This is a genomic window from Streptomyces boetiae, from assembly GCF_031845405.1.
Classification (GTDB): Bacteria; Actinomycetota; Actinomycetes; order Streptomycetales; family Streptomycetaceae; genus Streptomyces; species Streptomyces boetiae.
Genome location: NZ_JAVREN010000005.1, coordinates 169,917 through 220,066, shown reverse-complemented (window position 1 = coordinate 220,066; position 50,150 = coordinate 169,917). Strand labels below are relative to the sequence as shown.

Below are 50,150 nucleotides of genomic sequence, written 5' to 3'. Positions count from 1 at the left end.
CCGCGCACCCCGCGCGGTCGCCGCGGCCGTTCCCGCGCAGCGGGCGAGGGCGGCGCCGCGCACGCCCGCGCGCGGGCACCACAGCGGGTCGGGCCCGCCCGGGCAAGGGCACCTCACTCGCGGCTGATGAGGAGCAGGGCGCGGTCGTCGTTCACGTCGCGGGCGACGGACTCGATCAGGTGCCAGGCGGCGCCGCGGAAGCCGGTGGTGACGTACCGGTCGGCCTCGCCGGTGAGGCGGTCGATGCCCTCGGACAGGTCGCGGTCGGAGCGCTCCACCAGGCCGTCGGTGAAGAGCATCAGGACGTCCCCGCGCCGCAGCGTGCCCTTGGCCGGGTGGAACTCGGCGCCGTCGTAGACGCCCAGCAGCGGGCCCTCGGCGGCTATCTGCTCCCAGCGGCCGGTGCCGGCGTTCAGCTGGACGCCGGGCAGGTGGCCCGCGGAGAGCAGCTCGTAGTCCCCGGTGTCCAGGTCGAGCACCAGGTGGACGGAGGTGGCGAAGCCCTCCTCCCAGTTCTGCCGCAGGAGGTAGCCGTTCGCTGCGGGCAGGAAGGCGTGCGGCGGCAGCGAGCCGAGCAGGCCGCCGAAGGCGCCCGAGAGCAGCAGCGAGCGGGAGGCGGCGTCCATGCCCTTGCCGGAGACGTCGGTGAGGACCACCTCCAGCGTCCGGCCGCCGGGCCCGGTGCGCGCGGCGTTGACGAAGTCGCCGGAGAAGGACTGCCCTCCGGCCGGCCGCAGGGACACCTCCCGGTGCCAGCCGCGGGGCAGGGCGGGCAGCCGCCCCTGGGCGCGGATGCGCTCGCGCAGGTCGAAGAGCATGGTGCCGCCGCGCCGCCAGGGCACGCCGACCCGGCTGCGGAACTGGGCGATCAGCAGGCCGATGAGAGCCACCGCGGCGACGACCAGGATGCTGCCGGGCGTGACCGGGTCGGGCTGCGACCTGCTGGGGTCGATCATCGCCGTCTCCAGCACCAGGGCGGTGGCGGCGACGGCGTACAGGCCCAGCAGGCTGGCCGGGCGCAGCAGCAGGCCGCCGGCCACCAGTGGCAGCACCAGGGCCTCGGGCGGGCACCAGTCGGGCTGGGAGACGGTCGCGCCGCCCAGCAGCGGGACGGTCAGCAGCAGCGCGGCGAACGCCGGCCAGTCGGAGCCGTCGCCGCGGAAGTAGTCGACAGCGGAGCGGCGCAGACCGATCCGCAGGCGGTGGAACACCTTCTGCGCCCGGAGTCTCGGGGACGTCCGGGGTGGGGTCTCACTGCCGCGCGCCATGACCTGGGACCCTACCGATCCGCTCGGCGCGGCGTCGAACCCTTGCCCCGCCCGGATATGCGTGCGGAGCGGCACCCGTCGCGGGGACGGCGCCGCGCCCCGGGCGTTCTCCCCGGCCGTGGCGGCCCGGCCAGCGCGCGGCTTCCGTACGCGGTGCCGCGGCGATGGGGGCGCGCGAGCGCGCTGCGCGGTGCAAGTGTTCCACTCCCCCTCCCGCCCTCGGTGACTGCCGAGCATACGGCCGAGCACCGACAGTGGGTACCTCTGCGGCGGCCCCCGCCTCAGGCGGACCTGAGGGGCCGTGAGCTGCCGCCCGGCAGCCGGGGTCCCGCGGCCCTCTCAGTCCTGGCCGTGGCCCGGGGGCAGGGGCGGGAGGGTGCCCTCGGTCTCGTAGGCGGTGAGCATGGCGATGCGGCGGGTGTGCCGCTCCTCGCCGGAGTAGGGGGTGGCCAGGAAGGCGGCGACGAAGGCGGTGGCCTCCTCGGCGGTGTGCATCCGGGCGCCGATGCTGACGACGTTGGCGTCGTTGTGCTCGCGGCCCAGTCGGGCCGTCTCCTCGCTCCAGGCCAGGGCGCAGCGCACCCCGCGGACCTTGTTGGCCGCGATGGCCTCGCCGTTGCCCGAGCCGCCGATCACGATGCCGAGCGCGCCGGGGTCGGCCGCGGTGCGCTCGGCGGCGCGCAGGCAGAACGGCGGGTAGTCGTCCACGGCGTCGTAGAAGAGGGGGCCGCAGTCGACGGGCTCGTGGCCGTTCTCCTTGAGCCAGCCGGTCAGGTGGCTCTTGAGTTCGTAGCCGGCGTGGTCGGAACCGAGATAGACGCGCATGGGGAGGAGTCTGTCATGCCCGGTTCCGGCCGTTCGCGCCCCGTCCCAGCAGGTGCCAGGCGGCGGGCAGCGCGCCCATGGCCAGGGCCGCCTTGAGGGCGTCGCCCAGCAGGAAGGGCACGAGGCCGGCGTCCGCGGCCTGGGCGAGGGAGAGGTCGGCGGCCACGGCCAGGTAGGGAACGCCCACGGCGTAGATGATCGCGGTGCCCACCGCCATCGTTCCCACGGTGCGCAGGACGGTGCGGTCGCCGCCGCGGCGGGCGAGGGCGCCGACGGCCGGGGCGGCCAGCAGCATGCCGAGGATGTAGCCGAAGGCGGGCATGGACCAGCCGGAGCCGCCGTCGGAGAACCACGGCGCCCCGGCCATCCCCGCGAGCGTGTACAGCAGCAGGGACAGCGCGGCCCGGCCGGGGCCGAGGGAGGCGCCCACGAGCAGCGCGGCGAAGGTCTGGCCGGTGACGGGCACGGGCGAGCCGGGGACGGGGACGGCGAACTGGGCCGCGGCGCCTGTGAGGGCCGCTCCCCCGGCGATCAGCGCCGCGTCCCTGACGCGGGCCCGGGGCAGGGACGGCGCGGGCAGCAGGTCGGCGAGAACGGCGGTGGTCATGGCGTACTCCCTGGGGACGGTCGGACGTGCTTCGACGCTAGCCGAACAACGGCCGTTCCCCCGCGTGACCTTGACGACATCCGGCGACGCGAGTGCTAGCGTATGCCTATTGCAAGTAATGTGCACTTACAGGTGATGGGCAGGGAATGGCCACGTACGCCCTCCCCGAACTCCCGTACGGCTACTCCGCGGTCCACGACCACCAGGGGAACGCCGGGCTGGGGGCACCGCCCGGGTCAACTGGCAGGATGTGGCGGCCCGTTACTCCGCCGCCAAGGGGCGGGCCGGCACGCTGCTGCTCGCCCCCTGAGGACTCCCCCGGCCGCCAGATCGTCTTCTCACCCCGGCGGCCGGGAAGGAGAACGGCCCCCGCGCGGAGGCATCGCGCGGGGGCCGGTCGTGTGCGGGCGTTGCGGGCGTTCGGAAGAGGCGCCGCCCCGGGAGGAGCTCAGGAGAAGTCGGGGGCCGCGTCCCGGGTGCGCTTGATCTCGTAGAAGCCGGGCGTTCCGGCCACCAGGAGCGTGCCGTCCCACAGCCGGGCCGCCGCCTCACCGCGCGGCGCGGGCGTCACCACGGGCCCGAAGAACGCGATCTGCTCGCCGTCCGCGCCCGGCACCGCGATCACAGGCGTGCCCACGTCCTGGCCCACCAGGTCGATCCCGGCCTTGTGGGAGGCCCGGAGCGGCGCGTCGCAGGCGTCGCTCTCGGCCGCGTCGGCCAGGGCCTCGGGCAGCCCGGCCTCGGCCAGCGCCTCGGCGTAGAGCGCCCGGCCGGGCTCGCGGCCCTGGAGGTGGATGCGGTTGCCCAGGGCCGTGTAGAGCGGGCCGAGCACCTCGGAGCCGTGCTCCTGCTCGGCGGCGACGCACACCCGCACCGGGCCCCAGGCCCGGCGCAGCAGGCTCGCGTACTGCTCGGGCATCTCGTCCAGGCGGGCCTCGTTGAGGACGGACAGGCTCATCACGTGCCAGCGCACCCGGACCGGCCGCACCTTCTCGACCTCCAGCATCCAGCGCGAGGTCATCCACGCCCAGGGACAGACGGGGTCGAACCAGAAGTCGGCGGGGGTCGTCTCGGGCATCGTCGCTCTCCTCGGTGTCTCACGGGTGTCTCTCGGCGCCGCGGGCGGTCCGGGGCCCGGGCCGCTCCTCCCGGCGACAACGCGGGGCGGGACCCGCCCATTCCGCCCCCTCCGCCGCGCGGGCCGCGACCGCCGCGCGGGCGGCCACCACCGTGCGGGCCGCGACCGCCCCGTGCCATGCTGGCCCGCGGCCGACGAGATCACCCAGCCAGATCACCCAGGGAGCGGAGCGGACGTGCCCGGAGAGAACCTGACCCGCGAGGAGGCCCGGGAGCGGGCCCGGCTGCTGACCGTGCACGGCTACGAGGTGGACCTCGACCTGCGCTCGGCCACCGGTCCGGCCCCCGGCGAGGGCCCGCGGACGTTCCGCTCGACCACCACGATCCGCTTCTCCTGCGCGCGGGAGGGCGCGGAGAGCTTCGCGGACCTGCTGGCGCCGCACGTCCACTCGGTCACGCTCAACGGCCAACCCCTGCCGGTGGACCGGGTCTTCGACGGCTCCCGGATCGCGCTGCCCGGCCTGGCCGCCGAGAACGAACTGGTGGTCGACGCCGCCTGCGCCTACAGCCGCACCGGCGAGGGCCTGCACCACTTCCAGGACCCCGAGGACGGCGAGACCTACCTCTACACCCAGTACGAACCGGCCGACGCCCGGAGGGTGTTCGCGAACTTCGAGCAGCCGGACCTCAAGGCCCCCTTCACCTTCCGGATCACCGCCCCGGCGCAGTGGACCGTGCTGAGCAACGGCGCCGAGACCGCACGCGAGGAGCTGGCCGACGGCTCGGCCACCCGGCACTTCGCCCCCACCCGGCCGATCGCCACCTACATCACGGCGGTGCTCGCCGGCCCCTACCACCGCGTCACCGGCGTCTACCGGCGCTCCCTTGAGGACGGCACCGAGCTGGAGATCCCGCTGGGCGCGCTGTGCCGCAAGGGCCTGGCCCGGCACTTCGACGCGCAGGAGATCTTCGACCTCACCCGGCGCGGATTCGACTTCTTCCACGAGCACTTCGGCTTCCCCTACCCCTTCGGGAAGTACGACCAGGCGTTCGTCCCCGAGTACAACCTCGGCGCGATGGAGAACCCCGGCCTGGTCACCTTCCGCGAGGAGTACGTCTTCCGCGGCCGCACCACCCGCGCCGCCCACCAGGGCCGGGCCAACACGCTGCTGCACGAGATGGCGCACATGTGGTTCGGGGACCTGGTCACCATGGAGTGGTGGGACGACCTGTGGCTGAAGGAGTCCTTCGCCGACTACATGGGCGCCCTGTCCCTGGTCGAGTCCACGCGCTACACCGAGGGCTGGATCACCTTCGCCACCAGCCGCAAGGCGTGGGCCTACCGCGCCGACCAGCTCCCCTCCACCCACCCCGTCACCGCCGACATCGGCGACCTCCAGGACGCCAAGCTCAACTTCGACGGCATCACCTACACCAAGGGCGCGGCCGTCCTCAAGCAGCTCGTCGCCTACGTGGGGCGCGAGGCGTTCCTGGAGGGCGCGCGCCGCTACTTCCGGCGCCACGCCTACGGCAACACCCGCCTGGACGACCTCCTCGCCGTCCTGGCCGAGACCTCGGGCCGCGACCTGGGCGCCTGGGCCGGGAAGTGGCTGCGCACGGCCGGGGTCAACGCCCTCACGCCCGAGGTGATCAGCGGCGCGGACGGGCTGGTCTCGGAGCTGGCCGTCACCCAGGACGCGCCGCGGGAGCACCCGGTGCTGCGCCCGCACCGGGTGGCGATCGGGCTCTACCGCGCGCCGGAGGCCGGGGGTCCGCTGGTGCGGTACGCCCGGGCCGAGGTGGACGTCGACGGCCCGCGGACGGCCGTTCCGGAGCTGGCCGGGCAGCCGGCGCCCGACCTGGTGCTGGTCAACGACGAGGACCTGACGTACTGCAAGACCCGCTTCGACGCGCGCTCGCTGGACACGCTGCGGGCGCGGCTGGGCGACGTGGAGGACCCCCTGGCGCGGGCGCTGTGCTGGTCGGCGCTGTGGAACCTGACCCGGGACGGGCTGCTGCCCGCGCGCGAATTCCTCGCGCTCGTCGCGGAGTTCGCGGGGGCGGAGACGGAGATCGGGGTGCTGCAGATGCTGCACCGCTGGGCCCGTTCCGCGCTGGAGCACTACACAGCGCCGGGCAACCGCGAGGCGGCGGGAGCGGCGCTGGCCTCGGCGGCGCTGGGCGAGCTGCGGCGGGCCGAGCCCGGCGGGGACCACCAGCTCGCCTGGGCCCGCTTCTTCGCCGCCTCGGCCGTCTCGGACGCGGACTTCCAGCTCCTGTCCGGGCTGCTGGCCGGCACCGCCCTGATCGACGGCCTGGAGATCGACCAGGAGCTGCGCTGGACGCTGCTGGAGCCGCTGGCAGCCGCGGGGCACGCGGGCGAGGCGGAGCTGGACGCGGAGCTGGCCCGCGACGACACGGCCTCCGGCCACCGGCACCGGGTGCGCTGCCTGGCCGCCCGGCCCTCGCCCGCGGTCAAGGAGCGGGCCTGGGAGGAGGTGGTGGACTCCGACCGGCTCTCCAACGCGCTGGTGGAGGCGACGATCGCGGGCTTCGCGCGCTCGGGGCAGCGGGAGCTGCTGGAGCCCTACGCGCAGCGGTACTTCGCGGCGATCGACCGGGTGTGGCGGGAGCGGACGATCGAGATCGCCATGGCGGTGGTCCGCGGCCTCTTCCCCTTCTTCCGCGACAGCCCCGCCACCCTCGCCGCCACGGAGGCGTGGCTCTCCGCCCACCCCGACGCGCCCCCCGCCCTCCGCCGCCTCGTCACCGAATCCCACGCGGACCTGGCCCGCGCCCTTCACGCCCAGTCCCGGGACGCGGCCTAGGTTCTGTCCGCCGCGCAGCGGATGGCCCTGACCTCGAACGTTCGTTCTTTTAGGCGGAGTTGTCCTGGTTGGGCGACGGATGTGTAACGGGGGGAGGCAAGTGGCCGGTGGGCGGGAATCGACGGGGCATGAGTGACGAGATGCCGATCGCCCCGAGGCCGCTGCGCCAACTCGCCGACGGGGCACGGATGGTGATGACCGGCCAGGAGCTGCGGGAGCACGGTGTGCCGCCGGCCGCCGCGCACGAGCGGTGCCGTCCGGGAGGGCCGTGGCAGATGCCGCTGCCGGGCGTGTTCCTGCTGCGGCCGGGCCCGCCCACGGCCGCCGAGACGCTGCAGGCCGTGCTCCGCTACACCGGCGGCCGGGAGGGGGAGGCCGTGGTGAGCGGCCTGGCCGCGCTGGGGCTGCACGGGGTGGCGGGCGTTCCGCCGGTGACCGCGCTGGAGGGAGTGGACGTGCTCGTGCCGCGCATCCGGCGCCTGCGCTCCGTGGGCTGGGCCCGGATCACGCGGACCCCGCGGATGCCCCGGCCGGTGACGGTGGACGGGTTCCCCGTGGCCCCCGTGCCGCGGGCGCTGGCCGACGCGGTGGCGGCGCTGGCGGCCGTTCCCCCGCAGCAGGCGAGGGGCGAACGCCCGACCGTGCGGCGGCTGCTGACCGAGGCCGTGCGGGGCGGGCACTGCGAGCCGCAGGCCGTGCTGCGGGAGCTGGCGCGGGCCGGGACGCTGGGACTGCCGCAGGTCGCGGGCGCGGTGGACACGCTGCTGGTGGAGGGCCGCACGGCGGCCGAGGCGCGGCTGCAGGAGGTGGTGCGGGAGGAGCGCCTGCCCGACCCCTGCTGGAACGTGGGCCTGTGGCTGCCGGACGGCCCGTTCCTGGCCTCCGTGGACGCCTACTGGCCGCACGAGGCCGTGGCGGTGGAGATCGACGCGCGGGTGCCGCGCCGCCGCCCCGGCCGGGCGGAGCCGGCGCGGCCGGGGAGGGCGCGCGAGGCCGAGCCGGAGGAGGAGGCGGACCGGCGGCGGCTGCTGACCCTGGCCGGCCTGGGCATCACCCTGCTGCGGGTGACGCCGCGCCAGCTTCGGCACTGGCCGCACGCCCAGGCCCAGGCGGTGCGGGCCGCCCTGGAGGCCGCCGCGCACCGGCCGCCCGCGACCTATGTCGTGGTTCTGCCGCGCTGAACCGGCCACGCCCGCAAGGGGCGTTCACGCAAACGTAACTGGCAGGAACCCGACAAGTTCGTGGCGCTCATGACTGTCGGATGATCACCTCCGTAGGATGACCGGTCACCCCACTCCGGATTCCGAACAGCGAATCCCGACCCGAGCCCGAGGACGCCCATGCCCGAGCGCACCCCACCGAGCTCCTCTCCGTTCCCCCCGTCACCCTCGCCCGAAGCCGCGCGCCATGCCCGGCCCGGCCTCCCGCCGTTCCCCCGCAGACGGCCGCGCGGCGCCGCCAGGGCCGCGGGCGCCGCGGGCGTCGCCGCGGCCCTCGCGCTGGGCCTGGCCGGCCCCGCCGCCGCCGAGGACCCGCCGCCCGCGCCGGTCGCGGACAAGCCCATCGGCGAGAAGTTCGGCAGCCAGGACGCCGCCCTGCTGGCCGAGGCCCGCGCGGCGGACGCACCGTTCGTCACCCTGCTCATCGCGGCCGAGCCCGGCAGCACCGGCGAGGTCGCCGACCGGCTGAACGCCGTCCCCGGGACCTCGGTCGGCTTCACCCAGGACGCCATCGGCTACGTGCGCGCCACCGTCGCCACCGGCCGCGCCCAGCAGGTCATCGACGAGGCCACCGGCCTCTCCGACGTCCACGCCATCGACCTCAACGACCGCGTGCGGGTACCCGAGCCGGACCCCGGCGCGGGCGCGGAGCCGGGCGCGAGCACCCTCGAACGCCGCTACCCGGGCCCCGACGCGGACACCCCCGCGGCCAACCCCTACCAGCCCGCCCACGAGACCGGCGCCGTCGACTTCGTCGAGGACAACCCGCGCTACGACGGCCGCGGCATCACCATCGGCGTGCTGGACACGGGCGTCGACCTGGCCCACCCCGCGCTGCGCGAGACCACCACGGGTGAGCCCAAGATCACCGACTGGGTGACCGCCACCGACCCGATCGTGGACGGGGACGCCTCCTGGCGCCCGATGCTCACGGCAGTCAGCGGCCCGCGCTTCACCTACTCCGGGCGGGAGTTCACCGCCCCCGAGGGCGAGTGGCGGATCAACGTCTTCCGCGAGGCCGTCGCGGGCGGCGAGCTGGGCGGCGACGTCAACCGGGACGGGGACACCACCGACAGCTGGGCGCTGCTGTACGACCCGGATGCCGGAACGGTCCGCGTGGACCTCGACAACGACGCGGACTTCACCGACCAGGAGGCGATGGAGCCCTACCGGGAGGACGGGGACACCGCCTTCTTCGGCACCGACGACCCGGACACGGAGATCTCCGAGGCCATCCCGTTCACCGTGGAGATCCGCGAGGACGTGCCGATGGACCCCCTCGGCGGCGACTGGGTGGGCCAGGTGCGGGACTTCGTGAACATCGGCATCGTCTCCGGGCGGCACGGCACGCACGTGGCCGGGATCGCCGCCGCCAACGGCCTGTTCGGCGGCGCGATGAACGGCGCGGCGCCCGGCGCACAGATCGTCTCCTCGCGCGCCTGCGTCTTCGCGGGGGGCTGCACCTACACCGCCCTGTTCGAGGGCATGATCGACCTGGTCGTCAACCGGGACGTGGACCTGGTCAACGTCTCGATCGGCGGCCTGCCCGCCCTCAACGACGGCAACAACGCCCGCGCCCACCTCTACACGGCGCTGATCGAGACCTACGGCGTCCAGCTATTCGTCTCGGCGGGCAACGACGGCCCCGGCACCAACACCATCGGGGACCCCTCCGTCGCGGAGGACGTGGTCAGCGTCGGCGCGGCCGTCTCCCGCGAGACCTGGGCGGCCAACTACGGCTCGGCCGTGACCACCCGCTACGCGATGATGCCCTTCTCCTCCGCCGGGCCGCGCGACGACGGCGGCTTCAAGCCGACCCTCAGCGGCCCCGGCGCCTCCGTCAACACCATCCCCACCTGGATGCCCGGCTCGCCCGTCGCGGAGGCCGGCTACGACCTGCCGCCCGGCTACGGCATGCTCCAGGGCACCTCGATGTCCTCCCCGCAGGTGGCCGGTGCCTCGGCCCTGCTGCTCTCCGCCGCCCGCCAGCGCGGCATCGAGCTGTCCCCGGCCAACCTCCGCACGGCGCTGACCAGTTCGGCCGACGCCATCCGCGGCGTGCAGGCCCACGAGGGCGGCGCCGGGCTGATGGACACCGAGGAGGCGTGGCGCCTCATCAGCCGCGGCGCGCGGGCGCACGAGTACCGCGTGCAGGCGCCCGTCGACCACGCCATGTCCGGCTTCCTGGAGACCCCGGGCAGCGGCGCGGGCGTCTACGACCGCGAAACGGCCCCGGCCGTGGGCGAGTCGGAGAACTACCGCGTCACCGTCACCCGCACCACCGGCCCCGACCGGCCCGTGCGGCACAGCCTGGAGCTGGTCAACAACCACGACCGGACCTTCCGTCTCACCGGGCGTTCCGCGCTCTCGCTGCCGCTGAACGAGCCGGTGACGCTCACCCTCCAGGCCCGCCCGCGCTCGCTGGGCGCCCACAGCGCCATCCTCCAGGTGGACGACCCCGCCACCCGCGGCACCGACCACCAGATCCTGGCCACGGTCATCGTGCCGCAGGAGCTGTCGGGGCCGTCCTTCGCGGTCTCGGAGTCGGGCTCGGTCGAACGCAACGCCCCCACGTCGTACTTCGTGCGGGTCCCCGAGGGCGCGGGAACGCTGGAGGTGGCCCTCGGCGGGCTCAGCGGGCAGAGCCAGACCCGCTGGATCGCCCTCACCCCGTGGGGGACGCTCGCCGACGACTCGGCCACCAACCTCTGCTATCCGCACTACAACCCGGCCAACACCTGTCGCCCCGACCTGCGTTCGTACCCCTCCCCGACCCCGGGCGTGTGGGAGATCGAGGTCGAGGCCCGGCGCACCTCGCCCGTGGCGGACAACCCCTACACGGTGACGGCCACCGCGCTGGGCGCCGCCTTCGACCCGGAGACCGCGGTCATCGAGGAGGCGGAGGCGGGCTCCACCGTCCCGGTCTCCTGGGAGGTCACCAACGGCTTCGCCCCGGTGGAGGGCCGGCTGGAGTCCGGGGAGCTGGGCTCGGCGCTGACCGAGCGGCCCGAGATCGGGCAGGGCGAGTACGTCACCCGCGAGGTCGAAGTCCCCGCGGGCGCCACCTCGTTCACCGCCACCCTGGGCGGGGCCGCCGACCCGGGCGCCGACCTGGACCTGTACGTGTACCGCGACGGGGAGCCGGTGGGCTCCTCCACCAGCCCGTCCTCCGACGAGCGGGTGCACGTGGAGGCCCCCGAGCCGGGGACCTACACCGTCGAGGTCCACGGCTACGCGGTGCCGCAGGGCACGACCGCCTTCGACTACCGCGACGCCTTCCTCAGCGCGGGCCTGGGAACGGTCGCGGTGGACACCGGCCGCGTGCTGTCCCTGGGCACCGGGGAGAGCGCCGGGGCCGCGGCCGAGGTCACGGTCGCGGGGCCGGCCGCGGGCGCCGGCGAGGGCCGCGAGGTCTTCGGCGAGGTCCGGCTGCTGAACGCCTCCGGCACCCGCGTGGGCACCGGACACATCACCATCAGGGCCGTCACCCCGTAACGGCCCCACCTCCCCGCCTCCCGGCGCCTCGGGGCGGGCCGCGGGCCGTCGTTGCCCGGGGTCCGCCCCGTCGCCGTGGAAGGATGGCGAGGACGACGCACCACGAAGGAGACGACCACGTGCCAGGCACGAATCTGACCCGGAGCGAGGCGCAGGAGCGGGCTCGTCTGCTCGGCGTGGACAGCTACCAGATCGCCCTCGACCTCTCCGGCGCCCAGGAAGGCGGCACCTTCCGCTCGGAGACCACCGTGCACTTCACCGTGCGGGAGGCGGGGCCGAGCTTCATCGACCTCGTCGCGCCCGAGGTGGAGGAGGTGGTGCTCAACGGCCACAGGCTCGACCCGGCCGAGGTGTTCGCCGACTCCCGGATCGCGCTCCCGGCCCTCGCGGAGGGGCACAACGAGCTGCGGGTGATCGCGGACTGCGCGTACACCAACACCGGCGAGGGGCTGCACCGCTCCGTGGACCCGGTGGACCAGCAGGCGTACCTGTACACGCAGTTCGAGGTCCCGGACGCCCGCCGCGTCTTCGCGTGCTTCGAACAGCCGGACCTGAAGGCGACGTTCCAGTTCACCGTCACCGCCCCCGAGGGCTGGACGGTGATCTCCAACTCCCCCACGCCCGAACCCAAGGACAACGTCTGGGCGTTCGAGCCGACCCCGCGCATCTCCAGCTACATCACGGCCATCGTCGCCGGCCCGTACCACTCGGTGCACAGCAGCTGGACCGATGGCGAGCGGACCGTTCCCCTGGGCCTGTACTGCCGTCCCTCGCTGGCCGAACACCTCGACTCCGAGGCGATCTTCGACGTGACCCGGCAGGGCTTCGACTGGTTCCAGGAGAAGTTCGACCACCCCTATCCCTTCGCCAAGTACGACCAGCTCTTCGTGCCGGAGTTCAACGCCGGGGCGATGGAGAACGCGGGCGCGGTCACCATCCGCGACCAGTACGTCTTCCGCTCCAAGGTGACGGACGCGGCCTACGAGATGCGGGCGGAGACCATCCTCCACGAGCTGGCCCACATGTGGTTCGGCGACCTGGTCACCATGGAGTGGTGGAACGACCTGTGGCTGAACGAGTCGTTCGCCACCTACACCTCCATCGCCTGCCAGGCCCACGCCCCCGGCAGCCGCTGGCCGCACGCCTGGACCAGCTTCGCCAACCAGATGAAGACCTGGGCCTACCGGCAGGACCAACTGCCCTCCACCCACCCGATCATGGCCGAGATCCGGGACCTGGACGACGTCCTGGTCAACTTCGACGGCATCACCTACGCCAAGGGCGCCTCGGTGCTCAAGCAGTTGGTGGCCTACGTCGGCCAGGACGCGTTCTTCAGCGGCGTACAGGCGTACTTCAAGCGCCACGCCTGGTCCAACACGCGGCTGACCGACCTGCTCAGCGCGCTGGAGGAGACCAGCGGCCGGGACCTGAAGGCGTGGTCCCGCGCCTGGCTGGAGACGGCCGGGATCAACGTCCTGCGCCCCGAGCTGACCGTCGACCCGGTCGCGAAGGTGGTGCGGGAGTTCGCCATCCGCCAGGAGGCCCCCGCCCTGCCGGCCGGGGCCAAGGGCGAGCCGGTGCTGCGCCCGCACCGCATCGCCGTGGGCCTGTACGGCCTCACCCCCGAGGGCACGCTGGCCCGCACCGACCGCATCGAGCTGGACGTGACGGGCGAACGCACGGAGGTCCCACAGCTCGTGGGCCGCCCGCGCCCGGACGTCATCCTGCTCAACGACGACGACCTCTCCTACGCCAAGGTGCGCCTGGACCCCGAGTCGCTGGCCGTGGTCACCGCCCACCTGGGCGACTTCGCCGAGTCGCTGCCGCGCGCCCTGTGCTGGGCCTCGGCCTGGGACATGACCCGCGACGGCGAACTGGCCACCCGCGACTACCTGTCGCTGGTGCTCTCGGGCATCGGCAAGGAGTCGGACATCGGCGTGGTGCAGACCCTGCACCGTCAGGTCAAGATGGCCCTGGACCTGTACGCCGCCCCGGCCTGGCGGGAGACGGGCCTCGGCCTGTGGGCCGAGGCCACGCTGGAGCACCTGCGGGCCGCCCCGGCCGGGGGCGACCACCAGCTCGCCTGGGCGCGGGCGTTCGCGGGCGCGGCCCGCACCGACGCGCACCTGGGCCTGCTCGCGGCGCTGCTCGACGGCTCGGAGACCATCGAGGGCCTGACCGTGGACACCGACCTGCGCTGGGCGTTCCTCCACCGGCTGGCGGCCACCGGCCGCGCGGACGAGCCGGAGATCGCCGCCGAGCTGGCCCGCGACGCCACCTCGGCCGGGGAGCGGCACGCCGCCTCGGCCCGCGCCGCCCGCCCCACCCCCGAGGCGAAGGCCGAGGCGTGGGCGGCCGTGGTGGAGGGCGACAAACTGCCCAACGCCGTGCAGGAGGCGGTCATCGGCGGCTTCGTCCAGACCGAGCAGCGCGAACTCCTCGCCCCCTACGCCGAGAAGTACTTCGCGGCGCTCAAGGGCGTGTGGGAGTCCCGCAGTCACGAGATGGCCCAGCAGATCGCGGTCGGCCTCTACCCGTCGCTCCAGACCGAGCAGGCCACCCTGGCCGCCACGGACGCCTGGCTCGCCGGGGCCGCGCCCTCGGACGCGCTGCGCCGCCTGGTCACCGAGGCCAGGGCGGGCGTGGAACGCGCCCTGAACGCGCAGGCCGCGGACGCCGCCGCGGCGGTCTGACCCTCCCGAGCGGGAAGGGCCGGGCGGCGCTCGCCGCCCGGCCCTTCCCTCCGGTGGCCGCCTACGCGGTCAGCGGCCGGTCGCGGCGGGCGCCGGCCAGGACGTCCCCCCACCAGCGCAGCTCCTCCAGCATCGTGGTGGCCGCCGCCTCCGGTTCCGTGGGGTCCTTCAGCGCGCCGTCCTCGCCGAAGAGCAGGTAGTAGCGCGGGAAGCAGACCGAGTTCCGCACCGCGTGCGCGCTCAACTCCGCAAAGACCAGCTTCAGTTGCTCGATCGCCAGGACCGCGCCACTGCCGCCGCTGTAGCCGACGAAGCCCACCGGCTTGGCCTGCCACTCGGTGTAGTGCCAGTCGATCGCGGCCTTGACCGACGCCGGGAAGCTGCGGTTGTACTCCGGCGTCACCACCACGAAGGCGTCAGCCGCCGTCAGCCGCCGGGTCAGATCCGCCATCGAGGCGGGCCGCGGCAGCTCCGGCTCCAGCGCCGGCGGGACCGGCGGCAGCTCCAGCGGCAGGGGAACGTCCGCCAGGTCGATCAGGTCGACTTCGAACGCCCCGTGCGCGCCCGCCTGTCCGGCGAACCACCGGGCCACCATCGGCCCGGCGCGCCCCTCCCGCACGCTGCCGATGATCACCGCGAGCCGCAGCCCCTGTCGTTGCTCCATCGCCGTACCTCCCTCTCTGCCTGTGCGGCGCGGCCGGGAGTGACCCCCGCCGCGCGCCCCGCCCAGGCTTCCGCCGCCGCGCGGGGGCGGGAAGGCCGCGCCCAGACGGGTAGGGACAGGGCCACGATCCGGCGCGGCGGCTGCTGTTAGGTTCGGAGGATGAGCCACGACCCCGGCAGCGAACTCGGCAGGTTCATCCGCGCCCGGCGCGAGGCCGTCACCCCGGCCCTGGCGGGCCTGCCCGCGGGGCCGCGCCGCCGCACGCCCGGCCTGCGCCGCGCCGAGCTGGCGACCCTGGCCGGCGTCAGCGTCGAGTACCTCACCCGGCTCGAACAGGGCCGCGACCGGCGGCCGTCGGCGGCCGTTCTGGGGACGCTGGCCGAGGCGCTGCGCCTGAGCCCGGCGGAGCGCGTGCACCTGTACCGGCTCTCCAAGGCCGCGGACGGCTTCTCCTGCGCGGCGGCCTCGGCCGGGCCGCCGATCGACGCCGTGCGCCCCACCGTCCGCGCCGTGCTGGCGGGCCTGGAGCCGGCCCCGGCCGTGCTGCTGAACCGGGTGAACGACATCCTCGGATGCACCGACGCGTTCCGGGCCCTGGCCGCCCCGCTGGGCCTGCTGGAGGGCCCGGGGCCGAACCTGACACGCTTCGTCTTCGCGGACCCACGCGCGCGGCGGGCGTTCCCCGACTGGGAGGCGCTCGCCGACGAGCAGGTGGCCGCGCTGAAAGAGGGCTCGCTGGCGCCGGACGGCCAACTCGCCCAGTTCATGGACGAGTTGTCGGTCACCGTGGGGGCGCCCTTCGCGCGCAGGGTGGTGGCCGTTCCCGGACCGGCCCGCCCCACCGGCGAGCTGCGCCTGGCCCACCCCGAGGCCGGGGAGCTGCGCCTGGCCTACGAGACGCTGGACCTGTCCGCCGACGTCCAGCGCATCCGGGTCCACCTTCCGGCCGACGCCGCCACGGCCGAGGCCCTGGCCGTGCTCACCGGCCGCGGGGCCGCCGCCCTGCGCGCCGTCCCGGCCTGACCGGCCCGGCCGGTCTCAGCAGTCGAACTGCTCCGTGAAGACCTGCTCGCGCGGAACGCCCCGGGTACGCAGCCGCGCGGTCGTGGCGGCGATGAAGCCGGGGCTGCCGCAGACGAAGTAGCGGGCGCGGCGGTCCAGCGGCAGGTCGCGGGGGAAGGCGTCCTCGTAGCGGGGGCCGAGGCGGTCGCGCAGCTCCTCGCGGTAGACGGCCTCGGCGGGGCTGGAGACGAGGTGGCGCAGGGTCATGTGCGGCCCGGCGTGGCGGCGCACCAGGTCCACGAAAGGGGTGACGCCTATGCCGCCGGCGACCAGGACGGCCGGGCGGTCGTCCTCGTGGGCCTCGCGGGTGAAGGTGCCGTACGGCCCGTCGAGGCGCAGGACGGCGCCGGGCGCGAGGCGGGCCAGCCGGGCGGTGAAGGGGCCCGCGCTCTTGACGGCGAACGTCAGCCGCCCGTCCTCGCCCTGCCGCACCACGCTGAAGGGGTGCGCCCGGGAGAACGCCCGCAGCCGCAGGTAGCAGAACTGGCCGGGCCGGGGCGGGCGCAGGCCCCTGCCCCGCGCACGGCCGCGGCCCGCCGGGGCGAGCGTGTACTCGGTGACGGTCGGGGACAGGGCCTCGGCGGCGGCCAGCCGGTAGCGGTGCGTCCACAGCGGGACGGCGGCGCGCCAGGCCACGGCCAGGGCGAGGACGGCGGCCAGGCCGAGCCAGTAGGCGCGCAGCCAGGGCAGCTCGGCCAGGTAGCTGCCCACGCCCCAGGCGTGCAGCAGGACCAGGCCGGCCAGCGGGTAGGAGACGTAGTGGACGAAGCGCCACAGGCGGTGGCGGACGGCGGCGCGCAGCAGGGTGCTGCTCAGCCACAGCAGGAGGAAGAGGCCGAGCGCGATACGGCCCAGCGAGGTGTAGGTCGACTCGACCCAGGTGAAGTCCAGTTCGGCCAGGTAAGCCAGGTCCTGCTGGAGGGAGATCATCTCCAGCAGGGGGTGGAGCAGGACGAGGAACGCGCCGCAGCCGCCGAGCCACCGGTGCAGCGCGACGACCGCGAGCCGGTCGTCGCTCAGGCGTTCGGAGACCTGCCGGATGCCGAGGAGCACCTGCCACCACAGGCACAGCGCGCCGCCCAGGCCGGTGAGGTTGGCGGCGTCGCCGATGTCCCCGGCGCGGCCCAGCAGGGGCACGAAGGGCAGGGCGGTGAGGAGCATCAGGGCGGCGAGGCGGGTCACGGGGCCTCCAGGGGCAGGCCCGGGGAGTGGCGTACCCCGCCGGCGCGGTCGACGGTGATCCAGGCGGCGGCCGGGTCGCGGCGGGCGAGCCAGGCGGGGCCGTTCTCGGTGCCCAGGATGGTCAGGCAGGTGGCGTAGACCTCGGCGGCGGCCAGGTCGTCCAGGAGGACGGTGGCCTGGAGGCAGTCGGAGTCGGCGGGCTCGCCGGTGCGCGGGTCCACGATGTGGTGCAGGGGGCGGCCGTTCGCGGTGCGCCAGGCGCGGCGGGCGACGCTGGAGGTGGCCACGGCGGCGACGGGGGGCAACTCCAGGACGCCGACGGGGCGTTCGCGCAGCGGGTGGGCCACGCCGACGCGCCAGGGCGGCCCTTCGGGCCCGCGCAGGGCGACGAGGTCGCCGCCGGCGTCGATGAGGGCGCGGGGGGCGCGCAGGTCCTCGGCGGCGCGCTGCACGCTCCAGCCCTTGACGAACCCGCCGAGGTCCAGGGCGAGTCCGGCGGGCAGGCCCAGGGTGCCGCGGTCGTGGTCGATGCGCACGGGCGCGGCGGGGTCGGGTCCGGGTCCGGGCGGGGCGGGCTCGGGGACGCCGCCGGGGTCGAGGGCGGCGAAGTCGGCGGCGTAGCCGAGGCGTTGGAGGTCGGCGCCGAGGAAGGGGCTGAACAGGCCGCCGGTGCGCCGCTGGTAGCCGATCGCCTCGCCGAGCACGGCCAGCAGGAGCGGGGAGACGCGCACGGGCTCGCCCCCGGCGGCGGCGTTGGCGCGGGAGAGGTCGCTGCCGGGGCGGAAGCGGCTGAAGATCCGCTCGGCCTCCCGGAGTTGCGCGAAGACGCGGGCGGCCTCGGCGGGCGGGGCGACGGCAAGCACCTCGGTGCCCATCAGCCGCTCGCGCAGGGCGCGCGCCCCGGGCACCCCCGCCGCCCCCCGCATCTCAGGAGCCGCGGGTGTAGGTGGTGACGTCGTCGGGGTCCAGCGTCTCGCCGGGGGTGAACTCGGCGCGCACGTCCTCCACCATCACGGCCTCCTCGCGGGCCGCCTCGGGCAGGTAGGCGACCTCCGCCTCGGAGGCGTGCGGCCGGTCCCCGATCTCGATGGTGCCGGTGAACAGGACGCGGTTCTCCCACCAGACGTTGCCCTCGACGCGGTAGGTGTAACGGCCGGGGCGGACGGGGACGCCGTTGCTGTCCGTGCCGTCCCAGTAGAGGGTGTGCTCGCCGCTGTCCTGGGCGGGGCGGCTGGCGGACTCGATCTCCTCCTCGGTGGCCCACTCCCAGCCGGAGGTCTCGCGCCACCGCACCAGGGACTCGGGGCGGCGGTTGTAGCCGCCGTTGGCGGTGAAGCTGGTGGCGAAGAGGGTGCGGACGTAGGCGCCGGAGGCGTCCTCGATCCAGACGGCGAGCTGGTTGCTGGCGTGGGTGGGGATGCGGTGCAGCCGGTAGCTGATCCGGACCAGGCCCGTGCTCTCGGCGGTGGGCGGCAGCGTCGCGGTGGTCGGCGGCCTGGGCCGCTCCGAGGCGGCGGGCGGCGGCTCGGGCCGTTGATCCAGGTAGGCCCCGGTGGCGGTGACCGCCACACCCGTGATCACGACGATCGGCAGGATCAGCCGACTGGTCCGGTCCGGCATGACTGCGGCCCCTCCTCGAACGCACCCTGCTGTTCGCGACCTTATGACCATAAGATATCGCACAGCAACCCCCACCCGGAGCGCGAGCCCGTGCCCCCGCGCCGGGGCGCCTACGCGGGACCGCACACCGGGCAGGTGGCGCGGTCGCTCCAGCCCTCCCAGCCGAACTCCTCCAGGGTCAGGGGCCGGGCGCCCAGCTCGCGGCGCACCTCGGCGCGGTAGTGCCAGACCGCCTCCAGGTAGGGGTGGTAGGCGTCGTGGAACGGGCGGGAGTCGAACGCGGCCCCCGCGGCGACCGCGTCGCGCAGCTCGCGCAGGCGGCGGAATATCTCCTGGGCCGCCGCCGTGACGGCGGGCGCGCCGTCGATGTAGAGGCGCTCGCGGGCCTCGTAGACCCCGGCCTCGGCGAACGCGGCGCGCACGGGCGCCGCTTCGGCCGGGCCCGGGGAGGCCAGCTCCCGCAGCCGCGCGTGGCAGGCGCCCACCGCGAGGATGAACTCCGCGTACAGCTCCCGGGAGCGCTCCTCGCCGCTGCGGCTGCGCTCGCCCCGGTGCCGCAGCACGTCGGCGAGCACCGTGCCCGCGAAGGCGATGAACGCCCCGCCGAGAGTCGCGATCAGCGGCGTCCAGTCCATCCGCCGGGGCGCTGCTCTCGCGGACCGCTCAGCGGCGGCGGTCGCTCAGCATGACGAGGCCGGCGATCACCGCGAAGAGGAGGAGGGGGGCGACGACGAACAGGCCGAGGGTCTCGGCGACGCTCAGGCCGGTGCCGGGGTCGTCGCCGTCGTCCCGCTGGAGGGCCTGGGCCGCGGGGGCGGAGAGCAGCGTGAGCAGCGCGGCGCCGACGGTGGTGGTGACGGCCGTCGCGGCGGCGGAGCGCCGGAGGCTGCGGGGGGAGTTCTCGTTGGCCACGGGACCACAGTAACGAACGCCCCGCGCGCCCCCGTCAGCGCCCCGGCGTCCGGGCCAGCTCGTCGCGGACGGCGCGGATCAGGGAGGCGGCGCGTTCGGAGGCGGTCAGCTCCTCCAGGGTGACGGGGCGGCCGGTCGCGTCGGCGAGCGGCAGGCGCCAGTTGGGGTATTCGCGGGTGGTGCCCGGGAGGTTCTGCGGGCGGCGGTCGCCGAGCGCGTCGGGCAGCCAGATGCCCACCATCCGGGCCGGGGTGCGGGCCAGGAAGCGGTAGGCGGCGGCGATCCGCTGCTCCTCGCCGGCCCCGGGCGGCAGCAGCCCGAGCCCGGCGAAGACCTCCAGCCACTCGGCGCTCTCCGCCAGGGCCGCGCGCTCGGCCTCGGCGGGGTCGGTGGCCGGGTCGAGCAGGCCGAGCCGGGCACGCAGCCGCACGAAGGAGGCGTCCAGGCGCGAGGCGGTGGGCGGCAGGTCGTGCGTGGTCACGGTGGCCAGGCAGCCGGAGCGCCAGCGCGCGGCGGGCAGCGGCGGGTGCGGTGGGTGCGGCTTGGAGCGGCCGGCGCGGCGCGGCGCGCCCCGGTCCGGACGGCGCTCGGACGGGCGTTCGGCGGAGCGTTCCGGACGGCGTTCCGCATCGCGTTCGAACCACAGCACCGAGGTGCCCACGATCCCCCGCTCCGCCAGGTCGGTGCGCACGTGCGGCTCCACCGTCCCCAGGTCCTCGCCGACCACCACCGCCCCGGCGCGGTGCGCCTGGAGGCAGAGCACCGCCAGCATCGCCTCGGCGTCGTAGCGGACGTAGGTGCCCTCGTTCGGCGCCGCGCCCTGCGGGATCCACCACAGCCGGAACTGGCCCATCACGTGGTCCACGCGCAGCGCCCCCGCGTGCCGCAGCAGCCCGGCCAGCAGCTCCCGGTAGGGCGCGTAGCCGCGCTCGGCCAGGGCGTCGGGGCGCCAGGGCGGCAGGCCCCAGTCCTGGCCGCGCTCGTTGAACGCGTCGGGCGGCGCGCCGGTGGACATGGAGGCGGCCAGCACGTCCTGCTGGGCCCAGGCGTCCGAGCCGTGCGGGTGGACGCCCAGGGCGAGGTCGTGGACGAGCCCGATGGGCATGCCGGCCGCCCGCGCGGCCCGCTGGGCGCGGGCGAGCTGGGTGTCGGTCAGCCAGGCCAGCCAGCTGTGGAAGTCGATGCGCTCCAGGTGGTCGGCGCGGGAGCGGGCGGTGGCCAGGGAACGCGGGTTGCGCAGGCCGGTGGGCCAGGTGCGCCAGTCCGGCCCGTACAGCTCCGCGAGCGCGGACCAGGTGGCGTGGTCCTCCAGGGCCTGGCCCTGCTCGGCGAGGAAGGACCAGTAGGAGGCGGCCCGCCCGGGGCTGAGCGGGACGCGGCGCACCAGCTCCAGGGCGCGGCGCTTGAGGGACCAGACCGCGTCCCGGTCGATGGGCAGCCGCTTGTCGAGAACGTCCGCCCGCAGCGCCGCGGCCCGCTCCAGCAGCGGGGCGGCCTCGGCCCGGGCGGCGGCGTCCAGGTAGGCGTACTCGGGGATGTCCTCCACCCGCAGGTGCACCGGGTCGGGGAAGCGGCGGGTGCCGGGCCGGTACGGGGAGGGGTCGGTGGGGCGCCCGCGGGCGCCGGGGACGGCGGCATGCAGCGGGTTGACCTGCACGAACCCCGCGCCCAGAGTGTGGCCGGCCCAGCTCGCCAGGTCCGCGAGGTCGACCAGGTCCCCCATGCCCCAGGAGCGGGCGGAGAGCAGGGAGTAGAGCTGGACCATCAGGCCGTGGGTCCGGCCGCCCGGCGGGTCGGGGAGGCGGGCGGGGCAGGCGATCAGCGTGGCGCGGGCGGTGCGGCCGTCGGGGGCGCGGGCGTGCAGGCCGTGCCAGCCGGGCGGCAGCGGCTCGCCCCAGGGGGCGGCGCGCCCGTCCTCCCGCTCGACGGTCAGGACGGTGCCGGCGGGGACGGGCGGCGGGGGCTGCGGGCCGCCGGGCCCGGCGCGGTGGACGACGGTGGGGGGCAGCAGCCTCGGGGTGGGGCCGCCGCGGGGGGCCTCGGGCGCGGGGCCCTCGGGGTCGACGCCGAGGGCGGCCAGGACGGCGGCCACCGTGTCCTTGGGGACCTGGGCCCGGCGGCCCGGCGCGAGTTCGTAGGAGGTGGCGACGCCATGCGCCGCGGCGAGGCGCGACAGCCGCTCCATGGGGGCGCCGCTACCAGCCCTCGGCGGCCCGCGCCTCCGCCGTCAGCGGGGCGTCCGCGCCCAGCGGCTGCTCCGAGGTGAGCGGCGCCAGCTCGCGGGGCGGGGGCTCGCTGGTCAGCGGGCGTTCCCTGGTGGGCATCGGGATCAGGGCGGGGGCGTCCGGGGGCGGTGCCTCCCCGGCCCCGGGCGCCCGGGGGATGGCGCGGAGGGCGGGCGCGGCTGGGTCGAGGTCGGTCGGTGCGGCTCCGGCCATGGGGGCACTCCGTTCGTCGACGGCTGCGGACTCGGTACGTGCTCCTACCCAGTCAACTCCATGGCACCCCTGCCGCGCGACGGGAAAGCGACACACCTCACGCGGCGGAAGACGGAAAATTCTCTTGTGGCGGCCGGTCGCGGTCCGCTTTCTTGCGGTCCGGCGCGCCGGCCGGGGGCCCGGTCGACGGCGGGGGACCTCGCCGCGAGGCCCGGGCGTCAGGGGGGCGCGTCGCCGGAACGGGCGTCACCTGGGCCTCAGCCGGCTCTGCCCTCGATCCGGGCCAGCGCGTCGTCGGCGCCGTAGGGCCGCAGGTAGGGCAGCCAGCGGGGGTCGCGGTGGCCGGTGCCGATGATGCGCCAGGCCAGCCCCGTCGGCGGGCCCGGCGTATGTCGGAGCCGCCAGCCCAGCTCGGCCACGTGCCGGTCGGCCTTGATGTGGTTGCAGCTTCGGCAGGCGGCCACGACGTTGTCCCAGGCGTGCTGGCCGCCGCGGCTGCGCGGGATGACGTGGTCGACGCTGGTGGCGACGCCCCCGCAGTACGCGCAGCGGCCTCCGTCGCGGGCGAACAGCGCCCGGCGGGTGAGCGGCACGGCGGTGCGGTAGGGGACGCGGACGAAGCGCTTGAGGCGGACGACGCTCGGGGCGGGTATCGCGTGCGTGGAGCTGCGCATCAGTGCCTCGGAGTTCTCCAGGCTGACCGCCTTGTCGTTCAGCAGCAGGATGAGCGCGCGGCGGACCGGTACGACGCCGAGCGGCTCGTACGAGGCATTGAGGACCAAGACGTGTGGCACGAACGCCCTCCGTTTCCGTCGGCGGCACGTGGCTCGCGCCGGGACGATCTCCCTCAGTGTGTCCCGCCCGGCGCCACCGGCGCCACCACGATCGCGAAATGTACTGATTGTGTCGTTGACCACATCCGTTTCTCCCTTCTCCTCCCGCACTCCCGTCACGGCGCCGCCCTCCCGGCCCTCCGCGCGCGGGACGGCGCCTTTTAGCCCGTCCGGGGGAGGGTCTCGGTCGATCATTTCCCGCTCGCCGGACCGCTTGAACGCCCGTGCGGCACCGCCGCATACCGTGGTCCGTGATGGGTGAGAACTGGGAAGACTGGGCGGCCTCCGGGCTGCGGATCGTGCTGATCGTGGCCACCGCGTGGACCGTGCGGTTCCTCGTGCGGCGGGCGATCACCCGGCTGACGGGCCGGCTCAGCCGCGAGGACGGGGAGCGGCGGCGCAACGCGCCCCTGGGCGGCCTGCTGGTCAACCCCGAGCGGCGCAGGCAGCGTTCGGAGACCATCGGCTCGGTGCTGCGCAGCACGGCCTCGGTGCTGGTGCTCGGCACGGCGGCGCTGATGATCCTCGACGAGCTGGGCGTGCAGCTCGGCCCCCTGATGGCCAGCGCCGGGATCGCGGGCGTGGCGATCGGCTTCGGCGCGCGCAGCCTGGTCGCGGACGTGCTCAGCGGCCTGTTCATGCTGCTGGAGGACCAGTACGGGGTCGGCGACACGGTCGACGTGGGCGAGGCCACCGGCACGGTCATGGAGATCGGGCTGCGGGTGACGACGCTGCGCGGGGACCACGGCGAGACCTGGTACGTGCGCAACGGCGAGATCAAGCGCGTGGGCAACCTCAGCCAGGGCTGGGCCACGGCCGTCCTGGAGGTGCCGGTGGCGGCCGAGGCCGACCTGGACCACGTTCGGAAGCTGATCGCGCGGGCCGGGGAGGAGCTGGCCCGGACCCCCCCGTTCGACGAGCTGCTGTGGGAGCCGGTGGAGGTGCTGGGCGTGGACGCGGTCACGGCCGAGTCCGTGGTGCTGAAGGCGACGGTCAAGACCCAGCCGGGCAAGGCGCCGCAGGTGGAGCGCGAGCTGCGCTGGCGCGTCAAGCGGATGCTCGACGCGGCCGGCGTGCCGCAGGCCGACCCGGCGGCTGGCCCCGTCGCCTCCGGGGGCCCGCCCGCCCCCAAGCCCGCGTCCGGCGGCCCCTCCCCCGCCGCCACGGCGGCGGCCGACACGGCCCCGCCCCAGCAGCCCCCGCCGGGCCCGGGCCCCGCCGCGCCCTGACGGGGCCCCCGAGCGACGGGGCCCGGACCGGCCGTCGCAGGGGTCACGGCGCGACGCCGGTCGCCCCAGGGGACCGCTCGCCCCCGAGGGCCCCGGCGGGGCGCGTTCCGCCTGCCCTCTCGCCCGGCCGCGCGGCTCTGACAGGCCGACAGGAAAAGTGAAGAAACGCGGGAACCCCCGCGTGGGCCGGTGCGTCTCTGCCAGGAAGGGGGCCGATGTCCGTCCCCGGATCGTGACGCCGAGAAGATCCCGGCAGGGGCTGCCTGCGGGCCTCGCCGCAACGGCATACTGCTGGCCGTGGCCCGTGCCGCAGTCGTGAGTGGGGAGGGCCCGGAACGTGAGTCAGCCGCCGATCGCGCCCCCGCCCGCCGGGCCCGGGGCGCGGGTCCCGCCGCCTCCCGCGCGGCCGGCCCCCGGCGCAGCCGCCGACGAGCCCCGCCGAAACGCGGCGGCCCGGCCGGACGTTCCCCCCGCGCCCGAGCCGCCGCGCCGCCGCAGCGCGCTCGTCGAGGGCGCCGCCCGGCTGCGGGCGGCCTCCCGCACCGAGCCCGGCCGGCTGCGCGCCATCGGCGGGCTGCTCGCGGGACTGCTGCTGGTCTTCGGGGCCGTCGCGTTCTGGGAGATCTCCTACCGGGCGGACGCCGCCGACGCCGCCGCCACCGGCAGCCGCGTCCTCAGCTCGGACGCCGCCGAGATCTACCGCCTGCTGGCCGACGCCAACACCACGGCCGCAGTGGAGTTCCTGGCCGGGACCGAGGTGACGGCCGGCGTGCTGGCCTGCTACGGGCCCGGCGCGCAGGCCGCCGCCTGCGACACCGCCCGGCAGGAGGAGCCCGGCCAGGAGGAGGCGGACGGCCCGCGCGGCGAGCTGCGGGACCGCGACGAGCTGCGCGCGGCGTACGAGGAGGACATCCGCGAAGCCTCCCGGCTGCTGGCCGCCGCCGCCGCGAGCAGCACCGGCTCGGCCGAGGCCCGGGGTCATATCCAGCGCCTCAACGAGGGCTTGCCCTACTACACCGGCCTGGTCGAGACCGCCCGCGCCATCAACCGGCAGGGCCTCCCCCTGGGCGGCGCCTACCTGCGGTACGCCAACGACGTGATGCAGGCGGGCGACGACTCCCTGCTGAGCACCGCCAGGCGCCTCTACGAGCTGGAGCAGGAGCGGCTCGCCCAGGACCTGGAGCGGGCCAGGACGTGGCCGCGCCTGGCCCTGGCCCTCGGGCTGGTCGCGCTGGCGGCCCTGGTCTGGGCGCAGCGGCGCCACTTCGTGCGCACCAACCGCGTCTTCAGCCCCGGCCTGGTCGCGGCCACCGCCGCGGCCGTCGTGCTGCTGGGCTGGCTGCTGGGCGCGCACGCGATGGCCCGCGCGGCCCTGGGCGACGCCGACCGGAACGCCGGCCGGTCGCTGGCCGTGCTGAACGCGGCCTGGACCGAGGCCCTGCAAGCCCGCGGCAACGAGAGCATGCACCTGGTGATGCGGGGCGCGAACGACGACTTCGAGGAGAGCTACGGCACGCACATGACGGCGGTCGCCGAGGGCCCGCGGTCCCTGCTGGAGCGGGCGCGGGCGCTGGCCGACGACCGCGAGGGCCGCGAGCCCGTGGAGGCGGCGATCGACGCCGTCGCCGAGTGGAGCATGCGGCACGACGGGGCCCGCGCGATCGAGGACGAGGGCGACTACGAGCGGGCGCTGGGCGCGGTGATCGGCTCCACCCACTCGGCGGGCAACAGCTTCGAGGCGGCCAACGGGGCGCTGTCGACCGCCGTCGAGCACGAGAAGGAACAGCTGAGCCAGGCGGTGCGCGACGGCCGCAGCGCGCTGGGCGGGCTGCGCTCGGCCGCGGTGGTGCTGGCGCTGCTGGCGGCGGCGGGCGCGGCCCTCGGTGTGGGCCGCCGGCTGTCGGAGTACCGGTGAGGGCGGGCACGGCGAGGGGAGAGCGCGCGATGCGAAGGACCGCGACGCGCAGGACCGCGACGCGCGGGAGGCGCAGGACAACGGCGGGGCGCGGGCGCCGTGAGCCGAGGGCCCTGGCCGTGGCCGCCGCCGGGCTGGCGCTCGCGGTGGGGGTGCTGGTGACCGCCCTGCCGGAACGCCCGGGGGATCCCGCCGCGGCGGGCGGGCCGGGCAGCGCGGCGGTGACGCGGGCCGAGCACGTGACGACGGGCGCGTGCGCGGGCGTTCCCGCCGAGGAGGCGCTGCGCAGCTACGCGCCCGAGCGGATGCCGGGCGAGGCGGTGGAGCGGATCAGGGAACGCGGCCGGCTGAAGGTGGGGATCGACCAGAACAGCTACCTGTGGGGGTACCGCTCCCCCGAGGACGGCGAGATCGCCGGCTTCGACATCGACCTGGTGCGGGCCATCGCGCAGGACGTCCTGGACGAGGAGGACCCGGAGATCGTCTACCTGGCGATCCCCACCTCCGAGCGCACCGAGGCCCTGACCAGCCGGCGCGTGGACATGGTGGTCAGGACGATGTCCATCACCTGCTCCCGGTGGGAGGAAGTCGCGTTCTCCACCGCCTACTTCGAGACCGGGCAGCAGCTACTGGCCCCGCGCGGCTCGGAGGTCACCGGCTACGACGCGACGCTCGCCGGCCGGCGGGTGTGCGCGGCCGACGGCTCCACCGCGCTGGAGCTGCTGATGGACCCCGAGCGCGGCGCGCGGGAGCGGTTCCGGGCCGAGGTGACCACGGCGCCCAACCACCTGGACTGCCTGGTGCGGGTCCAGCTCGGCCTGGCCGACGCGCTGATGACCGACAGCGCGCTGGCGGCCGGGCACGTGGCGCAGGACCCCACCATGCAGCTCGTCGGCTCCCCGCTGACCCGCGAGTGGTACGGGGTGGCGATGAACCGGCAGGACGTGGACCTCGTGCGCTGGGTCAACGCCGTGCTGGAGGATTACCGCGCGCCCGGCGGCGGCTGGGAGGCGGCGGCCCGCGAGTGGCTGGAGGGCAACCTCTACCCCGAGGGCAGCCCCGCGCCGGACCCGCCGGAGGCACGGTACGGGCGGTGATCGAAACTGACCGGTGACCGGCCGCGGGTTCTGGGAAGGAATCCGCCCGGGTCCCGGCGGACGGCGGCGGACGACACCCGGCAGACGACGAACGACAGACGACGAACGACAGGCGAACGACAGCCGGCTTCCACGGCCGGCCCACGGCAACGCATCACCCAGCACGGCGCGGCACCCCGCGGCACGGCGCGAACGACAGAGGGGAGAGCGATGGTCCCGGATCCCGGCGGGAGTGTGCTCAGCCCGGAGGAGGCGGACCGCGCGCTCGCGCGGCTCGCCGCGGAGCACGAGGCGATCGAGTCCTCCCTTCTCGCCCTCCAGGACCACGCGGGACGCAGACTCCTCGAAGGCGCCGAGCTGACCGGCCTCACCCGCGAGCGCTGGGCGCGCGCCGAGCGGACCGTGCCGCTGCTGTGGGCGTATTTCGACGCCTGCACCGCCGCGCTGCACGAGACGCAGGAGCTGCGGGCCGAACGCCGCGAGCCGGGCCGGGAGGTCCTCGACCGCCTCGCCCGCCTGCTGCACGGCGCTGATCTCGCGGTGCCCGGGCCCTCCGGCGAGCCCGAGCGGCTGGGCTGGCCCGAGCTGGTGGACCGGATGAACTCCGGCTACGCCGAGGTGCTCGACCTGGTGGCCGCCGCCGACGCGGTCTGGTCGGCGCTCCCGGCCCGGATAGACCTGCTCGCGGCCGAGCTGCACCGGCTCAGCGCCCTGGCCCACTCCGTCGGCGTGCGTCCCGGCGCCCACCCGGCCGGGGACGAACTCCAACGGGTGACCGAGGAGTTGACCGGACTGCGGGCCGAGGTGATCGCGGACCCGCTGGCTTTCTGGCGGCCGGCGGGAGGCAGCAGCGCGCCGGGCGGCGGACGGCCCGACACCGGGCGTTACGACGACGCCGCCCGCGCCCTGGACGACATCAGGCGCGAGGTGGAGGCGGTGATCGGGGTCCGCAAGGACGCCGAGGAGCGGCTGATCCGGCTGCGCGACATCCTCTCCCGCGCCGACCGCACGCTGGCCGAGGCACGCCTGGCGCGCGGCGAGGTGCTGGCCAAGATCGCGGCCTCCGAGGTGCCGGCCGTCTCCGGGCCGGCCAGCGCGCTGCACGAACAGCTCGCCGCGGCGGCCGAGTTCCGGCGCCGCTCGCAGTGGCACCGGCTCTCCCCGCTGCTGGAGTCGCTGGAGAGCCGGGCCGAGGAGGAGCTGGAACGAGCCCGCGCGTCGCTGGCCGCGGTGACCGAGCCCCTGGCGGTGCGCGCGGAGCTGCGCGGGCGGCTCGACGCCGCGAAGGCCGCGGCGGCCCGCGGGGGCAGGGCCGCGGAGCCGATGCTGGTGGAACGCTACGACCTGGCGCGGCGGCTGCTGTGGACGGCGCCGTGCGACCTGCGCGCGGCCGAGCGGGCCGTGCTGCGCTACCGGCGCGCGGTGGCCGAGGCGCTGGAGGCCGACCGGGAGCCCCCCGGGGAGACCGGCCGGGACGGCGAGGGCTCCGGGCGGGCCGGCGAGGAGGACGAACGGTGAGCGGCGTACGCGTGGCTTCCGGGCCGCACAGGAGGACGATGGGCGCACTGTGCCGCGCGGGCAGAGACGGGGGCACTCCCAGGCGGAGCCTGCGGGAGAACGGGGAAACGCGGTGAGCGGAGCGGACGAGGGCGCCCCCGGTCTGGGCGAGGACGTTGCCGGGCCCGGCCCGGAGGAGGGCGTTCCCGGATGGGGGCCGGGCTGGGGTCCGGGGGAGAACCCGGCCGCCCGGCCCTGCCAGCGACCCGGTTGCGCGGGCGGCTACGAGGACTTCGGGGACGGCGAGCTGTACTGCGACACCTGCGGCCTGGCCCCCGTGGTCTCCCCGCGGGGCCTGATCGGCTCCACCGCCACCGAGGTGACCGGCGTGGCGGCCCGGCAGGACAGCGCGAGTTCGGGCGCCTCCGCGCGCTCGCGGCACTCCCGGCGCTCCGTCTCGGGGCGGCTCTCGCGCGACGAGGCGGGCGTGCCCGGCGGGCAGGGGCAGGCGCTGTCGGTGCGCAGCTCCGGCACGGGCGGCTCGGGGCGGTCCCGGCTGGGCGCGGGGCTGGTGAAGATGCCCGGGGTGCCGCGGCCCGACCCGCTCTCCGACGTGCTGGAGAACCCGGAGGTCCCCGAACGCAAGCGGTTCTGCGGGAACAGCGACTGCGGCGCGCCCGTGGGCCGGGCCCGCGGCGGGCACCCGGGGCGCACCGAGGGCTTCTGCACCCGCTGCGGGCACCCGTACTCCTTCGTTCCCAAGCTCCAGCCGGGCGACCTGGTCGCGGGGCAGTACGAGGTGGCCGGGTGCCTGGCGCACGGCGGCCTGGGCTGGATCTACCTGGCGATCGACCGGAACGTCTCCGACCGCTGGGTGGTGCTCAAGGGCCTGCTGGACACCGGGGACGAGGACGCGATGGCCGCGGCCATCTCCGAGCGGCGCTTCCTGGCCGAGATCGAGCACCCCTCGATCGTGCGGATCTACAACTTCGTGGAGCGCCTGGACGCCCGCACCGGCTCCATGGACGGCTACATCGTCATGGAGTACGTGGGCGGCAAGTCCCTGAAGGAGATCGCCAACGCCCGCCGCACGCCGGACAACCGCCGCGACCCGCTGCCGGTGGAGCAGGCCTGCGCCTACGGCATCGAGGTGCTGGACGCGCTGGGGTACCTGCACAGCCGCAACCTGCTGTACTGCGACTTCAAGGTGGACAACGCCATCCAGCAGGACGACCGGCTGAAGCTGATCGACATGGGCGCGGTGCGGCGGATGGACGACCACGAGTCGGCCATCTACGGCACGGTGGGCTACCAGGCCCCCGAGGTCGCGGAGCTGGGCCCCTCGGTGGCCTCCGACCTCTACACGGTGGCGCGGACGCTGGCCGTGCTGACGTTCGACTTCCAGGGCTACACGACGGTCTTCGCGGACAGCCTGCCGGAGCCGGAGCACGTGGAGGTCTTCCGCCGCTACGAGTCCTTCTACCGGCTGCTGGTGCGGGCCACCGACCCCGATCCGTGGCGGCGGTTCGCCTCGGCGCAGGAGATGGCCGAGCAGCTGATGGGCGTGCTGCGGGAGGTCGTGGCGATGCGCACGGGGCAGCCGCGTCCGGCGCTCTCGCCGCTGTTCGGCTCGGAGGTGCGGGTGGTGGACACCGAGCTGGTGCCGCGGCGGCGCGGGCCGGTGTCGCTGCTGGGGGCCCGGGAGCCGGGGCGGCTGCGGCTGTTGCCCTCTGCCGGGCGGCGCCGGGGGGCGGCCGTGCCCCGGCGGCTGGGTCCCGGGGCGGCCACGGCCTCGCGCGTTCCCGCCTCCTCCGCCGCGGCCGTTTCCTCGCGGGAGCCGGGCGCTGCCGCCGCCGGGCCGGGCGTCTCCGTCGAGGCCCCGCCGGTGCCGTCGGCCCCGCCCGCGCCCGGCGGCCCGCCGCAGCCCGCGGCGCCGCCGTTCCCGGCCGCGCCCCAGACCGTGCCGCCGGACGTGCGGCAGGTGGCGCTGGCCCTGCCCGTGCCCCGGGTGGACCCGGCGGACCCGAACGCCGGGTTCCTGGCCGGGCTGGTGGCGACCACCCCGGCCGACCTGCTGACGGCGCTGCGCTCCGCCCCGGCCGACTCGGTCGAGCTGCGGGTGCGCGAGCTGCGCGCCCACCTGGAGACGCCGGGCGAGGAGGCCGCCGCCGCGGCCCGCGCCGCCGCGGACGCGCTGGGCGACCGGCACGGCAGCGACTGGCGCGTCGTCTGGTACCGGGGGCTGGCGGCGCTGGCGGGCGAGGACTGGGAGACGGCGGCGCACGCCTTCGACGCGGTGTACGACGCGTTCCCCGGCGAGCTGGCCCCGAAGCTGGCCCTGGCGGTGTGCGCCGAGGTGCTGGGGCAGCTCGACAACGCCGCCGACTACTACGAACTGGTGTGGGTCACCGACCCCAGCCACGTCAGCGCCGGGTTCGGCCTGGCCCGGGTGCGGCTGGCGGCGGGCGACCGGGGCGGGGCGGTGGCTGCCCTGGAGTCGGTGCCGGAGACCTCGGCCCACTGGACGGCAGCCCGGGTGGCCGCCGTCCGGGCCCGGCTGCGGCAGCGCTCCCCCGAGGACGACCTGCTGCCGGACCTGCTGGCGGCCGGGGCGCAGGTGTCGAGTTTGCGTGCGGCGGGGCTGGAACCGTCACTGGCCGAACGACTGTCCTGCGAAGTGCTCGGTTCCGCGCTGGACTGGGTATTGTCCCACCCCGCGGGACAGTTCCAGCAGCAAACCGAAACCCGACCGCAGCTGCTGGGAGCGCCGCTGGACGAGACCGGAATCCGGGAGGGCCTGGAGCGCTCCTTCCGGCGGCTCGCCCGGCTGGCGCAGACCAGCAGCGAACGAACCGAACTGGTGGAGGCGGCCAACCGCTTCCGCCCCAGGACCTGGGTGTGACCATGCCGCAGCTCGACCAACTCTCCGCCTGCCCCGGCTGCGGGGAGCCGCTGGAGGACGACGACCGCTTCTGCGGGGTCTGCGGCACGGATCTGCGGCTCGCGGCGCGCGAGGCGGGGACGTTGAGCGCGGGCGACTCGGGCATCTCCGGCGACGAGCGCGTCCGGGAGCACCGCGTCGCGCCGCCGCCGGCGTACACCCCCACTCAGCACGACCTCCGCGTCCCGGCGCCGGACGCGGCCGGCCAGGACCCCGACACGCTGGAGCTGGCCCCGGTGCGCCCCGAACAACCGGAAGGGCCGGGCCCGTTGCCCCCGGGCCGGCCCCCGGAGAACGCCCCTGCCGAGCCGGCGGCCGGCTTCGGCCCGCCGCCCGTCCCCGGCGATGCGAGCGCCGGCGCCCCGCCAGGCGCCGGCGGGTCCGGCCCCCCGGCCGCCCCGGAGGGGGCGGGAGCCGGACCGGCGTCCGGGCCGCCCGGGCTCGGCGCCCCGCCCAGGCCCACGGCGCCACCGCCCCCGGCTCCCGCCCGCGCACCGGCTCCTGAGCCCCCGCCCGCCGGCCTCGCCTCCGGCCCCGCCGGCTTCGGCCCCCCGCCCGTGCCGGGGACCGCCCCAGCAGCACGCCCCGGCGAGGCAGCCGCCAACTCCGGAGCGGAGCCTGCCGGTTACGGCCCGCCGTCCGCCGCGGGCGAGGCCGCCGCGGGCCCGGCCGGCTTCGGGCCCCCGCCCGTCCCCGGCGAAGCCGCCCACGCGGACGACGCCGATTACGGCCTCCCGTCCCCAGCGGGGGCGGCCACGGCCAACCCGGGCACGGAGCCCGCCGGTCACGGCGAGGCCCCCACCGGCCCCACCGGCTTCGGCCCCGGGCCCGTCCCCGGCTCCGAGGCCGTGGCCCCCGCGCCTGGGGACGCCGCCGGTTACGGCCCACCGCCCCCCGCCGCCGAGGCAGCCGTCAACTCCGGTGCGGAGCCGTCCGGTTACGGCCCACCGCCCCCGGCCGGGGAGGCCGCCGGCCCGGGTGGCGAGCGGGCCGGTTACGTCACGCCGCCGTGGTCGCCCGCCCCCACCCGGCCGGCCGCCGAGGCCAACGCGCCGGACCCGCGGGCCGCCGACCCCCGCGCCGCGGAGGCCGCCCTGCCCCCGCCGGTGCTCTGCGCGCTGTGCGGCGACGGCTACGTGGACGCCGCCGGCGTCTGCGCCGAGTGCGGCCGCCCCCAGCCCGGCGCGCGCGACCACGTGGAGCGCGCGCTCGGCGGGGTCGCCGCCGTCAGCGACCTGGGCCTGCGCCACCACCGCAACGAGGACGCGTTCGCCGTCTCCGCGACCGCCCTCCCCGACGGCACCCCGGCCGTGATCGCCGTGGTCTGCGACGGCGTCTCCTCCTCCAGCCGCCCCGACGAGGCGTCCGCCGCCGCGGCCGAGACGGCCCAGGAGTTCCTGGTCTCCGCCCTGCCGCGCGGCACCGACCCGCGGCAGGCCATGCACGAGGCGCTGCTGACGGCCGCCGACGCCGTCAACGAGCTGGCCGGGGGCGCCGAGCCCGAGCCCGGCCGGAACTCCCCCGCCTGCACGATCGTGAGCGCGATCACCACGGGCCGGACGCTGACGATCGGCTGGATCGGCGACAGCCGCGCCTACTGGGTGCCCGAGGAGGACGGCGCCGCGCCCGCCCGGCTGACCCAGGACGACTCCTGGGCCGCGCAGATGGTGGCCGCCGGGCTGCTCACCGAGGCGGAGGCCATGGCCGACCACCGGGCGCACGCCATCACGGCCTGGCTGGGCGCGGACGCGCAGGACGTCGAGCCGCACACCCAGGCGTTCGCCCCGGACCGCCCCGGGGTGGTGATCGTCTGCACGGACGGTCTGTGGAACTACGCCGACGACGCCGGGGACATGGCCCGGCTGGTCACCGGCGAGGCCCGCAGCGCCCCGCTGGCCACGGCCCGCCGGCTGGTGCGGTACGCGATCGACTCGGGCGGACACGACAACATCACGGTCGCGGTGATCCCCTTCCCGGTGACCTCGGGAACGGCCTCGGGAACGGCCGCGGCGACCTGAGCGGGGGCGGTTGCCGCGGACCCCGCGCGGCAAGACTGGTCGCGAAGGCACTGGACGGGAGGCGGACGGCGGGAGGTACTGTTCGGTCCGACGGCGCCCCGGCGCCGGAAACCGGACGGTAGACCGGACAGCGGTGACGGACAGCGAAGTGGACCAGCGAGTGTCGTGAGGGGGAGGCAGGACATGCCGACTTGCCCGAACGGCCACCAGTCGGTGGCTGAGGAGTGGTGCGAGGTGTGCGGCCAGCGCATCCTCGCGCCCGCCGTCGCGGTGCCCCCCCCCCCTCCCCCGCCGCCCGGCGTCCCCGGCTCCGCCGCCCAGCCCCCGCCGCCCTACCCCGGCCCCGGCCCCGGCGGCTACGGCGCCCCCGCCGGGGGGTACCAGGACCCCGGCTCCCTGGCCCCCGCCGAGCTGTGCCCCCAGTGCGGCACGCCGCGCGAGGCGCAGAGCCCGTTCTGCGAGGAGTGCCGGTACAACTTCCTGACCAATTCCCCCACCACGTACATACCGCCGGTCCCGCCCGCCCCCCAGCACCAGGGACACCAGCAGCACCAGGGACACCCGGCCGGGCAGATGGGCGCCCAGATGTACGGCGGCCAGGCCCCGCCCGCCTACCCGCAGGCGCCTCAACCCCCGCAGTACCCGGGGCAGGAACAGGACCACGGCCGGCCGCGGCACCCCAGCGGCGACTGGACGCTGCCACCGCCCGGCGGCCCCGTGCCGCACCAGGGCGGCCCGCCGCCGTACCCGGGCCAGCAGCCCGGCGGGTACCCCGCGCCGTCCCCGGCCGACGCGTGGGCGGTGACCATCGGGCCCGACCCGGAGTACTTCGCCGCGATGATGCGCCGCTCGGGCCCGGAGGCCGCCCAGCTGTCCCTGCCCCGGTACTCACCGGAGCAGCGGCTGCCGCTTGAGGGCCCGCAGGTGACCATCGGCCGCCGCAGACAGTCCACGGGCGAGGCCCCGGACATCGACCTGTCCCAGCCGCCCGAGGACCCCGGCGTCTCGCACCAGCACGCCCTGCTGATGCAGCAGACGGACGGCACCTGGGCCGTCATCGACCAGGACTCCACCAACGGCACGACGGTCAACGGCGCGGAGGACCCCATCCAGCCCTTCGTCCCCGTCACCCTCCAGGAGGGCGACCGCATCCACATAGGCGCCTGGACCACCCTCACCCTCCACCGAGCCTGACCCACCGCCGGCCCGGCCCCCACCGGCCGAGCGCCCGCCACCCGCCGCCGGGACGAGGGGCGCGGAACGGGACGTTCCCCGGCGTTCCCGTCCGACACGGGCGGGGGCGCCGGCAGCGGGGGCGGGCGGGGCGCAACTACTATCACCCGAATGACTGACGACCAGACGCCCGCCATCGCGGTCGCCGGGCTCCGGAAACGCTACGGGGACGTCCAGGCCGTCGACGGGGTGAGCTTCACCGTGCGGCGCGGCGAGTTCTACGGGATTCTCGGCCCCAACGGCGCGGGCAAGACCACCACGCTGGAGATCGTGGAGGGCCTGCGCAGGCCCGACGAGGGCAGCGCGCGCCTCCTCGGGGTGCCGTCCTGGCCACGCGACCGGCGGCTGCTGCGCCGCATCGGGGTCCAGCTCCAGGCGTCGGCGTTCTTCGACAAGCTCACGGCCCGCGAGCAGATCCACACCTTCGCCGCCCTCTACGGCGTCCCGCCCGCCCGCGCCGACGCGATGCTGGAGACGGTCGGCCTGGCGGAGAAGCGGGACGTGCGCGACGACCGGCTCTCCGGCGGCCAGGCGCAGCGGCTGTCCATCGCCTGCGCCCTGGTCCACGACCCCGAGCTGGTCTTCCTGGACGAGCCGACCACGGGCCTGGACCCGCAGGCCCGCCGCAACCTGTGGGACCTCCTGCGGCGGATCAACGCCGAGGGCCGCACCGTCGTGCTGACCACCCACTACCTCGACGAGGCCGAACTGCTCTGCGACCGCGTCTCGATCATGGACGGTGGCCGCATCCTGCGCACGGGCACCCCCGCCGACCTGATCGGGGAGCTGGGCGTGGCCACCCTGGAGGACGTCTTCCTCCACCTGACCGGACGGGAGTACCGCGAGTGAGGACCGCGCCGCCGCCGAGGCCGCAGAACCCGCCGGGAACGCCCGGAGGGCCGCGAACGCCCGCCCTGGCCGCCGTCGCCTCCCCCAGGGCCACGGCCTTCCGCAGCCTGTCCCGGGCGATGCTGCTCGGCCTGCTGCGGGACCGGACGGCGGTGTTCTTCATGCTGCTGTTCCCGCTGATGTTCCTGGGCCTCTTCGGGATGCTCTTCCAGGGCGAGTCCACCCCGCGCTCCACCGTGATCCAGGTCGGGGAGGTGGGCGTGCTGGACCAGCTCTCCTCGGCCGAGCTGACCGCGCTCTCCGACGCGCTGACCGTGCGCCGGTCCGCCGACCGTGAGGAGGCGCTGGCGGAGGTCCGCCAGGGGGACGCGGACGCGGTGGTGTGGGAGGACGCCAACGGCGAGGTGCAGCTGCGGTACTCGGCCGCGGACCCGGCGCGCTCGGGCACCGTGCAGGGCCTGGTGCAGTCCCTGGTGCAGACGGCGAACGTCGAGGCCACCGGCCGGCCGCCCGCCTACCGCCTGGCCACCGGGCAGGTCGAGGACGAGTCGGTCCAGCCGATCCAGTACCTCACCCCGGGCCTGCTGGGCTGGGCCGTGGCGATGGGCGCCTCCTTCATGTCCGCGCTGACCCTCGTCAACTGGCGCAAGAAGCGCATCCTGCGGCGGCTGTGGCTGGCGCCGATCGGCCCGGGAACGGTGATCGGCGCGCGGGTCGGGGTGAGCCTGGCGCTGACGTTCGCCCAGACCGCCGTCTTCCTGGGCATCGCCACGCTGCCGTACTTCGGGCTGCAACTGACGGGCTCGTGGTGGCTGGCGCTGCCGCTGATCGCCTGCGGCGCCCTGTCGTTCATGTCGATCGGCCTGCTGATCGGCGCGTGGGCGAAGACCGAGGAGGCGGCCAACGGCGCGCTCCAGGTGGTCATCCTGCCGATGGCGTTCCTCTCCGGCTCCTTCTTCCCCACCGACGTGATGCCCGGCTGGCTGGGCCGGGTGGCCAACCTGCTGCCGCTGAAGCACCTCAACGAGGCGATGCAGGACGTGCTCAGCCGCGGCGGGAGCTGGGGCGAGGCGCTGCCGGTGATGGGCGGGCTGCTGGTCTTCACGGCCGTGGTGACCGCCGTCGCGGCCCGCCTCTTCCGCTGGGACTCGGCCTGAGGGCCGCCGGGACGAGCGGGGTGAACGGCCGCCTCAGCCGGGGGCGTTGACCATCGAGGCGGCGGCGTAGACCAGGTAGTTCCACAGCTCCCGGCGCCGCTCGGGGGCCAGGCCGAGGCTGTCCACGGCCTCCTCCATGTGCCGCAGCCACGCGTCGTGCGCCGCCCGGTCCACGGTGAACGGCGCGTGCCGCATCCGCAGCCGCGGGTGCCCGCGGCGGTCGCTGTAGGTGCGCGGGCCGCCCCAGTACTGCATGAGGAAGAGGGCCAGGCGCTCCTCGGCCGGGCCGAGGTCCTCCTCCGGGTACATCGGCCGCAGCACCGGGTCCCCGGCCACGCCCTCGTAGAAGCGGCGGACGAGCTTGCGGAAGGTCTCCTCTCCCCCGACCTGCTCGTAGAACGACTCCTGCTGCTGCTCGGTCACCCCTCCATGGTCGCAGACCCGCGGGCCGGGCCCGCGCCGGCCGTTGCCCCCCGCCGGGTCCGGCCGCGCCCCCGGGCCGCGTCACCGGCCCGCAACCGAAGCGTTCGCCGCGCGCCGCACGGGCGTTGCCCGCGCGTCGTAGGGTCCGCCCATGCCGCCGTCCGCCGCCCCGGAGGCCCGCACCGCCCGAAGACCCACGCGCATCCTGCCCCGCTGGAGCGTCGCCCTGGTCACGGTCCTGTGGGCGGTGCTGATCACGGCCCCGGCCGCCAACGCCGCCGGGCCGCAGACCTTCCCGGCGGCCCCCGAGCGGGAGCTGTCCCAGCCCTTCAAGAACCAGCACCACGGCTACACCTGCTTCCGCATCCCGGCCGTGGTGACCGCCCCGGACGGCACGCTGCTGGCGTTCGCCGAGGCCCGGCGCGCCGACTGCGGGGACGTGGGCGACATCGACCTGGTGCTGCGGCGCTCCACGGACGGCGGGCGAAGCTGGGGCGAGCTGACGGTGCTGCGCGGCGCCGGCGACCGCGGCGGCTTCGGCAACCCGGTGCCCGTGGTGGACGCCCTCTCCGGCCGGATCTCGGTGCTGTACGCGCACAACTCCTGGCTCCCGGAGGGCGACCGGCGGGTGCGGCGCACCCGGACCCTGCACAGCCTCTACAGCACGGACGGCGGCCTGACCTGGCGGGCGGGCGGCGTGCTGGGCCCGCTGAAGCCCGCGCACTGGACCTGGGTCTCGGTCGGTCCCGGCCACGGGGTGCAGCTCCGGCGCGGCCCGCACGCCGGGCGGCTCGTGGTGCCCGGGGACCACGACACGGCGGAGGGCCGCTCGGGCGCGCAGCTCTACTACAGCGACGACGGGGGCGCGACGTGGCGCCTGGGCGCGGTGTACGAGACGGACTCCGAGCGGCCCAACCCGGGCGAGCTGACCCTGGCCGAGCTGGTGGACGGCAGCCTGTACGTCAACGCCCGCAGCTCCGCGCCCGGGCCGGGCGCGCACCGGCTGGCGGCCTCCAGCCGGGACGGCGGGGAGTCGTTCACGGCGGAGGGGTTCGCTCCCGTTCCCGCGCTGGAGACCCCGCCGGTGTCCGCGTCCCTGCTGCGGCTGTCCGCCACGGACGAGGGCGATCCGCGCAACCGGCTGCTGCTGTCGGCGCCCTCGCTCTCGGGCGCGGACTCCTCGGCGCGACGGCGGACGCTGACCATCCGCAGCTCCTACGACGAGGGCGTGACCTGGCAGGAGGCCCGCGCGGTGATCAACCCGGGGCGGGCCGGGTACTCGGACCTGACGCTGCTGCCGACGGGCGAGATCGGCCTGCTGTACGAGACGGGCACCAACAGCCCGCACGGCACGGTGATGTTCACGGCCTTCAGCGTGGCCTCACTGGACGGCGGCGTCCGGGACGCGGCCCAGTGCGCGGTGCCGGCTCCCGGCACGCGCCCGGCGGGGGGAACGGCCTGGGTGCCCGTCGACCGCGGCCCGCCCACGGTCCGCGCCGCCGCCACGGTCAACCGCCGCACCCCGTCCTCCCCACCCCGCCCGGCGACACCCCGCCGCCCGGCGAGCTGAGCGCGGCGCCGGCCTCCGGCGCGCCCTTTCGACCCCCTGGCTCCGAAACTCCGTCTCCGGGCGCGCGCCACGGACCGCGGCCCCGCCGGGGGCGTTGCCCGGAGCCCGGAGCGTTGCGGCGGAGGCGGCGGAACGCCCGGCCCCGGGCGTTCGCGCGCACGCCCGCCCGGGCCGTTCGCCCGCGCGGGAGCACCGGCCCGCCGGGGGCGCGGAGGGGCCGGCCCGGCCTCGCGCGGCGGGTCTCAGACCGGTGTGACGCCGAGGCCCGCGAGTCCCGGGGGGCCGTCGCGGCGGACGGCGATGGAGCCGGCGGGGGTGCGCAGGCGCAGCCAGGAGCCGCCGCTGAGCACGGTGACCCCGGCCGGGGGGACCTCGGCCAGCAGGCCGAGGGCGTGCGCGGCGTGCACGACGCGCAGGGGCAGCGGCGTGCCGGGCAGGGTCCGGGACCAGATCTCCTCGGCCAGCGCGTCCAGCGCGGACCGCGTGCGCTGCGCGGGGATCAGCGCCTCGGTGCGGGTGCGGAACTCCGCGACCACGGAGGCCGCAGCGCCCCGCGCCTCCTCGGGCGTCAGGTCGGCGACCGGCAGCCAGCCGCCGCGCCGCGGCAGCAGCCCGGCCCAGGACGGGCCGGTGACGGGCGCGGGCACGCCGAGCGCCCCGGCCGCCTCGTCCACGCCCTCCAGCAGCTCCCCGGCCGAGACGGTCACGTCCAGGCCGGCGGGCTCCCGCAGGTGGCAGGGGCGGATGGCCAGCACGCCGAAACGCGCGGGCCGCGTGAAGACGGCCAGCACGTCGCCCTCTGCGCGCAGCCGGGCCGCGGCGGCCCGGTCCCAGCGCAGTTGCCGCCCGAGGAACGCGGCCAGCCCGGCCGCCTCCCCAGGTGCGGCCAGCACCAGCCGCTGATGCGTGACGCTCTCCACGCCGCCACCGCTCATCGGACCGCCGCCTCCGGGCCACCCGCCTGGTCGTCGAGGTACTTCTCCAGGAAGGTCTTCTCGGCGGCGGACAGGCGGCGCGGGCGCTCCCGCGCGAGGTCGTAGGGAACGACCACGGTGGCGGCGCGGGCGTAGACCACCGGCGCGGGGGCCGGGTCCGCCGCCTCCGGCTCGCGGATCTCGTAGCGCACCGTCGCCGCCGCGGCGGCGATCCGGGTCACCCACAGGTCCACCACGACCGGCTCGGGGCGGAAGACCAGCGGCCGGAGGTAGTCGATCTCGTGCCGGGCGACGACGACCCCGCCGGTGAACGCCTCGGGCCCGGCCGCCTCCCGCGCCAGGCGGAACATGAAGTCGATCCGGGCGTCCTCCAGATAGCGCACGAAGAGGACGTTGTTGATGTGCCCGTAGGAGTCCATGTCCCCCCAGCGCAGGGGGCAGCGGAACTGGTACCGCACGCCGCCCGCCCCCTCAGCCCCGGGTGAGCTTCTTGTGCGCGGCGCGGTGCGGGCGGGCCGCCTCCGGGCCCAGGCGCTCGATCTTGTTCTTCTCGTAGGAGGCGAAGTTCCCCTCGAACCAGAACCACTGGGAGCCGCCCTCGTAGGCGAGGATGTGCGTGGCGATGCGGTCCAGGAACCACCGGTCGTGGGAGACGACCACGGCGCAGCCGGGGAACTCCAGCAGCGCGTTCTCCAGCGAGGAGAGGGTCTCCACGTCGAGGTCGTTGGTCGGCTCGTCCAGCAGCAGGAGGTTGCCGCCCTGCTTGAGGGTGAGGGCGAGGTTGAGCCGGTTGCGCTCGCCGCCGGAGAGGATGCCGGCCGGCTTCTGCTGGTCGGGGCCCTTGAAGCCGAAGGCGCTGACGTAGGCGCGCGAGGGCATCTCGACCTGGCCGACGCTGATGTGGTCCAGGCCGTCGGAGACGACCTCCCACAGCGTCTTCTTGGGGTCGATGTTGGCGCGGGACTGGTCGACGTAGGAGATCTGCACGGTCTCGCCGACCCGCACGCTGCCGGAGTCGGGGGACTCCAGGCCGAGGATCATCTTGAACAGCGTGGTCTTCCCGGCGCCGTTGGGGCCGATGACGCCGACGATGCCGTTGCGCGGCAGCGAGAACGACAGGCCGTCCACCAGCACCTTGTCCCCGAACGCCTTCCCCAGCGCGTCGACCTCGACCACGATGTTGCCCAGGCGCGGGCCCGGCGGAATCTGGATCTCCTCGAAGTCCAGCTTCCTGGTCTTCTCGGCCTCGGCCGCCATCTCCTCGTAACGGGCGAGGCGGGCACGGGACTTGGCCTGGCGGCCCTTGGCGTTGGAGCGGACCCACTCCAGCTCTTCCTTCAGACGCTTGGCGCGCTTGGCGTCCTTCTGCCCCTCGACCTTCAGGCGGGCCTGCTTGGTCTCCAGGTAACGCGAGTAGTTGCCCTCGTAGGCGTAGGCGCGGCCGCGGTCCAGCTCCAGGATCCACTCGGCGACGTTGTCCAGAAAGTACCGGTCGTGGGTGATGGCCACGACGGTGCCCGGGTACTTGGCCAGGTGCTGCTCCAGCCACTGCACGGACTCGGCGTCCAGGTGGTTGGTCGGCTCGTCCAGCAGCAGCAGATCGGGCTGCTCCAGCAGGAGCTTGCACAGGGCGACGCGGCGCTTCTCACCGCCGGAGAGGGTGGTGACGGGCCAGTCGCCGGGGGGGCAGCCCAGGGCGTCCATGGCCTGCTCCAGCTGCGCGTCCAGGTCCCACGCGCCCGCGTGGTCGAGCTGCTCCTGGAGCTTGCCCATCTCGTCCATCAGCTCGTCGGTGTACTCGGTCGCCATCTGCTCGGCGATCTCGTTGAACCGGTCGAGCTTGCCCTTGGTCTCGGCCACGCCCTCCTGGACGTTCTCCAGGACGGTCTTGGTCTCGTCCAGGGGCGGCTCCTGCAGGAGGATGCCGACGGTGTAGCCGGGGGTGAGGAAGGCGTCGCCGTTGGAGGGCTGCTCCAGGCCGGCCATGATCTTCAGCACGGTGGACTTGCCCGCGCCGTTGGGGCCGACGACACCGATCTTGGCCCCTGGCAGGAAGCTCAGCGTGACGTCGTCCAGGATCACCTTGTCGCCGTGAGCCTTGCGCGTCTTGCGCATGGTGTAGATGTACTCAGCCAAGAGAAACCGTCCGGCAGTCAGTCGGTGGAGCGGGCACTGTCCATCCTGCCGCATGTCCCTGCCACGGCGGAAACCGGCGGCCCGGGGACGGGACGGCCGCCGGGTGCACGCCCGCCCCCGCGCCTCAGGCTTGCGTGGCCGGCGTGCCGCCCGGGGCCTCCGAGGCCCCCGGGACCGCCGGGGCGGTGCGGCGGCGGACGAGGTGCAGGGCGGCGGCGCCGGCGCCCAGCAGGGCGAGGGCGGCGAGCGGCAGCGGGTCGCCGCCGGTGGCCGCCAGGTCCGCGTCCCCGGCCGTTCCCGCCGCGCCGCCCGCGGAGGCCGGGGCGAGGGCGTTGCCCGGCTGGTCGGCGGGCGAGCAGTCCAGCACGCCGGTGAACACCCACGGCTCCCGGCCCTCGGCGGGGTGGGCGACGGTGATCTCGTAGGCGCGGCCCTCGGCGACGGGCACCAGCACGGACTCGGCCGAGCCGGGGGCGACCTCGGCCTCCCGGCCGCCCAGGGCGAGGCGGAAGGGCGCGCCGCCGGAGTTGGAGGCGGTCACCTCCACGCCGCCCTCGGCGCAGCGGCGGGCGGCGTTCACGGCGACCGAGGGCAGGCCCGGCCCGGCCCAGGCGGCGGAGGCGGCGCCGCCGAGCGGGGTGGCGGCGGAGGCGGCCAGGATCATCGTCTGGGTGGGCGTGTCCACGCCGGTGAACGCCCGCCCGACCGCGACCCCGGAGGTGGCCGTCGCGGTGAGCGAGGCCGTTCCCGGCCCGGCGTTGACGGGGACCGAGAAGTACAGCTCGGCGCCGTCGCCCACGGGCCTGTCGGCGGCAACGGGCGCGCCGTCCGCGTCCACGAGCGTGACGCCGCGCGCGGCGGCCTCCTCGTCCGGGGCGACGTGCACCGCGCCATCCTTACCGGCCGCCACACGGGCCCCGCAGCCCCCGCCGCCCGCGTTCGGACGGGCCCAGCGGCCCCTCCCGCGCGCCCGTCCCGCTACGCGCCGTCCTCCGGGAACTCCGCGCCCCCGCTCGGGGAGGCCGCGATCACGAAACGTTCCCTCACCTCGCGGTAGCGCAGGAGTTCGGCGGCCATGGGTTCCAGCACCTGGCTGTGGCCGCGGTCGGCGGCCAGGCGCCGCAGCCGCCACTCCTCCTGCTGCCCCCACGCGGCGGCGGGCCCGCGGGCCGCGGCGCGGCAGGCCCAGGCCAGCAGGGGCGCGCCGACGGATCCGGCCAGCAGCAGGGCGAGCGGCAGCCAGCGCCCCACCACCGGCTGGCCGGCCAGCGCCGCCAGCAGCCAGCACACCCCGAGAAACTGCGCGGCCAGCAGAAACGCCTGCCCGCTCGCCGCGGCCGACCACCAGCGCGGGCGCGGCACGGGCGGGGCTGGGTGCTGCTCCAGGGTGGTCTCCAGCTCGCGGGGCAGTCCCTCGGCTCCCTCCCGGGCGGCCTCCCGCACGGCCCGGCCCCACGGCTCGGGCAGCCCCTCCGCCGCCTCGGCGGCCAGCCGCCGCACCGCCTGGTCCACCCCGGCCCTGGAGACCACGGGCGGCGGGGGCGGGCCGTCCCCGGCGCGGGCCGCCAGCGCGGGCGGCTCCCCGCGCCGCTCGGCCCGCCGGGCGGCGACCCGGCGGACCACCTGAGCCCAGGGCGTTCCGCAGGCCCGGTCGGCGCGCCGCAGCCAGGCGCGTTCGGCCGCCTGCCCGGCCGCGCGGGCGCCGAGGGCGGCGGCGAGCCGGTCCTCGAACTCCTCCCGGGCGCGGGCGGTCAGCCCGTCCGGCGCCCCGGCGGCGTCGGCGACGTAGAGCGGGCCGAGGCGCTTGGCCACGCCGTCCACGTCGGCGGCCACCCGGCGGGCGGCGACGGTACGGGTGGCGGCCAGCTCGCCGATCTGGGCGCGGAGTTCGGCGACGCCGTCGCCGGTGAGGGCGGAGACGGCCAGAACGGCGGCGCCCGGCTCGCCGTGCTCGCCCAGGGCGACGCCGCGCTCGTCCAGCAGCCGCCGCAGGTCGTCCAGGACCGCCTCGACGGCGTCGCGGGGCAGGCGGTCGGTCTGGTTGAGGACGATCAGCGAGACCTCGGCGTGCCCGGCGAAGTCCTTCAGATAGCGCTCGTGCAGCACGGCGTCCGCGTACTTCTCGGGGTCCACCACCCAGATGACCCCGTCGACCAGCCGCAGCAGCCGGTCCACCTGCTCGCGGTGGGCGGTGTCCACGGAGTCGTGGTCGGGCAGGTCGAGCAGGATGAGGCCGCGCAGGGCGGCGTCCATGACGTGGGCGCGGCGGCGGGCGCGGGCGGGGATGTTGAGGCGTTCCAGCACGGCGTCGGGGCCGACCTCGTGCCGCCCGGCCTCCCAGGTGCAGGAGACGGCGGTGGCGGTGGTGGGGCGGCGCACGCCGATCTCGGAGAGCTGGGCGCCGGCCAGGGCGTTGAACAGCGTGGACTTGCCGCTGCCGGTGGCGCCGGCGATGGCCACGGTGGTGTAGACGGGCGGCAGCCGCTCGCGGGCTGCGGCGTCCTCCAGCACCCGTCCCGCCTCGGCCAGCACCTGCTCCTCCAGCCGGGTCCGCGAGAGCCCGACCAGCTCCCGCAGCGCCCCCAGCCGCGTCCGCAGCGCCCCCCTGGCCTCCTCGGCCGTCTCCGTCCCCATCCGCGCCTCCCTTTCCTCTTCTTCTCTGTGTGCTCTGCCTGCTCTGTGTTCTCTTCGTTCTCCGCCGGGTCCTTCCCGGTTCCGCGCCCGCTCCGGCCGGGCTCAGGGCTCGCCGCGGCCGGCGGCCGGGGCCTCGCGGGAGGCGCGGCGCGCGTCGCGGGCCTCCCTGGCCTCGCGGGCCTCCTCGCGCGCCTCGTGGGTGGTCCGCGCGTCGCGCGCGTCGCGCACCGCCCGGGCCGCGCGCTCCCCCGGGTCGCCGTCCCGCCGCACGGCCGAGAGCGCGGCAACCAGCTCCACCTGCGGCTCGGCCGAGATCTCCAGGCGGTGCAACGGGGCGCCCCGCCGCTCGCGTTCGCCCGTCAGCACGCGCTCCAGGCAGCCGCGCAGCTGCCGCGTGCCCTGGTCCCGCAGCCGGGCCGCGCCCCGGGTCCCGAGCATCGCGGCCAGAGCCTGCTGGGCGACGCCCCCGCTGCGCCCGCCGAGCAGGGTGGCGGCCAGCAGGGCGGCGGTCTCGGCCTCCTGCGCGGGCTCGGGCGGCAGGGCGGCGGCGCGGCGGGCCTCCTCGGCCAGCTCCTCCAGGCAGCGGCGCAGGCGGCGCACGAGCACGCCGACGCGCTCGGCCACGGCCTCGGGGCCGTCCTCGCCGCCCTCGGGGGCGCCCTCCTCGCGGGCCCAGGCGGCGGCGGTGCGCTCGTCGGCCGCGGAGACCGCCTCCACCAGCAGCCCGGCCAGGCCCCGCATCAGAGCCTCCATCAGCTCGTCGGCGGTGGCGTCCTCGGGGAACGCCAGCCAGTGCGCGCGGGCGTCCCCGGCCAGCAGGCCGCCGCCGGTCAGGCAGGCCCGCACCCGCCGGTCGGCCTCGTCGTAGGCCTCGGCCAGCCGCTGGTCCAGGCGCACGGCGGTGGCGTACTGGGCGGCGGAGGCGGCGGCCAGCGCGGCGACCCGGCCGCGCAGCGAGGCGAGGGTTCCGGCGGCGGTGCGGGCGGCCGAGGCGGCCCGCACGGAGGGGTCCTGGGCGCGGCCGGCCAGCCAGGCGCGCAGCGAGGCCACGGCCGTTCCCGGCAGCAGCCCGGAGCCGCCGCGCGCCGATTCGGGCAGCTCGGGAACGGTGAACCGGGGCACCTCGCCCAGGCCCGCGGCCTCCAGCAGCGCGCCGTAGTGCCGGGAGACCTCGGCGGCGACCTGGTGCGGCACGCGGTCCAGCACGGTGGCCAGCGCGACGTCGTACTCCTTCGCGCTGCGCAGGAGGTTCCAGGGGACGGCGTCGGCGTAGCGGGAGGCGGTGGTGACGAGGATCCAGATGTCGGCCGCGCAGAGGAGTTCGGCGGCCAGGTCGCGGTTGGCCTCGACCAGCGAGTCGATGTCGGGGGCGTCCACCAGCGCCAGGCCGGGCGGGAGGGCGCGGCTGGCCACCATCGCGAGGGCGGGCCCGTGCTCGTTCTCCTGCCGGGGGCCGACGACCCTGGCCAGCTGGGGCAGCACCCGGCGCCCGGCGAACCAGTGCCGGTCGTCGGGGTGACAGACCAGCACGGGCGTGCGCGTGGTGGGCCGCAGAACGCCGGCCTCCGTGACGCACCGGCCGACCAGGGAGTTGACCAGCAACGACTTCCCGGCCCCCGTCGAGCCCCCGACCACCGCGAGCAGCGGGGCCTCCGGCTGCCGCAGCCGGGGCAGCAGGTAGCCGTCGAGCTGCCCCAGCAGCTCCGCGCACGACCGCCGCGCCCGCTCGGCCCCCGGCAGGTCCAGAGGGAACCGCGAGGCAGCCAGGCGCTCCCGCAGTAGGGTCAGCGCGTCCAGCAGGTCCGGCCGTGCGTCCAAGATCGCCACATGCGCAGAATGCCCAATATGACGCTCTTTCCCAAACATATTCCGCCGAACGCGCCCCAAAGCGGGCACCCGGCCCTGTCCCGGCGGGATAACGACTAGGCAACACCCGCCCTGGCCGCCCGCAAAACCGCTGCGCGTCTCGGACTCACCTGCGATTATCAGGGCTGCTTCACTGGATCTCCACACAAGGGTGTTGCCGTGAAGCAACCGGGACCAACCCCCCGAAGCCCTATCCTCTACCCGGCGAGGTCACCGAGGGGGCCACCGTCCCACGCCACGACCATGTCCAGCCCCCGTAGCTCAGCGGATAGAGCAGGTGCCTTCTAAGCACTTGGCCGCAGGTTCGAGTCCTGCCGGGGGCACCGCACTGCTTCACCGGGTGCTCGTTGTGGTTACTTTGCGGTAGGGCCGAGCCGGTCACCCCGCCCCCGAGCGCCGCTGTGGTGGCGATGTGACCGACCGTGTCGGCTGTGAGGGTGATGCGCTGGCCGGCCCGCCCGGCCACACGCCGAGGATCACACCCTGCGGGTCGTGGGGCGCTGGGAGGGTGCCGGTCGTGCTGATCAGCCTGTCCGGCCGGCATCGACAGGGCGGGGGTACGACATGCCGGACCACGCGCCGGAGGAGGACCAGGCTTTCGCTTCCGTGCTGCGGGCGGCGATACGCCGCAGCGGACTCGGGCTGGAGCGCGTCCGGCACCGGCTGGCGCAGCGGGGGCACGCGCTGAGCGTGTCCACCCTGAGCCTGTGGCAGACCGGGCAGCGCAGGCCGGAGCGCCGGGAGTCCCTGGTGGCCCTGGCGGCGCTGGAGGACATCCTCGCGATGCCGAGCGGATCGCTGACCTCGGCGCTGGGGCCACGGCGGCTTCGCGGGCCGGGTCCCCAGGGGCAACGGCGGGTCCCCGCCGAGACGATGTGGCCCGCGGACCCGCAGATCCCCTCCCTGCTGCGGGACGTGAACGCCGACGACGAGTTCCTCGTGCGGCTGAGCCACCACGACTTCGCGACGCTCGGGCCGCGGCGCAGCGAACAGTCCATGCGGGTGCGGCTGGTGCTGAGGGCCACGCGGTCCGGGGTGTCCCGGCTCCCGGTGGTGCTCGCGCCGGACGACCCGCAGGCGCGGCGCCCCCTGCTCCGTCCGCTGCGGCACTGTTCCGTGCGGTCGGCGAGCTATTTTCCCGAACAGGGCTATGTGATCGCCTCCCTGGAATTCGACCGCGAGCTGGCCCGCGGCGACGTCATCATGGTGGAATACGAGGTGCTGTACACGCCCGCCTCGGCCCGGTCGACGCGATTCGAGCGGAAACTCGCCTTTCCCGTCCACGAGTACTTCGCGGAGATTCAGTTCCACGAGGACGCGGTGCCCGCGCGCTGCAGATGGACCTTTCACAGCGAGACCGAGGAAGTGCGCGGCGGCGGCCTTTCCCTCGACGGGACGCACGGGGTGCAATTCGCCGTCTCCCAGGCGAGCCCTGGCCGTTACGCGATTCACTGGGAATGGTGACGGGCCGTTCCCGCGGCCACCGGGGCGGGCGGGACGGCCCGTCACCGCGTCAGGCCGCCGCCGCCGTCGCGAGCTGTCCGGAGTTGGACAGGATCCACTGGCGGTAGGTGAGGACGTTGACGTGTCCTGAGGTGCCCGCCGACGTGTCGCCGTAGGAGTGGACGCCGATCAGCCGGCCGTTCTGGAACACGGGCCCGCCGGAGTCCCCGGGCCCGGTGTAGCCGTTGATCCGCGTGGCGTCGATGTAGGCGGAGGAGACCCGGGTGATCCTCATGGACGCCACCTTGAGGTAGCGGGAGTCGCGCGCCGACTCCGTGCGGCCGAATCCGTACACCTGCTCCGTGCTGCCGACGGAGGGCTGGGTCGTGGTCAGCACGGCGTAGGTGGTGGTGACCGGTGAGTTCAGCTCGTACAGGATGATGTCGGCCGAGGGATGCGCGATGGCCCGGATCGGGCGGCGCACCTGGCCCGCGTTGCGGTCGGTGCTTCCTATCAGGAAGGTGTTGCCGGCGTTGGCGCAGTGCCGCGCGGTCAGCACGTACCGGGCGGCGACGATCGTCCCGGAGCAGTTCTGCTGGCCGTTGACCATGATGGCCACGGCCCAGGGGCCCTGCGAGGCGAAGCCGCCGCCGATGATCGGCTGCGGGGCGCCCGGCTTCGGGGCGTCGGCGGACGCCGGGAGAATGCCGGCGAGCGTCGCGAGGAGGACTCCGCACAACGCGATCAGGTGCCGTTTGATGCGCACGAGACTTCTCCAATGAGTGGGGGACTGACCACGAGAACACGCGTCAGTTGAGGAGGCGCGGCCGGGGCGCCGGGAATTCGGCATTCCGCGCTACGGAATGCCGCGAGCGAGCAGAACGCTAGAAGCGCCGGCCGCACGGCACAAGGGCGAAAGCCGGGGCTTCCGCGGGCGGGCCCTCGATGAGCAGGGCTTTCCCCGGCAATCTGTCAACAGTGAAAATTACGGCCCGGGCCGGCGGAAGCAGGCGCGTGAGGTCCGGGGGGCGGGCCTTGGGGTTACTCGCCCCCGCGACATTCGGTGGCGGACTCCTCGCGGCGCCCGCCGAGCCAGGCGCCCGCGTCCCGCGGCCCTCGTCGTGGTCGGCGCCGGCTGCCTCCCGCCGTCCTCAGCTTCGGTACACAACCGCGCACAGGACGGCCGCGCCCTGGTCGACGACCCAGCTCAGATACCTGGTCGTGTCACCGGCGACGCGGCGGCACACGGCGGCGCCGGTGCCGTAGGAGGAGTTGTAGTAGCCGGTGACGTTGAAGATCCGGTCGTAGGGTTGCGGAACCCTGGTCGCTTCGCAGTCCACCCAGCTCATGAGGTTGGCGCTGTTGCCGGGGCTGCCGAGGAAGCACTGCCCGGCCTCGAACAGCCGGGTGACGCAGAGCACCGCGGTCTCCTCCTCGCCCCGGTAGGAGAGATACGACCGGCCGGCGTCGACCGGACACGAACCCGCGCTGTCCGAGACCCGGGTCACGTACACGGCGGCGCCGTCCGCCTCGCAGGAGATGATCTCCGGAATGTCGCTGGACCACCGGTCGCCGGAGACCATCCAGGTGTGGAGGCAGTCACCGGCACTGACCGCCCGGAAGGCGTCGAGTGTCGGATCGGGCTCGGGAGTCGGGCTGGGCGGCGCCTCGGTGTAGCCGCTGTCCCCGCCCGCGACGGTGGCCTCGTCGTCGTCGACCCCGCCCGAGGAGCTCTCGTCGCCGACGCCGCCGTCCGCGCCACTGCTTGAGTACGCACCGCCGTACTCGCCGTCGCCGGCACCGCCGGAGGCTCCTGCGGCGGAATCCGCGCTCCGGGAGCCTGCTGACTCCTCGTCAAGCGCCTGCTGAAGCTCCTCGAAGTTGCTGATGCCGAAGAACGCCAGCACGGTAATGGCCGTTCCCGCCAGGCCCAGCCATGCCACCATCCTCGGATCCGGTAACCCCTTGCCGCTCCCCACGACAACCCCCCGTCACTGACGATGCGCTCGCCTCGGCCGCTCGTAAGTCGATTACCACGCTAGGCAGTTGCCACCGCAAGGCGCAATGAGTTCGGGGAAGTCCCGGGAACGGGGTAGACAGGGCCGCGCGGGGCGGGTTGTGGTCACAGGAGTCGGTCGCCCCGTCCGCCGATGCGGTCCGGACTGAGCGGGCCCGTGGCGAACGGGACGCGGATGTACGTCGGGGCCGGGATGTGGGTGCCGCAGGGCCTCGGGGCCGCGGTGTTCACCGGCCTGTGGCCGACGAGGTCCGAGCCCTCGGGAGGCCCCGCGGGTCACTCCCCGGCGGGCCGGCGGCGGGCGATGATGCGTGGCTGATACGTGGTCGCGGCCGGGTCGCGGGGTTCGCGGGCATCATGGAGGGGTGTGTGCGCGCCTTCTCCTTCGCCCGGTGCGGTGACCGTGCCCGGTCCCGGCACGGCCGGTCCTTCCGCCGCGCCCGTCACGGTGCTGCTCGTGGAGGAC

General features: G+C 75.7%; 39 protein-coding genes and 1 tRNA gene (1 of these 40 only partly in view). 18 read left to right on the top strand and 22 right to left on the bottom strand.

What is annotated here, in order from left to right; genetic code table 11:
* Positions 1–113 precede the first annotated feature (113 nt).
* The 4 genes from RM780_RS05650 to RM780_RS05630 all read right to left on the bottom strand — a co-directional run bounded on the left by RM780_RS05650 (position 114) and on the right by RM780_RS05630 (position 3,778).
* Positions 114–1,268 carry a PP2C family protein-serine/threonine phosphatase gene (locus RM780_RS05650; protein ID WP_311629362.1) on the bottom strand — a complete coding sequence of 385 codons (1,155 nt, stop codon included), beginning with the start codon at positions 1,266–1,268 and terminating at the stop codon, positions 114–116.
* Positions 1,269–1,607: 339 nt separating this feature from the next.
* Positions 1,608–2,093 carry a ribose-5-phosphate isomerase gene (locus tag RM780_RS05645; protein ID WP_311629361.1) on the bottom strand — a complete coding sequence of 162 codons (486 nt, stop codon included), beginning with the start codon at positions 2,091–2,093 and terminating at the stop codon, positions 1,608–1,610.
* A 13-nt stretch (positions 2,094–2,106) separates the two neighbouring features.
* Complete coding sequence (locus RM780_RS05640; RefSeq protein WP_311629360.1) at positions 2,107–2,700, bottom strand: biotin transporter BioY; 594 nt, start codon at positions 2,698–2,700, stop codon at positions 2,107–2,109.
* A gap of 448 nt (positions 2,701–3,148) precedes the next feature.
* Complete coding sequence (locus tag RM780_RS05630) at positions 3,149–3,778, bottom strand: DsbA family protein (RefSeq protein WP_311629359.1); 630 nt, start codon at positions 3,776–3,778, stop codon at positions 3,149–3,151.
* 235 nt (positions 3,779–4,013) lie between these two features.
* Between RM780_RS05630 and pepN (RM780_RS05625) the strand changes: the two genes are divergently transcribed.
* The 4 genes from pepN (RM780_RS05625) to pepN (RM780_RS05610) all read left to right on the top strand — a co-directional run bounded on the left by pepN (RM780_RS05625) (position 4,014) and on the right by pepN (RM780_RS05610) (position 14,013).
* Entirely contained in the window at positions 4,014–6,605 is a 2,592-nt protein-coding gene (gene pepN / locus RM780_RS05625) for an aminopeptidase N (protein WP_311629358.1), read from the top strand.
* A gap of 128 nt (positions 6,606–6,733) precedes the next feature.
* Positions 6,734–7,786 (top strand): hypothetical protein, encoded by a 1,053-nt coding sequence (locus tag RM780_RS05620; protein ID WP_311629357.1) that lies wholly within the window; start codon positions 6,734–6,736, stop codon positions 7,784–7,786.
* 159 nt (positions 7,787–7,945) lie between these two features.
* The gene (locus RM780_RS05615; RefSeq protein ID WP_311629356.1) at positions 7,946–11,320 is read left to right on the top strand and encodes a S8 family serine peptidase; all 3,375 of its coding nucleotides are present in this window, start codon (positions 7,946–7,948) and stop codon (positions 11,318–11,320) included.
* A 119-nt stretch (positions 11,321–11,439) separates the two neighbouring features.
* Positions 11,440–14,013 carry an aminopeptidase N gene (pepN, locus tag RM780_RS05610; protein WP_311629355.1) on the top strand — a complete coding sequence of 858 codons (2,574 nt, stop codon included), beginning with the start codon at positions 11,440–11,442 and terminating at the stop codon, positions 14,011–14,013.
* Between the two features lie 61 nt (positions 14,014–14,074).
* Here the strand turns inward: pepN (RM780_RS05610) and RM780_RS05605 are convergent, their stop codons facing one another.
* Positions 14,075–14,677 carry an NADPH-dependent FMN reductase gene (locus RM780_RS05605; protein WP_311629354.1) on the bottom strand — a complete coding sequence of 201 codons (603 nt, stop codon included), beginning with the start codon at positions 14,675–14,677 and terminating at the stop codon, positions 14,075–14,077.
* Between the two features lie 159 nt (positions 14,678–14,836).
* Here RM780_RS05605 and RM780_RS05600 point away from each other — a divergent pair, with 159 nt between their 5' ends.
* Positions 14,837–15,700, top strand: coding sequence for a helix-turn-helix domain-containing protein (locus tag RM780_RS05600; RefSeq protein ID WP_311629353.1), 864 nt, complete (start codon positions 14,837–14,839; stop codon positions 15,698–15,700).
* Positions 15,701–15,715: 15 nt separating this feature from the next.
* On the opposite strand, the gene RM780_RS05595 is transcribed toward RM780_RS05600, so the two are convergent.
* The 8 genes from RM780_RS05595 to RM780_RS05560 all read right to left on the bottom strand — a co-directional run bounded on the left by RM780_RS05595 (position 15,716) and on the right by RM780_RS05560 (position 22,685).
* Positions 15,716–16,921: a ferric reductase-like transmembrane domain-containing protein gene (locus RM780_RS05595; protein ID WP_311629352.1), complete on the bottom strand. Its 1,206-nt coding sequence runs from the start codon at positions 16,919–16,921 to the stop codon at positions 15,716–15,718.
* Positions 16,918–17,829: an FAD:protein FMN transferase gene (locus RM780_RS05590; RefSeq protein WP_311629351.1), complete on the bottom strand. Its 912-nt coding sequence runs from the start codon at positions 17,827–17,829 to the stop codon at positions 16,918–16,920. Before RM780_RS05590 ends, RM780_RS05595 begins: the two co-directional genes overlap by 4 nt.
* A gap of 19 nt (positions 17,830–17,848) precedes the next feature.
* Positions 17,849–18,541 carry a DUF2271 domain-containing protein gene (locus tag RM780_RS05585; protein WP_311629350.1) on the bottom strand — a complete coding sequence of 231 codons (693 nt, stop codon included), beginning with the start codon at positions 18,539–18,541 and terminating at the stop codon, positions 17,849–17,851.
* 110 nt (positions 18,542–18,651) lie between these two features.
* Positions 18,652–19,176 carry a CchlQ gene (locus tag RM780_RS05580; RefSeq protein ID WP_311629349.1) on the bottom strand — a complete coding sequence of 175 codons (525 nt, stop codon included), beginning with the start codon at positions 19,174–19,176 and terminating at the stop codon, positions 18,652–18,654.
* A 28-nt stretch (positions 19,177–19,204) separates the two neighbouring features.
* Positions 19,205–19,453, bottom strand: coding sequence for a hypothetical protein (locus RM780_RS05575; protein WP_311629380.1), 249 nt, complete (start codon positions 19,451–19,453; stop codon positions 19,205–19,207).
* Positions 19,454–19,487: 34 nt separating this feature from the next.
* Entirely contained in the window at positions 19,488–21,638 is a 2,151-nt protein-coding gene (gene malQ / locus RM780_RS05570) for a 4-alpha-glucanotransferase (RefSeq protein ID WP_311629348.1), read from the bottom strand.
* A 10-nt stretch (positions 21,639–21,648) separates the two neighbouring features.
* A complete protein-coding gene (locus RM780_RS05565) occupies positions 21,649–21,891 on the bottom strand; it encodes a hypothetical protein (RefSeq protein ID WP_311629347.1) in 243 nt (80 codons plus the stop codon).
* A gap of 257 nt (positions 21,892–22,148) precedes the next feature.
* On the bottom strand, positions 22,149–22,685 hold the full coding sequence (locus tag RM780_RS05560; RefSeq protein WP_311629346.1) for an HNH endonuclease: 537 nt from the start codon (positions 22,683–22,685) through the stop codon (positions 22,149–22,151).
* A gap of 293 nt (positions 22,686–22,978) precedes the next feature.
* On the opposite strand from RM780_RS05560, the gene RM780_RS05555 reads away from it, so the two are divergent.
* From RM780_RS05555 to RM780_RS05515, 9 genes are all read left to right on the top strand, one after another.
* The gene (locus RM780_RS05555; RefSeq protein WP_311629345.1) at positions 22,979–23,953 is read left to right on the top strand and encodes a mechanosensitive ion channel family protein; all 975 of its coding nucleotides are present in this window, start codon (positions 22,979–22,981) and stop codon (positions 23,951–23,953) included.
* Between the two features lie 337 nt (positions 23,954–24,290).
* Positions 24,291–25,868, top strand: coding sequence for a hypothetical protein (locus RM780_RS05550; RefSeq protein ID WP_311629344.1), 1,578 nt, complete (start codon positions 24,291–24,293; stop codon positions 25,866–25,868).
* Between the two features lie 29 nt (positions 25,869–25,897).
* Positions 25,898–26,965, top strand: coding sequence for a glutamate ABC transporter substrate-binding protein (locus RM780_RS05545; RefSeq protein ID WP_311629343.1), 1,068 nt, complete (start codon positions 25,898–25,900; stop codon positions 26,963–26,965).
* A gap of 210 nt (positions 26,966–27,175) precedes the next feature.
* A complete protein-coding gene (locus RM780_RS05540) occupies positions 27,176–28,483 on the top strand; it encodes a hypothetical protein (RefSeq protein WP_311629342.1) in 1,308 nt (435 codons plus the stop codon).
* Between the two features lie 112 nt (positions 28,484–28,595).
* Complete coding sequence (locus RM780_RS05535) at positions 28,596–31,364, top strand: serine/threonine-protein kinase (RefSeq protein ID WP_311629341.1); 2,769 nt, start codon at positions 28,596–28,598, stop codon at positions 31,362–31,364.
* 2 nt (positions 31,365–31,366) lie between these two features.
* Positions 31,367–33,421: a PP2C family serine/threonine-protein phosphatase gene (locus RM780_RS05530; RefSeq protein WP_311629378.1), complete on the top strand. Its 2,055-nt coding sequence runs from the start codon at positions 31,367–31,369 to the stop codon at positions 33,419–33,421.
* Positions 33,422–33,604: 183 nt separating this feature from the next.
* Positions 33,605–34,615, top strand: coding sequence for an FHA domain-containing protein (locus tag RM780_RS05525; protein ID WP_311629340.1), 1,011 nt, complete (start codon positions 33,605–33,607; stop codon positions 34,613–34,615).
* Between the two features lie 150 nt (positions 34,616–34,765).
* Complete coding sequence (locus RM780_RS05520; RefSeq protein ID WP_311629339.1) at positions 34,766–35,503, top strand: ABC transporter ATP-binding protein; 738 nt, start codon at positions 34,766–34,768, stop codon at positions 35,501–35,503.
* Positions 35,500–36,660 (top strand): ABC transporter permease, encoded by a 1,161-nt coding sequence (locus RM780_RS05515; protein ID WP_311629337.1) that lies wholly within the window; start codon positions 35,500–35,502, stop codon positions 36,658–36,660. The genes RM780_RS05520 and RM780_RS05515 overlap by 4 nt, the downstream gene beginning before the upstream one ends.
* A 33-nt stretch (positions 36,661–36,693) precedes the next feature.
* Here RM780_RS05515 and RM780_RS05510 read toward each other — a convergent pair whose 3' ends face one another.
* Positions 36,694–37,083 carry a globin gene (locus RM780_RS05510; protein ID WP_311629336.1) on the bottom strand — a complete coding sequence of 130 codons (390 nt, stop codon included), beginning with the start codon at positions 37,081–37,083 and terminating at the stop codon, positions 36,694–36,696.
* 151 nt (positions 37,084–37,234) lie between these two features.
* Between RM780_RS05510 and RM780_RS05505 the strand changes: the two genes are divergently transcribed.
* A complete protein-coding gene (locus RM780_RS05505) occupies positions 37,235–38,653 on the top strand; it encodes a sialidase family protein (protein WP_311629335.1) in 1,419 nt (472 codons plus the stop codon).
* 242 nt (positions 38,654–38,895) lie between these two features.
* Here the strand turns inward: RM780_RS05505 and RM780_RS05500 are convergent, their stop codons facing one another.
* From RM780_RS05500 to RM780_RS05475, 6 genes are all read right to left on the bottom strand, one after another.
* Entirely contained in the window at positions 38,896–39,588 is a 693-nt protein-coding gene (locus RM780_RS05500) for a hypothetical protein (protein ID WP_311629334.1), read from the bottom strand.
* On the bottom strand, positions 39,585–40,007 hold the full coding sequence (locus RM780_RS05495; RefSeq protein WP_311629377.1) for an acyl-CoA thioesterase: 423 nt from the start codon (positions 40,005–40,007) through the stop codon (positions 39,585–39,587). Before RM780_RS05495 ends, RM780_RS05500 begins: the two co-directional genes overlap by 4 nt.
* 52 nt (positions 40,008–40,059) lie before the next feature.
* Positions 40,060–41,724 carry an energy-dependent translational throttle protein EttA gene (gene ettA / locus RM780_RS05490; protein WP_311629333.1) on the bottom strand — a complete coding sequence of 555 codons (1,665 nt, stop codon included), beginning with the start codon at positions 41,722–41,724 and terminating at the stop codon, positions 40,060–40,062.
* A gap of 124 nt (positions 41,725–41,848) precedes the next feature.
* Positions 41,849–42,610, bottom strand: coding sequence for a hypothetical protein (locus RM780_RS05485; RefSeq protein ID WP_311629332.1), 762 nt, complete (start codon positions 42,608–42,610; stop codon positions 41,849–41,851).
* Between the two features lie 92 nt (positions 42,611–42,702).
* Positions 42,703–44,358 (bottom strand): GTPase, encoded by a 1,656-nt coding sequence (locus RM780_RS05480; protein WP_311629331.1) that lies wholly within the window; start codon positions 44,356–44,358, stop codon positions 42,703–42,705.
* 102 nt (positions 44,359–44,460) lie between these two features.
* The gene (locus RM780_RS05475) at positions 44,461–46,176 is read right to left on the bottom strand and encodes an ATP-binding protein (RefSeq protein ID WP_311629376.1); all 1,716 of its coding nucleotides are present in this window, start codon (positions 46,174–46,176) and stop codon (positions 44,461–44,463) included.
* Positions 46,177–46,474: 298 nt separating this feature from the next.
* On the opposite strand from RM780_RS05475, the gene RM780_RS05470 reads away from it, so the two are divergent.
* Together RM780_RS05470 and RM780_RS05465 are read left to right on the top strand one after the other, a co-directional pair.
* Positions 46,475–46,547, top strand: a tRNA-Arg gene (locus RM780_RS05470).
* Positions 46,548–46,788: 241 nt separating this feature from the next.
* The gene (locus RM780_RS05465) at positions 46,789–47,688 is read left to right on the top strand and encodes a hypothetical protein (protein WP_311629330.1); all 900 of its coding nucleotides are present in this window, start codon (positions 46,789–46,791) and stop codon (positions 47,686–47,688) included.
* 49 nt (positions 47,689–47,737) lie between these two features.
* Here the strand turns inward: RM780_RS05465 and RM780_RS05460 are convergent, their stop codons facing one another.
* Together RM780_RS05460 and RM780_RS05455 are read right to left on the bottom strand one after the other, a co-directional pair.
* Positions 47,738–48,433, bottom strand: a complete 696-nt coding sequence (locus RM780_RS05460; protein ID WP_311629329.1) for a S1 family peptidase — start codon at positions 48,431–48,433, stop codon at positions 47,738–47,740.
* A gap of 385 nt (positions 48,434–48,818) precedes the next feature.
* Positions 48,819–49,613 carry a hypothetical protein gene (locus tag RM780_RS05455; protein ID WP_311629328.1) on the bottom strand — a complete coding sequence of 265 codons (795 nt, stop codon included), beginning with the start codon at positions 49,611–49,613 and terminating at the stop codon, positions 48,819–48,821.
* Positions 49,614–50,087: 474 nt separating this feature from the next.
* Here RM780_RS05455 and cseB point away from each other — a divergent pair, with 474 nt between their 5' ends.
* Positions 50,088–50,150 carry the start of a two-component system response regulator CseB gene (cseB, locus tag RM780_RS05450; RefSeq protein ID WP_311629375.1) on the top strand. It continues 672 nt past the right edge of the window, so the window shows 63 of its 735 coding nt (coding positions 1–63); its start codon is at positions 50,088–50,090; its stop codon lies off the right edge, out of view.

What these genes read in the sequence shown, in the direction of transcription:
- RM780_RS05650 (WP_311629362.1), bottom strand. Translation starts at nt 1,268, where the DNA reads ATGGCGCGCGGCAGTGAGACCCCACCCCGGACGTCCCCGAGACTCCGG.
- RM780_RS05645 (WP_311629361.1), bottom strand. Translation starts at nt 2,093, where the DNA reads ATGCGCGTCTATCTCGGTTCCGACCACGCCGGCTACGAACTCAAGAGC.
- RM780_RS05640 (WP_311629360.1), bottom strand. Translation starts at nt 2,700, where the DNA reads ATGACCACCGCCGTTCTCGCCGACCTGCTGCCCGCGCCGTCCCTGCCC.
- RM780_RS05630 (WP_311629359.1), bottom strand. Translation starts at nt 3,778, where the DNA reads ATGCCCGAGACGACCCCCGCCGACTTCTGGTTCGACCCCGTCTGTCCC.
- RM780_RS05620 (WP_311629357.1), top strand. Translation starts at nt 6,734, where the DNA reads ATGAGTGACGAGATGCCGATCGCCCCGAGGCCGCTGCGCCAACTCGCC.
- RM780_RS05615 (WP_311629356.1), top strand. Translation starts at nt 7,946, where the DNA reads ATGCCCGAGCGCACCCCACCGAGCTCCTCTCCGTTCCCCCCGTCACCC.
- RM780_RS05605 (WP_311629354.1), bottom strand. Translation starts at nt 14,677, where the DNA reads ATGGAGCAACGACAGGGGCTGCGGCTCGCGGTGATCATCGGCAGCGTG.
- RM780_RS05600 (WP_311629353.1), top strand. Translation starts at nt 14,837, where the DNA reads ATGAGCCACGACCCCGGCAGCGAACTCGGCAGGTTCATCCGCGCCCGG.
- RM780_RS05585 (WP_311629350.1), bottom strand. Translation starts at nt 18,541, where the DNA reads ATGCCGGACCGGACCAGTCGGCTGATCCTGCCGATCGTCGTGATCACG.
- RM780_RS05580 (WP_311629349.1), bottom strand. Translation starts at nt 19,176, where the DNA reads ATGGACTGGACGCCGCTGATCGCGACTCTCGGCGGGGCGTTCATCGCC.
- malQ (WP_311629348.1), bottom strand. Translation starts at nt 21,638, where the DNA reads ATGGAGCGGCTGTCGCGCCTCGCCGCGGCGCATGGCGTCGCCACCTCC.
- RM780_RS05565 (WP_311629347.1), bottom strand. Translation starts at nt 21,891, where the DNA reads ATGGCCGGAGCCGCACCGACCGACCTCGACCCAGCCGCGCCCGCCCTC.
- RM780_RS05555 (WP_311629345.1), top strand. Translation starts at nt 22,979, where the DNA reads ATGGGTGAGAACTGGGAAGACTGGGCGGCCTCCGGGCTGCGGATCGTG.
- RM780_RS05545 (WP_311629343.1), top strand. Translation starts at nt 25,898, where the DNA reads ATGCGAAGGACCGCGACGCGCAGGACCGCGACGCGCGGGAGGCGCAGG.
- RM780_RS05540 (WP_311629342.1), top strand. Translation starts at nt 27,176, where the DNA reads ATGGTCCCGGATCCCGGCGGGAGTGTGCTCAGCCCGGAGGAGGCGGAC.
- RM780_RS05530 (WP_311629378.1), top strand. Translation starts at nt 31,367, where the DNA reads ATGCCGCAGCTCGACCAACTCTCCGCCTGCCCCGGCTGCGGGGAGCCG.
- RM780_RS05525 (WP_311629340.1), top strand. Translation starts at nt 33,605, where the DNA reads ATGCCGACTTGCCCGAACGGCCACCAGTCGGTGGCTGAGGAGTGGTGC.
- RM780_RS05520 (WP_311629339.1), top strand. Translation starts at nt 34,766, where the DNA reads ATGACTGACGACCAGACGCCCGCCATCGCGGTCGCCGGGCTCCGGAAA.
- RM780_RS05505 (WP_311629335.1), top strand. Translation starts at nt 37,235, where the DNA reads ATGCCGCCGTCCGCCGCCCCGGAGGCCCGCACCGCCCGAAGACCCACG.
- RM780_RS05500 (WP_311629334.1), bottom strand. Translation starts at nt 39,588, where the DNA reads ATGAGCGGTGGCGGCGTGGAGAGCGTCACGCATCAGCGGCTGGTGCTG.
- RM780_RS05495 (WP_311629377.1), bottom strand. Translation starts at nt 40,007, where the DNA reads ATGGACTCCTACGGGCACATCAACAACGTCCTCTTCGTGCGCTATCTG.
- RM780_RS05480 (WP_311629331.1), bottom strand. Translation starts at nt 44,358, where the DNA reads ATGGGGACGGAGACGGCCGAGGAGGCCAGGGGGGCGCTGCGGACGCGG.
- RM780_RS05465 (WP_311629330.1), top strand. Translation starts at nt 46,789, where the DNA reads ATGCCGGACCACGCGCCGGAGGAGGACCAGGCTTTCGCTTCCGTGCTG.
- RM780_RS05455 (WP_311629328.1), bottom strand. Translation starts at nt 49,613, where the DNA reads ATGGTGGCATGGCTGGGCCTGGCGGGAACGGCCATTACCGTGCTGGCG.